The 57,671-nt window shown below is 45.9% G+C and carries 45 protein-coding genes and 1 pseudogene (2 of these 46 only partly in view); 25 read left to right on the top strand and 21 right to left on the bottom strand.

All coding sequences use genetic code 11. The annotated features are described in order from the left end of the window. From dnaK to hrcA, 4 genes are all read right to left on the bottom strand, one after another. Positions 1-1,811, bottom strand: partial view of a molecular chaperone DnaK gene (gene dnaK / locus ICV39_RS04565; protein WP_215390683.1) — the 5' portion only. It extends 127 nt beyond the left edge of the window; 1,811 of the gene's 1,938 nt are visible here — the first part of the coding sequence; its start codon is at positions 1,809-1,811; its stop codon lies beyond the left edge, outside the window. Between the two features lie 195 nt (positions 1,812-2,006). Beyond that, positions 2,007-2,561, bottom strand: coding sequence for a nucleotide exchange factor GrpE (grpE, locus tag ICV39_RS04560; RefSeq protein WP_215390682.1), 555 nt, complete (start codon positions 2,559-2,561; stop codon positions 2,007-2,009). Between the two features lie 66 nt (positions 2,562-2,627). Further along, a complete protein-coding gene (hemH, locus tag ICV39_RS04555; RefSeq protein ID WP_215390681.1) occupies positions 2,628-3,719 on the bottom strand; it encodes a ferrochelatase in 1,092 nt (363 codons plus the stop codon). 52 nt (positions 3,720-3,771) lie between these two features. Next, positions 3,772-4,782: a heat-inducible transcriptional repressor HrcA gene (gene hrcA, locus ICV39_RS04550; protein ID WP_215390680.1), complete on the bottom strand. Its 1,011-nt coding sequence runs from the start codon at positions 4,780-4,782 to the stop codon at positions 3,772-3,774. Positions 4,783-4,819: 37 nt separating this feature from the next. Here hrcA and ICV39_RS04545 point away from each other — a divergent pair, with 37 nt between their 5' ends. Further along, on the top strand, positions 4,820-5,725 hold the full coding sequence (locus ICV39_RS04545) for an NAD kinase (protein ID WP_215390679.1): 906 nt from the start codon (positions 4,820-4,822) through the stop codon (positions 5,723-5,725). A gap of 26 nt (positions 5,726-5,751) precedes the next feature. Further along, positions 5,752-7,422, top strand: coding sequence for a DNA repair protein RecN (gene recN / locus ICV39_RS04540; protein WP_215390678.1), 1,671 nt, complete (start codon positions 5,752-5,754; stop codon positions 7,420-7,422). On the opposite strand, the gene glnE is transcribed toward recN, so the two are convergent. Further along, entirely contained in the window at positions 7,419-10,232 is a 2,814-nt protein-coding gene (gene glnE, locus ICV39_RS04535) for a bifunctional [glutamate--ammonia ligase]-adenylyl-L-tyrosine phosphorylase/[glutamate--ammonia-ligase] adenylyltransferase (protein WP_215390677.1), read from the bottom strand. The two genes, recN and glnE, sit on opposite strands and share 4 nt — an antisense overlap. 78 nt (positions 10,233-10,310) lie before the next feature. Here glnE and ICV39_RS04530 point away from each other — a divergent pair, with 78 nt between their 5' ends. The 4 genes from ICV39_RS04530 to ICV39_RS04515 are packed head-to-tail and all read left to right on the top strand — an operon-like array spanning position 10,311 to position 17,924. After that, the gene (locus tag ICV39_RS04530) at positions 10,311-14,423 is read left to right on the top strand and encodes a YhdP family protein (RefSeq protein ID WP_215390676.1); all 4,113 of its coding nucleotides are present in this window, start codon (positions 10,311-10,313) and stop codon (positions 14,421-14,423) included. A 14-nt stretch (positions 14,424-14,437) separates the two neighbouring features. Then, positions 14,438-15,262 (top strand): carbon-nitrogen hydrolase family protein, encoded by an 825-nt coding sequence (locus ICV39_RS04525; RefSeq protein ID WP_215390675.1) that lies wholly within the window; start codon positions 14,438-14,440, stop codon positions 15,260-15,262. Positions 15,263-15,277: 15 nt separating this feature from the next. Next, positions 15,278-16,768 (top strand): metalloprotease TldD, encoded by a 1,491-nt coding sequence (gene tldD / locus ICV39_RS04520; RefSeq protein WP_251372734.1) that lies wholly within the window; start codon positions 15,278-15,280, stop codon positions 16,766-16,768. A gap of 31 nt (positions 16,769-16,799) precedes the next feature. Beyond that, entirely contained in the window at positions 16,800-17,924 is a 1,125-nt protein-coding gene (locus ICV39_RS04515) for a 3-deoxy-7-phosphoheptulonate synthase (RefSeq protein WP_215390674.1), read from the top strand. A gap of 37 nt (positions 17,925-17,961) precedes the next feature. Here the strand turns inward: ICV39_RS04515 and ICV39_RS04510 are convergent, their stop codons facing one another. Next, positions 17,962-18,531 carry a cob(I)yrinic acid a,c-diamide adenosyltransferase gene (locus ICV39_RS04510; RefSeq protein ID WP_215390673.1) on the bottom strand — a complete coding sequence of 190 codons (570 nt, stop codon included), beginning with the start codon at positions 18,529-18,531 and terminating at the stop codon, positions 17,962-17,964. Between the two features lie 27 nt (positions 18,532-18,558). Here ICV39_RS04510 and ICV39_RS04505 point away from each other — a divergent pair, with 27 nt between their 5' ends. The 5 genes from ICV39_RS04505 to proC are packed head-to-tail and all read left to right on the top strand — an operon-like array spanning position 18,559 to position 24,114. Beyond that, a complete protein-coding gene (locus ICV39_RS04505; protein WP_251372756.1) occupies positions 18,559-20,064 on the top strand; it encodes an FAD-linked oxidase C-terminal domain-containing protein in 1,506 nt (501 codons plus the stop codon). Continuing rightward, a complete protein-coding gene (gene glcE / locus ICV39_RS04500; RefSeq protein WP_215390672.1) occupies positions 20,064-21,215 on the top strand; it encodes a glycolate oxidase subunit GlcE in 1,152 nt (383 codons plus the stop codon). Before ICV39_RS04505 ends, glcE begins: the two co-directional genes overlap by 1 nt. A 33-nt stretch (positions 21,216-21,248) precedes the next feature. Then, positions 21,249-22,526 carry a glycolate oxidase subunit GlcF gene (glcF, locus tag ICV39_RS04495; protein ID WP_215390671.1) on the top strand — a complete coding sequence of 426 codons (1,278 nt, stop codon included), beginning with the start codon at positions 21,249-21,251 and terminating at the stop codon, positions 22,524-22,526. Beyond that, positions 22,523-23,248, top strand: a complete 726-nt coding sequence (locus ICV39_RS04490; protein WP_215390670.1) for a YggS family pyridoxal phosphate-dependent enzyme — start codon at positions 22,523-22,525, stop codon at positions 23,246-23,248. The genes glcF and ICV39_RS04490 overlap by 4 nt, the downstream gene beginning before the upstream one ends. After that, the gene (gene proC, locus ICV39_RS04485) at positions 23,245-24,114 is read left to right on the top strand and encodes a pyrroline-5-carboxylate reductase (protein WP_215390669.1); all 870 of its coding nucleotides are present in this window, start codon (positions 23,245-23,247) and stop codon (positions 24,112-24,114) included. Before ICV39_RS04490 ends, proC begins: the two co-directional genes overlap by 4 nt. Here proC and ubiA read toward each other — a convergent pair. Next, positions 24,111-24,974, bottom strand: coding sequence for a 4-hydroxybenzoate octaprenyltransferase (gene ubiA, locus ICV39_RS04480; RefSeq protein WP_215390668.1), 864 nt, complete (start codon positions 24,972-24,974; stop codon positions 24,111-24,113). The genes proC and ubiA overlap by 4 nt on opposite strands. 8 nt (positions 24,975-24,982) lie before the next feature. Next, positions 24,983-27,052, bottom strand: coding sequence for an ATP-dependent DNA helicase RecG (gene recG / locus ICV39_RS04475; protein ID WP_215390667.1), 2,070 nt, complete (start codon positions 27,050-27,052; stop codon positions 24,983-24,985). Positions 27,053-27,082: 30 nt separating this feature from the next. Between recG and queA the strand changes: the two genes are divergently transcribed. The 5 genes from queA to secF all read left to right on the top strand — a co-directional run bounded on the left by queA (position 27,083) and on the right by secF (position 32,604). Beyond that, entirely contained in the window at positions 27,083-28,129 is a 1,047-nt protein-coding gene (queA, locus tag ICV39_RS04470; protein WP_215390666.1) for a tRNA preQ1(34) S-adenosylmethionine ribosyltransferase-isomerase QueA, read from the top strand. Further along, positions 28,126-29,283: a tRNA guanosine(34) transglycosylase Tgt gene (gene tgt / locus ICV39_RS04465; RefSeq protein WP_215390665.1), complete on the top strand. Its 1,158-nt coding sequence runs from the start codon at positions 28,126-28,128 to the stop codon at positions 29,281-29,283. Before queA ends, tgt begins: the two co-directional genes overlap by 4 nt. A gap of 133 nt (positions 29,284-29,416) precedes the next feature. Next, positions 29,417-29,743: a preprotein translocase subunit YajC gene (gene yajC / locus ICV39_RS04460; protein WP_173956385.1), complete on the top strand. Its 327-nt coding sequence runs from the start codon at positions 29,417-29,419 to the stop codon at positions 29,741-29,743. Between the two features lie 23 nt (positions 29,744-29,766). Then, complete coding sequence (gene secD, locus ICV39_RS04455; RefSeq protein ID WP_215390664.1) at positions 29,767-31,626, top strand: protein translocase subunit SecD; 1,860 nt, start codon at positions 29,767-29,769, stop codon at positions 31,624-31,626. 3 nt (positions 31,627-31,629) lie between these two features. Next, a complete protein-coding gene (secF, locus tag ICV39_RS04450) occupies positions 31,630-32,604 on the top strand; it encodes a protein translocase subunit SecF (protein ID WP_215390663.1) in 975 nt (324 codons plus the stop codon). A gap of 25 nt (positions 32,605-32,629) precedes the next feature. Here secF and ICV39_RS04445 read toward each other — a convergent pair whose 3' ends face one another. Further along, complete coding sequence (locus ICV39_RS04445) at positions 32,630-33,979, bottom strand: 3-deoxy-D-manno-octulosonic acid transferase (RefSeq protein WP_371816565.1); 1,350 nt, start codon at positions 33,977-33,979, stop codon at positions 32,630-32,632. Positions 33,980-33,981: 2 nt separating this feature from the next. After that, on the bottom strand, positions 33,982-35,367 hold the full coding sequence (gene purB / locus ICV39_RS04440; protein ID WP_215390661.1) for an adenylosuccinate lyase: 1,386 nt from the start codon (positions 35,365-35,367) through the stop codon (positions 33,982-33,984). An 89-nt stretch (positions 35,368-35,456) separates the two neighbouring features. Between purB and ICV39_RS04435 the strand changes: the two genes are divergently transcribed. Further along, the gene (locus tag ICV39_RS04435; protein ID WP_215390660.1) at positions 35,457-36,071 is read left to right on the top strand and encodes a glutathione S-transferase C-terminal domain-containing protein; all 615 of its coding nucleotides are present in this window, start codon (positions 35,457-35,459) and stop codon (positions 36,069-36,071) included. Positions 36,072-36,099: 28 nt separating this feature from the next. Here ICV39_RS04435 and mnmA read toward each other — a convergent pair whose 3' ends face one another. After that, positions 36,100-37,212: a tRNA 2-thiouridine(34) synthase MnmA gene (mnmA, locus tag ICV39_RS04430; protein ID WP_215390659.1), complete on the bottom strand. Its 1,113-nt coding sequence runs from the start codon at positions 37,210-37,212 to the stop codon at positions 36,100-36,102. Positions 37,213-37,388: 176 nt separating this feature from the next. Between mnmA and ICV39_RS04425 the strand changes: the two genes are divergently transcribed. The 4 genes and pseudogenes from ICV39_RS04425 (at position 37,389) to ICV39_RS10120 (ending at position 41,390) form a co-directional block, all read left to right on the top strand. Further along, positions 37,389-38,522: a Re/Si-specific NAD(P)(+) transhydrogenase subunit alpha gene (locus ICV39_RS04425; RefSeq protein ID WP_215390658.1), complete on the top strand. Its 1,134-nt coding sequence runs from the start codon at positions 37,389-37,391 to the stop codon at positions 38,520-38,522. A gap of 21 nt (positions 38,523-38,543) precedes the next feature. Further along, on the top strand, positions 38,544-38,894 hold the full coding sequence (locus ICV39_RS04420) for a proton-translocating transhydrogenase family protein (RefSeq protein ID WP_215390657.1): 351 nt from the start codon (positions 38,544-38,546) through the stop codon (positions 38,892-38,894). Between the two features lie 41 nt (positions 38,895-38,935). Next, a complete protein-coding gene (locus tag ICV39_RS04415; protein ID WP_215390656.1) occupies positions 38,936-40,303 on the top strand; it encodes an NAD(P)(+) transhydrogenase (Re/Si-specific) subunit beta in 1,368 nt (455 codons plus the stop codon). A 113-nt stretch (positions 40,304-40,416) separates the two neighbouring features. Then, positions 40,417-41,390, top strand: a pseudogene (locus ICV39_RS10120) (Bug family tripartite tricarboxylate transporter substrate binding protein). Between the two features lie 72 nt (positions 41,391-41,462). Here ICV39_RS10120 and oxlT read toward each other — a convergent pair. The 3 genes from oxlT to ICV39_RS04390 form a co-directional block, all read right to left on the bottom strand. Then, the gene (gene oxlT / locus ICV39_RS04400; RefSeq protein WP_215390654.1) at positions 41,463-42,704 is read right to left on the bottom strand and encodes an oxalate/formate MFS antiporter; all 1,242 of its coding nucleotides are present in this window, start codon (positions 42,702-42,704) and stop codon (positions 41,463-41,465) included. 227 nt (positions 42,705-42,931) lie between these two features. After that, on the bottom strand, positions 42,932-44,584 hold the full coding sequence (gene groL, locus ICV39_RS04395) for a chaperonin GroEL (protein WP_215390653.1): 1,653 nt from the start codon (positions 44,582-44,584) through the stop codon (positions 42,932-42,934). Positions 44,585-44,612: 28 nt separating this feature from the next. Continuing rightward, complete coding sequence (locus ICV39_RS04390) at positions 44,613-44,903, bottom strand: co-chaperone GroES (protein WP_173956397.1); 291 nt, start codon at positions 44,901-44,903, stop codon at positions 44,613-44,615. A gap of 316 nt (positions 44,904-45,219) precedes the next feature. On the opposite strand from ICV39_RS04390, the gene ICV39_RS04385 reads away from it, so the two are divergent. The 4 genes from ICV39_RS04385 to dacB are packed head-to-tail and all read left to right on the top strand — an operon-like array spanning position 45,220 to position 50,715. Then, positions 45,220-46,062, top strand: a complete 843-nt coding sequence (locus tag ICV39_RS04385) for a diguanylate phosphodiesterase (protein WP_215390652.1) — start codon at positions 45,220-45,222, stop codon at positions 46,060-46,062. Next, positions 46,062-46,685: a response regulator transcription factor gene (locus ICV39_RS04380; RefSeq protein WP_215390651.1), complete on the top strand. Its 624-nt coding sequence runs from the start codon at positions 46,062-46,064 to the stop codon at positions 46,683-46,685. Before ICV39_RS04385 ends, ICV39_RS04380 begins: the two co-directional genes overlap by 1 nt. A 7-nt stretch (positions 46,686-46,692) precedes the next feature. Next, on the top strand, positions 46,693-49,113 hold the full coding sequence (locus tag ICV39_RS04375) for an ATP-binding protein (protein ID WP_215390650.1): 2,421 nt from the start codon (positions 46,693-46,695) through the stop codon (positions 49,111-49,113). 60 nt (positions 49,114-49,173) lie between these two features. Further along, a complete protein-coding gene (gene dacB, locus ICV39_RS04370) occupies positions 49,174-50,715 on the top strand; it encodes a D-alanyl-D-alanine carboxypeptidase/D-alanyl-D-alanine-endopeptidase (RefSeq protein ID WP_215390649.1) in 1,542 nt (513 codons plus the stop codon). On the opposite strand, the gene ICV39_RS04365 is transcribed toward dacB, so the two are convergent. The 7 genes from ICV39_RS04365 to ICV39_RS04335 form a co-directional block, all read right to left on the bottom strand. Further along, positions 50,661-51,764 carry an L-threonylcarbamoyladenylate synthase gene (locus ICV39_RS04365; RefSeq protein WP_215390648.1) on the bottom strand — a complete coding sequence of 368 codons (1,104 nt, stop codon included), beginning with the start codon at positions 51,762-51,764 and terminating at the stop codon, positions 50,661-50,663. The genes dacB and ICV39_RS04365 overlap by 55 nt on opposite strands. Before the next feature lie 2 nt (positions 51,765-51,766). Continuing rightward, on the bottom strand, positions 51,767-52,951 hold the full coding sequence (locus tag ICV39_RS04360; RefSeq protein ID WP_215390647.1) for a 5-(carboxyamino)imidazole ribonucleotide synthase: 1,185 nt from the start codon (positions 52,949-52,951) through the stop codon (positions 51,767-51,769). Further along, positions 52,952-53,449 carry a 5-(carboxyamino)imidazole ribonucleotide mutase gene (gene purE / locus ICV39_RS04355; RefSeq protein ID WP_215390646.1) on the bottom strand — a complete coding sequence of 166 codons (498 nt, stop codon included), beginning with the start codon at positions 53,447-53,449 and terminating at the stop codon, positions 52,952-52,954. Between the two features lie 64 nt (positions 53,450-53,513). Then, positions 53,514-54,413, bottom strand: coding sequence for a phosphoribosylaminoimidazolesuccinocarboxamide synthase (locus ICV39_RS04350; protein ID WP_215390645.1), 900 nt, complete (start codon positions 54,411-54,413; stop codon positions 53,514-53,516). Between the two features lie 5 nt (positions 54,414-54,418). Beyond that, entirely contained in the window at positions 54,419-55,483 is a 1,065-nt protein-coding gene (gene fba, locus ICV39_RS04345) for a class II fructose-bisphosphate aldolase (protein ID WP_215316174.1), read from the bottom strand. 58 nt (positions 55,484-55,541) lie between these two features. After that, positions 55,542-56,978, bottom strand: coding sequence for a pyruvate kinase (gene pyk / locus ICV39_RS04340; RefSeq protein ID WP_215390644.1), 1,437 nt, complete (start codon positions 56,976-56,978; stop codon positions 55,542-55,544). Between the two features lie 2 nt (positions 56,979-56,980). Then, positions 56,981-57,671: the 3' portion of a phosphoglycerate kinase gene (locus tag ICV39_RS04335; protein ID WP_215390643.1), read on the bottom strand. 521 nt of this gene lie beyond the right edge of the window; only the last 691 of its 1,212 coding nucleotides appear in the window; its start codon lies beyond the right edge, outside the window — the gene reads right to left on this strand; the stop codon is at positions 56,981-56,983.

Below are 57,671 nucleotides of genomic sequence, written 5' to 3'. Positions count from 1 at the left end.
ATCACCTTCTCACCGAGTTTCTGACTTGCTTTACCCAATGCTTCGGTCTTAGCTTCAATGATCGCTTTATCGCTACCTTTGATAGCTTCATCCAACTCTTTGAGTGCAGCCTCGATCGCTTCCTTCTCAGAAGCTTCTAGGCTAGCGCCATGCTCTTCCAAAGCCTTCTTGGTGGAGTGAGCCAATGCATCCGCTGCATTGCGCGCAGTTACCAACTCGAGCGCCTTCTTATCTTCCGCAGCATTCGCCTCAGCATCCTTGACCATGCGCTGGATTTCTTCTTCAGTCAAGCCAGAGTTTGCCTTGATGGTGATCTTGTTCTCTTTGCCAGTATTTTTGTCTTTTGCAGTGACGTGCAAAATACCGTTGGCATCAATATCAAAAGTCACCTCAATTTGTGGCAAACCACGTGGTGCTGGCGCAATACCTTCGAGGTTAAATTCGCCTAGCAATTTGTTGGCGGAAGCCATCTCACGCTCACCCTGGTAGCACTTAATCGTTACCGCAGGCTGATTGTCTTCAGCGGTTGAATAAACCTGTGAATGCTTAGTAGGAATCGTGGTGTTCTTTGGAATCATCTTGGTCATCACGCCACCAAGAGTCTCGATACCCAATGACAATGGGGTAACGTCCAAGAGCAATACGTCCTTACGATCACCAGACAATACGGAGCCCTGGATCGCAGCACCAACCGCTACCGCCTCATCAGGGTTTACGTCTTTGCGTGGCTCTTTACCAAAGATTTCTTTTACTTTGTCTTGAACCGCAGGCATACGTGTCTGACCACCAACCAAAATCACGTCATCAATATCAGAAACACTAACACCAGCATCCTTAATCGCAGTCAAGCATGGGCCTGCTGTACGCTTAATTAATTCCTCAACCAAAGACTCTAACTTTGCACGAGTCAATTTTAAGTTCAAGTGCTTAGGACCGCTAGCATCAGCTGTCACGTATGGCAAATTGATCTCCGTTTGTTGAGCAGAAGACAATTCGATCTTGGCTTTTTCAGCAGCATCTTTCAAACGCTGCAATGCCAATACGTCTTTGCTCAGATCTACGCCTTGCTCTTTCTTAAACTCAGCAATGATCCAATCAATAATGCGTTGGTCAAAGTCTTCACCGCCTAAGAAAGTGTCGCCGTTTGTGGAGAGAACTTCAAATTGCTTCTCACCATCAACGTTAGCGATTTCAATAATGGATACGTCAAATGTACCGCCACCTAAGTCATAAACAGCGATCTTACGATCAGCCTTGTCTTGTTTGTCCAGACCAAATGCCAATGCGGCCGCGGTAGGCTCATTGATGATGCGCTTTACATCCAAACCAGCAATACGACCAGCATCTTTAGTTGCTTGACGCTGGCTATCATTAAAGTAAGCTGGAACTGTAATCACAGCTTCAGTCACTTCTTCACCAAGGTAATCTTCAGCAGTCTTTTTCATCTTGCGCAAGATTTCAGCGGACACTTGTTGTGGCGCCATTTTCTTGTCGCGTGCTTCAACCCAAGCATCACCATTGTCAGCTTGAACAATTGAGTAAGGCATCAAGCTGATATCTTTCTGCACTTCAGGATCGGTAAACTTGCGACCCATCAAACGCTTTACTGCGTAGATAGTGTTTTTAGGGTTAGTAACTGACTGACGTTTTGCTGGGGCGCCAACCAATACTTCGCCATCCTCAACGTACGCGATGATGGATGGTGTAGTGCGAGCACCTTCTGCGTTCTCTACAACCTTCGGTGCATTGTTTTCAACGACTGAAACACATGAGTTAGTGGTTCCTAAGTCGATTCCGATAATCTTTCCCATAATGGCTCCAAAAATAAATTGTTTTGTTGTACTTCTAGGTTATTTAAGTTTCAGTGGCAACTGACTGAATGACTGTGAATTGCCGCGAATATTCCAATACCCCATAGATGGGGTCGATTCATCCAAATTCAAGGGCTGAAATAGCAAAAAAGGCAGAAATCTGCCTTTTTTATGTAATTTTTAAGGTTTTTTTCCTTATTTTGGGGCGCTTACCGTCACTAATGCTGGTCTCAAGACCCGGTCGGCCACGGTATAGCCCCGCTGCAATACAGAAACCACGGTATTGGGCTCCTGCTCTGATGGAACTGAAGCGATTGCCTGATGATGATGAGGATCGAACTTATCTCCTACTGCAGGGTTAATTTCAGTCATCTTGCCTTTTTCGAAGGCTGACAGAAGTTGCTTGAGCGTAATCTCCAAACCTTCTTTAAATGCTTTTGCATCAACTGCATCTGTGCTGAGGGCAGCATACAAGCTATCAGTCACCGGAACTAAATGTTCGGCAAAGCTCTCAATAGCGAATTTATGTGCTTTTGCCACATCTTCAACGGCGCGGCGACGAATATTCTCACCTTCAGCCTTGGCACGCAAAAAGTTATCTTGCAAATCCGCAATCTTTTGATTGAGCTCGGCAATTTCTTGCTCTGGCGTTTTAGCTGCGGGCGCATCAGTAGGCGCCGGATTTTCAGTGTTGGGTGGGACTGCAGAATTTTCTTGTTCAGCAAACGAATTTGGATTTTCTTGTGTCATGGACGGAAATTCACTTTTCTATATTGAATGCAATTGCTTTGATATGTGGGGTCAGTTTATTCAATTTCAAGACTGATTCTTGACGAACTCTGCTCGCTCATGACGTTTTGCTAGCTCTTCAGAGGATTCGGAACCCAATGACCATCCTTGTAAATGCGTATACGCAATATCGCTCAAAGCCTCAATCCACTTAGGGTTGCTGTTCAAACAAGGAATATAACGGTAATCTTTACCGCCACGCTCTAAGAACGATTCTCTCGCTTCCATGGCGATTTCTTCTAAAGTCTCTAGGCAGTCAGCCGGGAAGCCTGGGCAAAAAACATCGACACGTTGACAACCTTCTTTTGCTAATTTCTCTAATGTAGGGGCGGTATAAGGCTTTAACCATTCCGCTTTACCAAAGCGTGATTGGAACGTCACAATGTATTGATTCGAATCTAGGCCTAGCGCCTCTCCAAGCAATCGACCCGTCTTAAGACATTCACAATGATAGGGATCACCCTTCATTAAATTGCGTTTTGGCAGTCCATGAAAGGACATCACTAAACGATCGCCCCTTGCAAAATCCGGACGCCCATCTTTATCCCAACTGCTTAATACTTGATCTCGTAAAGCGGCGATATAAGCAGGATTGTCGTGATAATGCTTAACCAAGCGCAGCTCTGGTTGATTGCGCCAGGTGCTGAGTACCCGAAATACCTCATCAAAACTAGATGCAGTCGTGGTGGCAGAGTACTGAGGATATAAAGGCAATAGCAATAAGCGCTCCGTACCTTCTGCCTTCAGATTCTCAAGCACCTCTTGGGTTGATGGCTTGCCATAGCGCATTGCTAAATCCACTAAAACAGTATGGCCTTCATTGGCAAATTTCTCTTGAAGCGCTTTTGCTTGCAAACGGGAGTAATGCATCAATGGGGAGCCCAATTGAGGTAACCATATCGATGCGTATTTCTTTGCAGATGCACTACTGCGGATTGGCAAAATGATGCCATTCAAAATAAACCACCAAATAAAACGTGGAATCTCCACAACACGAGGGTCAGAGAGAAATTCTTTTAAGTAGGCTCTAACTGCCTTTGGCGTTGGAGCAGAAGGTGTTCCTAGATTCAAGAGCAATACTGCTGTCTTACTTGGACGCAAGTGAGGATTTTGATTCAAGATAAATTTCTCTAGTAACTATTTAATATGAACTATTGATGGGTCTCAAAGCTCAAGAGCTTAAAGCGCCTGATAGTAATTTAGATGTGATATCGACAATCGGAATCACCCTGTCATAAGCCATACGCGTGGGGCCTATGACGCCTAAGGTGCCTACGACTTGACCATCAACGCTATATGGAGCACTAATCACTGCCAGATCTTCATAAGGCAACAAGTCACTTTCACCGCCAATAAAAATCTGAATACCGTCAGCATGACTCGATACATCCAACAATTGCATAAGCACTGATTTTTGCTCCAACATATCGAACATCTTGCGCAACTTGTCCAAATTGGAGCTAAGGTCGCCAACATTTAATAGGCGACGCTCTCCAGAGAGCAGCATATCGCCTCGACTCATATCGTAGTCTGCAACCCCGCTTTGCAAAGCGAGTGCCATCAATCCGGAAATATCTGCTCGCAAGCTATCCAAATCAGATCGTAAGTGTTGGCGTACTTGCTCGAAACTCTTTCCGGCAAACTGTGTATTGATGTAATTACTCGCCTCCACTAGTTGACTGGGTGTGTAATCTTGATTGGTTGGCAGAATGCGATTCTGCACATCACCTTCAGGTGTCACCATAATGAGCAAAATTTTGCCTTCACCCAAACGCAAAAACTCGATGTGTTTAAACACTTGGGCTCGCTTTGGGGTCATCACCACCCCAGCAAAATGAGTGAGATTCGATAGTATTTGCGCAGCTGAATTCAATACACGCTGTGGGGAATCCGGTAGAAGACCCTTCTCCACCTCTTTTGCCGCCATCTCTTCCAATGGGCGCACTGTGACCATCGTATCCACAAAAAGCCGATATCCCCTAGGGGTAGGAACTCTACCTGCAGAAGTATGGGGACTAGTCACCAAACCCATATCCTCCAAATCAGCCATAACATTACGAATAGTCGCTGCCGAGAGGTCTAAACCCGAGAATCGGGATAGCGTTCGGGAACCAATAGGCTGACCCTCCTCGATATAGCGCTCGATGAGGGTTTTTAGTAAGGCGCGGGAACGTTCATCCATGGTGGAAGGGATTTTATGCCTATGGTTTAATCATCATATGTTAAGCCCATCCCCAAATTCTTCCAAGAAGGCCTTCAGCCGAGTTGCTCTCGTGGGCAAATTTCAGGCAGACGGTATCGATGAGCACCTGCGGGAATTAGCCAAACTGGTTGGCGGACTGGGCTGTGAGGTCTTTATAGAGGCCTCTACTGCCACCCAATTGAATATAAAAGAGTACCCAATCAAGGCTGCCGAAGATTTTGCGGGGGCCATTGACTTAGTCGTTGTTTTGGGTGGCGATGGCACGATGCTGGGAATTGCGCGCCAAATAGCTGGCAGCCAAGTACCTCTAGTAGGAATTAATATGGGTCGCTTGGGTTACATGACCGACATCCCATTTCAATCGGTTCAAGATACCCTGCCCAAAATTATTGAAGGTGAGTATGAGGCTGACACTCGCACATTACTCGATGCGGTTGTGATTCGCGCCAATAAAGAAATTAATCATGCATTAGCGCTCAATGATGTTGTTGTTAATCGCTCCGGTATTTCCGGCATGGTGGAATTAGCTGTTCATGTTAACGGCTCATTTATGTACAACCAAAGATCCGACGGCCTTATTGTTTCTACGCCAACCGGCTCTACCGCATACGCACTCTCTGCTGGCGGCCCAATATTGCATCCCCATGTTGCGGGTATATTGCTTGCTCCGATTGCGCCACACTCTCTTTCTAACCGCCCAATCGTATTGCCACAAGATAGCGCTACTACCATTGAAGTAATCAATGGGCTTGGCGTGATTGTCAATTTCGACATGCAATCACAAACCAACTTACAAAGTGGTGACAAAGTGGAAGTGCGTCAGTCTAAAAAGACAATCACCTTCTTACACCCTCGCAGTCATAGCGACTACAAAACATTGCGCGAGAAACTTCACTGGAATGAATACCCATCGACTTTTTAATGTCGGGTTTCTTGCTACGCTAATACATGCTTCAAACCATCTCCCTTCGTGACTTTGTCATTGTTGATCAGCTTGAACTCGACTTTGCCAGCGGTTTCACCGTACTAACCGGCGAGACTGGTGCTGGCAAATCTATTTTGCTAGACGCTTTAGGCCTGGTTCTTGGTGAACGAGCGGATAGCAGCCAAATTCGGGAGGGCAGTAATCGCGCAGAAATTTCCGCCACCTTTAGAGTAGAGCCTGAATTAGTTAAATCATTTGGGCAATGGCTCGATGAGCAAGGATTTCCTAGCGAGGATGAAGGTCAAACTCTTTTGCTCAAAAGAACCGTGGAGTCCAATGGTCGTAGCCGCGCCTTTATTAACGGCAGTGTTGCCACACTAACGCAATTACGTGAAGCTGGCGATCAATTGGTTGATATCCATGGACAACACGCACACCAATTACTTCTCAAGAGTGGCGCCCAAAGAGAGTTGCTTGATCGTCATGCTGGTTTATTACCACTTGCTTCTGATGTTGCGCAAGCCTACAAAACACTTAGTGATTCTCGTCGGCGTTTAGCACAAGCTGAGAACGCAGGACAAGATATTGAACGTGAACGTGAAAGACTGGAGTGGCAACTAGAAGAGCTAACCGAACTTTCTCCACAAGAGGGTGAGTGGGCGAACATTCAATCGGAACATGCCAGGTTAGCTAACGGCGCCAAATTAATTGGCGGCTGCCAAGAGGCTATAGAAATCTTGAGTGACGCCGATAACTCACTAGAGTCCTCACTATCCAAAGTGTGCAACAACATCAGCGCTTTAGCTGAACATGATGTTGCATTACAGGATGTCAGTGAATCCCTAGAAAGCGCTCACATTCAACTGGATGAAGCGATTCATGGATTAAATCGATATTTACAAAAAATTGATTTAGATCCTGTCCGACTTGAGCAAGTTGAGGAGCGGATGCAGGCATTACATGGCGCCGCCAAAAAATACCGAGCTGATGTAGATACTTTGCCTCAGCTTCTACTAGAAACAGCAGATCGTCTAGATGCGTTAACAGCTTCGCAAAATATAGAAGCGCTAAGAGAAAAAGTAAAACAAGAAGAATTGGCTTATCTCAAGCTGGCAAAACAACTTTCCGAGAAACGTAAGAAAGCCGCCATCGACCTCGGCAATCAAGTAACACATGCCATGCAGAATTTATCTATGGCAGGTGGACGTCTAGAAATTACCTTAAGCCCTCTTCAGGAGGGTGGCTCACATGGGCTCGAACAAGTCGAATTTTTGGTAGCTGGTCATGCAGGTAGCACCCCTAGATCCTTAGCCAAAGTAGCCTCGGGTGGTGAACTAGCTCGAATCAGCCTTGCGATCAGCGTCATCACCAGCAAAGCCTCATTTACTCCAACCCTCATATTCGATGAGGTTGATGCCGGCATTGGCGGCGCAGTAGCCGAAACCGTTGGCAAACTATTGCATCAGCTGGGTCAATCACATCAAATTTTGTGCGTCACCCACTTACCTCAAGTGGCAGCACAAGGCAATCATCACCTCAAAGTTAGCAAATCTCAGGCTGGAGATAAAACAGTGTCTCAAGTTCAAATTCTTGGAAGATCCGAACGCGTCGAAGAAATTGCCAGAATGCTTGGCGGCGCAACAATTACCGATACAACTCGCCGTCATGCACGCGAGCTACTAGAGCAACATTAAGCAGTCTCTATATTGGAAGAGGTCTTAAAGATTTCTTTCCACAGCAATGTGACGCTGTCGCGTGCAGCAATCAAATCTGGCTCACCACTCAATTGAATACGTGTTTTATCGGCGCCATCTAAACGCAAACGATGCTGTCTTGCCCTTAACAAGCGATACGCATCGCCAACTGCTTTAGCAATATTTGCCTTGATCAACCCCACCTCAGCAGCAATTCGCAATAAAGCAATATTACCCAAATTACCAATCAACTGTGGGTATTGATGTGAATATGCAAGCACTAAAAACTGCACGATAAATTCAATATCAACCATGCCGCCCGCGTCATGCTTCAAATCAAAATTGGACGTTGGATTGGGGTGCCCCTCATGAACCTTTCGCCTCATATCGACGATTTCATGGCGAAGATGATCAACGTTACGCTCTTGACTCAAAACTTCACTACGAACAACGTCAAACTCGCTACCTACCGAGGCATTGCCCGCGGCAAAACGGGCGCGTGTGAGAGCTTGGTGCTCCCATACCCACGCTGCGTTATCGCCTTCACGCATTTGATACTTTTTAAAGGCATCTACATTTGTCACCAAAAAGCCTGCAGAACCATTTGGACGCAGACGGGTGTCGATTTCGAACAAGCTACCTGTAGAAGTGAATGCGGTTAACCAATTAATCATACGCTTGGCGAGCAAGGCATATATTTCTTGTGCGTCATAATCATTTTCTGCCGCTTGATACAAAAAGACCAAATCTAGATCCGAGGCGTACCCAAGTTCTTTACCGCCTAATTTTCCATAAGCAATGATTGCGAATGTTGGAGCCGCTTTTTCTGCTAAGCCAAACTTTTTAGCGACGATTGCCCAAACACGCTCAAAGGTAGTCTGTAGTATTAAATCAGCAAGCGCTGATAAATGATCACTCACCTTTTCTACCGAAAGAGCACGATCAACACCAATACCCAAATCCGCTAAAAGCGTAATAAACGTTTCGGTGTGATGAGTGACACGCAAAATGTCCATTGCCTGCTCTGATCCATCGCCCTCCGCCATCACATCATCTAGGCGCATATCGAGGTTCGCCTTAACCTCCCGCCAATAATCTTCAGGATGTTCGATCAACACCCTTTCCATATGGGAGTCAATCAGATAATCGAGCAAATGTGGATGAGAAATGAGGTATTGCGCACCCCACTGGGAGGATTGCAGCAAAGCCAAAACATTCGATAGCGCACCTGGGTATTCGGCCAATATTGATAAATAAGCACTTCTTCGAGCAATCGCTTCAAGCAAATCAAAGAAGCGTGACAAAGTCCGATCAGCCTCTTCAGAATTGCCTCCTTGGCTGGCGAGCATATTGGCGGCATTGCGCACCAAATTATCAAAAATCAAACGGCTTTTCTCAGGCAGCTGCTTTGCTTTAGTGCTTGCGATCCAAGCATGCCAACGAGCCAGTGATTTCGGAAATACCTGAGCATCCGGTAGCCAGCTCTCTTCTAGAGGCGCTAAGTCGAGTCGCGTCTCACCATCCAATAAAAATGCTTTTTCAAATAAGCGAGCCACATTGTTCTGGTGTTTTTGCAATTCCCCTAGAAAGCTGGCCTCATCTTTAAAGCTCATTGAGTGGGCCAAGCGAGCCCGGATATCCCCTTCATCTGGCAAGTAATGCGTTTGCTGATCATCCCAAACCTGAATGCGATGTTCTAAGCGCCTTAAAAATACATAAGCACTCTCAAGTTGCAATACATCCTCTGCTGGCAAGATGCCCCGTTGGCGAATTAAATCTAAAACCTGCAGGGTTGGACGTACTCTGAACCGCGGATCTGTTCCACCCCGCATTAATTGAAACATCTGCGCCAAGAATTCAATTTCACGAATTCCGCCACGACCTAACTTAATATCATGCGATCGCCCCTGATGTCCTGTTGAGCGCTTCTCTGCCTCTCGCTGAATTTGCGCATGCAAATCCCGAATCGACGCAATTACTCCGTAATCCAAATGCCTGCGATACACAAATGGACGAATTAATTGTTCAAGACTTTTTTCGCAATGGGCATAATTTTTGCTGCCGGGTAACGGCGCTATCAATCTTCCTTTTATCCAGGCGTAACGTTCCCATTCCCTACCCTGAACCAATAAATACTCTTCCAGCATATCAAGGCCACAAACTAGCGGCCCAGAATCACCATTGGGCCGGAGGCGCATATCCACCCTAAATACAAAACCATTTGCATCATGCTCAGATAAGAGCTTGATCAAACGTTTTCCCATGCGAGTGAACCACTCATGATTTGAGAGACTCTTAGGGCCATCCCGCGTCTCGCCTTCATGCTCATACAAAAATATCAAGTCGATATCGGATGAAAGATTTAACTCGAGACCTCCTAGCTTCCCCATGCCTACAACCATCATCGGCATTTCAGAGTTGGTAGAGTCGCTCCAAGGCACCCCAAAGCGAGCCCGCAAATCCTGACGAATAGATGTCAATGCGTAATTAACCGTCAGCTCAGCAAAATGACTCAGGCTATGAGTTACTTCTTTTAGATCGGCCAATCCATTGAGATCGCGAAAAGCGAGCCACAGCATTAATTGCTGGCGTGCCAAACGCAAGTCCGCCATAAATTGCGCCTCGTCTTGCTCGACTCCGAGACCATCAACTTTGCATGACTCTAAAAGACCCTGGATTCCCTCTAAAGTGATTTCCCGAGGCCCCATCGACTGCAGCCAGCCCCGCCATTCAGGCTTGGCACTTAGCCAGCGGCGGGCGTAATTTGAGTGTTGCTCTAAAAACGCAATTTGTTTTGCAAAAGCATCCATTCCATCATCTTAATCCTGACTAGCGAGAGCGCCACAGAAGCTTGGCGATGAAGCAAAGGCTGACGGATAATAGAGCCCATGCCGCAAAACTTTTTCCCACCCCGCTTAAAGGACCTATTAGAAAAAGGTCTTCAGAATTTGGGCAAGAATTGGCATAAACGCGCCTTGATTTTGGCCGCATCTCTGCTGGCGCTATTTGTACTCGGTCATCTAACAGTCAGATTCCTGGTTTGGCCACAAATTGAAAAGTCTAAGTCTTCAGTTGAAAAACTGATTGGCGCTAGAGTTGGGGTTAATGTATCCATCGACGATCTGCGCGTTTCATGGACGGGAATCAGACCCGTTTTTGAAATTGATGGTCTTCGTTTTACAGTTCCCGAACAAACAAAACCTTCTCTCTCCGTCGAAAAGATTTATGGGCAGTTGAGCTGGAAATCGTTTTACCACTTATTGCCCTATTTCCATGAAATTCATTTTGAAGGCGCTGAAATTTACTCCCAAAGAAATGCCAAGGGCGTCATCACGATTGCTGGCATTCCGATAGATAGCAGTCCAAACGACTACACAGCCCAGAACTGGTTATTCTCACAAGATCTAATTGAGGCAAAACAAGTCAAACTGAATTGGGACGATAAGCTCAATCAAAAAACATCAAGACTCGTTGAGGTTCAAGAACTTTCTTTGGCAAATGGTATCCGTCAACACGCTGGCTCCATCATCGCTACAACCCCGTGGAATCAGGGACCTGCGGAAGTCAAAGTGAATTTTGTACACCATCTAGGTGGAGAAAAGGGCAATTGGCACGACTGGATCGGAAATGTTTCCTGGAGTTTCAACAATCTCGATCTCAAAAAAATCGCTGAAGAATTCCAGCTTAATTTAAGCGCTCTAGAGGGCATATTAAGTTCAAAAGGAAGTTTGAAGATTGATAACGCACACCCAGATGGCGGCGAGTTCTTCGTTGCTGTTGACAATTTAGTGGTGCAATCTTCAAAAAGTGAGGATGCTATCGCGCTAGGCCGATTAGAAGCAAACCTTGCCCAGGAAACTACCGATGGCTTAATTGCGATCACCACCAAAACATTTGCTTGGCGCGAAATGGGCAGCTCAAAATCTGCCCCACTAGAAAATCTCAGCCCCATGACATTCCGCTGGAGACCACCTGGCGCTGACGGTGAAATCAAGGAATTTGGTTTTTCATCCCCTAAGATATCCGTCGAAGATGCCGCCTTGTTTGCGCTTAACCTACCACTTTCCAAAAAAGTACATCAGTGGATCAAAACCTCGCAAGCTGAGGGTGATCTTGAAGACGTTGATATTCAATGGGCGGAAAGTAAGTCGCCCCTGTCAGCCCTAAATATTCCAGGTGGCTGGTTTAAATCGAACAAACTAGACTTCAATATCAGCGCAAAACTGATCAATCTCAGTTTTGTAGGCATCAATAAATCAATACCTTCAGTATCAAATCTGTCTGGCTTCATTACCAGCAACCAAAAAGAGGGTAGCTTCTCTGTCGACTCTCGAAATCTTGGTTTGGAAGTGAATGACTTATTAAATGATCCCAAAATTGAACTGGACCGCGCCATTGGTCAAATTTCCTGGTCAAAGCAAAGAGGCAATTGGGTCATTAGCACTAAAAAGCTTGCACTAAGCAATCCAGAAATTAGCACCAACCTCAGCATTGACTACAAGATTGGCAACGGCAAAGAACCAGACTACATGATCTTGGATATGAGCTTTGATCAAGCCAATATCAAAACAGCGTATCGCTATCTACCTGTGGGCATGGGGAAAGATGTGAGAACCTATCTCAGCAAAGCTTTTGATGGCGGCCTCATTCGAAAAGGGCAATTACATATTAAAGGCGATCCTAATCAAGCACCATTCTCTGACAAACAGCTGGGTGAGCTGACTTTGAATCTTCCAATCACTGGCGCCTCCTTTAGCCCAGTGCCATTACTGCCAAGCAATCAAGGAACATGGTCAACATTCACAGGCGTTAATGGCAGCATCACAATGAACAATGCCTTCTTCGCCGTTGATATTACAAAAGCAAACTATAAACAAGTTGGCTTAGATACTTTCCATGCTGAGATTCCGAACGTCAGCGCAAACCAATTAACGCTAACCGTTAATGGAAATGTAAACGGGGATGCACCGCAACTGCTTGAATACTTTTACCAATCTCCTGCAGGCAAAAAACAAAGCGGTCTTGAACAAAACTTGCGCGTCACTGGGCCCGTCAATGCAAACATTGGTTTAAAAGTACCGCTATCAGGCTCTGCTGACACCAGTCTGGACCTGAAATTAAATCTGCCCGGCAATCGCGCCCAGTGGGCAGACATCCCCCCGTTTGAGAACCTAAAAGGCGGCATACGAATTACCGAAGCCCATCCAGAATTTGAGCATGTCACAGCAAGCTTTTTAGGGGGAGCCATCAATATCTCCAGCACAGAAGAAAGCAAAGATAAGCAACATTTCAAAATTACTGGTGATGTTCAATCTAAATTTATTCAAGACTATTTTGCAAACTCCTCCTCATCAGAAACAAAAGCATTTCTGAACAGCATGAGTGGGTCCATTAAATATGATGGGATCATTGGCTTTAATAAAACAGGCAGCGACTCGAACTTGCAATTTGATCTTCGCAACTGGTCAATGAATGCGCCTGCGCCCATGAAGAAAGCAAGCGGCTCAGCAATGTCAGGTCAGGTCAACATCAAAACTTTGAACGACGTCAATAATTCAAATCGCATCAGCTGGTCCGGGAAGATTGGAGATCTTTATAACCTTGATGGAGCCATTGGCCGAGACTCTCAATTACGTTTTGGATTTGGAATTGGCGCTCCGGTAAATTCTTTACAGCCAGGTTTTCATCTCAATATTGCAAGCAATGAACTGAATCTGGATGAATGGCAGCGATTCTTACAGTCAAATAAAACACATCCCACACAAGAAGGCAAAGCAAGTTCCAGCACCAACGCAATAAATACCCAAATCACAGCGCAAGTGAAGAAACTCATGCTGTTTGATCGCCCTTGGCAAGATGTCAGCTTATCAGCTAGCAATAAAAAGAATCTATGGGACTTGCGCATCAGCTCACCTCAAGTAGCTGGACAGATTCAATATCAAGATGCACAGAAATCAAATACAAATGGCCTCATTAGTGGTCGCTTTACCAAATTAAAAATAGCGGATCTACCTACGCCTGCTGAGGCGACCACAAAACAAGCCTCGGCTCCCAAGAAAACATTAAGGCCTGAATCCATCCCGAGCCTAGACATCGTGATTGAGGATTTTTCCTGGGCTAAAACTCAACTTGGTCAATTAAAAGTCAAATCAACCACCGTAGATAACGTCTTAAAAATTGATTCTATTCAAACGAACAACCCCCAAGGCAACTCCACAATCAGTGGCCAATGGACTGGGGCAACAAAAAACACTCCGGACCATAGCAACCTCAATATAGATATGGCCATTAAAGATGCTGGTCAAATTATTGCCCACTGGACACCCCAAAAGTCAGTTGAAGGCGGGCAAGGAAAAGTTAGTGCTAATGTTCAATGGGACGGCACTCCATTTGATCCTAAATATGAAACGCTAGTAGGCAAAGCTAGCTTAAATCTTGAAAAAGGTCGTCTATTGGAAGTGAACTCGAGTGGGGCTAAATTATTAGACGTGCTCAGTCTACAAAGCCTATTTCGATTTGCGACATTTGACCTCAAAGGCAGCCTTGGTAACATTGTTACTAAAGGCACACCCTTCAACACCATTAGCGGCAACTTTGATATCAATAATGGTATTGCCCAAACTCAACAATTTAATATGAATTTAGACCAAGCAAATATGGTGATGAGTGGTCAAATCAATATTCCAAATCAAACTCAAGATCTTCGCATCACCATCTTCCCGACAATTGATGCGACAGCTGGGTCACTAGCAGCATTTGCGATTAATCCAATTGTTGGATTGGGTGCACTGGTTGGCCAATATCTTCTAACAAGTCAAATTAATCGTGGTCTGCAATCTGATTATTTAATTCAGGGATCATGGGATGATCCGGAAGTGATTCCGCTGGACCAAAAAGGTCAGCCAATTGACTCCAATACTTTAAATACGATTCGAAGTAAAAATTTACTCATCGAACAAAATAAACCCAGCGCAAATGGCGCTCCAAGTCCCACAAAATAAATTTCTCAACCCCAATGAGTGCAACAGCCAAGCTAAATATCGCATCTGTACAGATGGTTTCCACACCTGATCTTGAACAGAATTTAAGCACTGCTACCAGGCTAATAAAAGAAGCTTCTCATGAAGGTGCTCAGCTGGTAGTGTTGCCTGAATATTTCTGCATGATGGGCTTAAAAGATACTGACAAGGTTCGTATTCGCGAACCTATCAATAGCGGCCCTATTCAAGATAAGCTTGCTCGCATTGCTCAAGAGAATCAAATTCATCTTGTTGCCGGCACTATTCCACTAGAAGCTAAGGATTCAAACAAAGTTTTAAATACAACCCTTACTTTTGATCCGAATGGTAAACAAATCAGTCGCTATGACAAGATTCATTTGTTTGGTTTTCAAACCCCAAAAGAGCGTTATCAAGAATCCGAAACAATTGAAGCGGGTAATGCTCCAGGACTCTTAAAAATTCATGTGAATGCTCAAGAATGGACTTTTGGGCTCAGCATTTGCTATGACATCCGCTTTCCAGAACTATATCGAGCTATCGGGACAGTAGATTGCCATATCATTCCTGCCGCATTTACCTACACCACAGGCAAAGCTCACTGGGACATCCTATTAAGAGCCCGAGCAATTGAAAACCAAGCCTATGTCATTGCTTCGGCTCAAGGTGGTATTCACCTCAATCAGCGCAGAACCTGGGGGCATAGCATGTTGATTGATCCGTGGGGCACGGTTTTAGCTGATCTTCCAGAGGGCGAGGGATTTATCACTGGAGTATTAAGCAAAGAAAAACTAAACGAGGTACGCTCTCAGTTACCGGCGCTTGCGCATCGCAAGCTTTAACTGAAAATACAAAACATGAACGCGCCTCAAGCATTATTTCCCGCCAATTGGACCAAAGCCAAAAAACAAGCGGATCTTGTCAAACTCGCAAAATCCATCCTGCTTGAACCAACAGGATTGACTGAACAAGACTTGCATCGCACGTTTGGCAATATGTTTACCCATCGCTTGGATGATGCAGACCTCTATTTTCAACACACACGTAGCGAGAGCTGGAGTCTTGAAGAAGGTATTGTTAAATCAGGCAGCTTCAATATTGATCAAGGCGTTGGAGTTCGATCGATTTATGGCGATAAAACCGCCTTTGCCTATTCCGATGAAATTAATCTAGAGGCACTGAATAAGGCCGCAAAGGCAACACGGGTTATTGGGCCTAGTGGCGGTAAACAAGCTATCGCTAGCAAAGTCTTCAATCCGCTATCCAATAAGTTATATGCCGATTTAAATCCACTGGATTCATTAAAGCCTCAAGAAAAAATTGCATTGTTGGAAAGCATCGAGCGTCGCGCTAAGGCGCGTGATCCACGCATCATTCAAGTAATGGCTAGTCTTGCAGGTGAATTTGATGTGGTGCTCGTAGCCAGAGCTGATGGTCTGCTAGCAGCTGATATTCGTCCACTTGTGCGTGTTTCAGTTCATGTCATTGCCGAACAAAATGGTCGCCGTGAATCTGGATCATCTGGTGGTGGTGCACGTCACGACTATCTTTACTTCGATGCAAATCTCATCAATCGCTATGTTGATGAAGCAGTGGATGGGGCATTAGTTAATCTGGAATCGCGCCCTGCACCTGCTGGACCTATGACGGTTGTAATGGGACCTGGTTGGCCTGGCGTACTACTACATGAAGCCGTTGGACATGGACTTGAGGGTGATTTCAATCGCAAAGGCTCATCTGCTTTTGCAGGACGCATCGGCCAACGAGTGGCAGCCAAAGGTGTGACAGTTGTTGATGATGGCACCTTATCTGGTAGAAGAGGGTCACTCAATATTGATGACGAAGGCACGCCTACACAATGCACCACCTTAATTGAAGATGGCATCTTAAAGGGATATATTCAAGATAGTCTGAATGCACGCCTCATGAACATGCCACTCACCGGCAATGGTCGTCGCGAAAGTTTTGCATCACTTCCAATGCCCCGCATGACAAATACCTATATGCTGGCCGGAAAAGATGATCCCGAAGAAATTGTGGCGAGTATCAAGCGCGGACTATATGCAGTCAATTTTGGCGGGGGCCAGGTCGACATTACTAGTGGCAAATTTGTTTTCTCAGCATCAGAAGCCTACTGGGTAGAGAATGGGAAAATTCAATATCCCGTCAAAGGCGCCACCATCATTGGTAGCGGCCCAGAGTCCTTAAAGCAGGTATCGATGATCGGGAACGACCTCAAACTTGACGGCGGAGTTGGGGTATGCGGCAAGGAGGGGCAAAGCGTTCCCGTTGGGGTTGGACAGCCAACTTTGCGGATTGATAGCCTTACCGTGGGCGGAACTGCCTGATTTTGTTCTAAATACGGCTTAAAATAGTCGTATGAGCCAACAAAATACGAACCCTAGTAATTGGTACTCTGCCGTAGATAAAACGTCAGATACCGACGATCAACGCATTGCCACAATCTCTGTTCTGCCACCGCCAGAGCATTTGATTCGCTTTTTCCCAATTTCGGGAACACCAACAGAAGCGTTAATCAGCAAAACGCGTAAAAAAATTCGTGACATTATTCACGGCAAGGATGATCGCCTGTTAGTGATTATTGGTCCCTGCTCCATCCATGATCCTCGAGCAGCATTGGAATATTGCCACAGCCTTTTAGCGGAACGTACTCGCTTCTCGGGCGAGCTCGAAATTGTGATGCGGGTGTACTTTGAAAAGCCTCGAACTACTGTTGGCTGGAAAGGTTTAATCAACGACCCATATCTTGATGAGTCTTATCGCATCGAAGAAGGCCTACGTCTAGCGCGTCAAGTGCTCATGGAAATTAACCGCGTAGGCATGCCAGCAGGTAGCGAATTCTTAGATGTGATTTCTCCACAGTACATTGCTGATCTCATCTCTTGGGGCGCAATCGGAGCACGCACAACAGAAAGCCAAGTTCATCGCGAACTTGCTTCTGGACTATCTGCACCAATCGGGTTTAAGAATGGCACGGATGGCAATATCAAAATTGCTACCGATGCTATCCAAGCAGCTGGTCGTCCACATCACTTCCTATCAGTTCACAAAAACGGTCAGGTGTCTGTTGTAGAAACCAAGGGCAATAAGGATTGCCACGTAATTTTGCGTGGCGGCAAAGAACCTAACTACGAAGCTAAATTTGTCCAAGCGGCTTGCGCTGAACTCGAGGCTGCCAAGCTTCCAGCTAGCTTGATGGTTGACTTATCTCATGCCAATTCCAGCAAGAAGCATGAACGTCAAATCGTTGTAGCTGATGACATTGCAAAGCAAATTGAATCGGGTTCACATCAGATATTTGGTGTCATGGTTGAGAGCCATCTCAATGATGGGGCGCAAAAGTTCACACCAGGAAAAGATGACCCAAGCAAGCTGGAATATGGCAGAAGTATTACTGATGCTTGCATTAATTGGGATGATTCAGTACAAGTGCTAGAACGACTTGCAGCCGCTGTTAAAAAGCGTAGAGCTAAGAAAAAATGAAAGCTTGAAGTGCTTTTAAAGATGAAAAGAGGCTAATTTATTTAGTCTCTTTTTTTTCGTGCTTCCACAAAACATCGGATCCACCAGCCGCACGATTGAGAACTCGTGCCAAAACAAACAAGAGATCTGACAAGCGATTCACATACTGTCGTGGAGCATCGTACAAAGGCTCTTCCCAGCCTAAACGTACGATTGAGCGCTCTGCTCTTCTGCATACTGTTCTGCAAACATGAGCCTGCGCAGCGGCACGTGTACCGCCAGGTAAAATAAATTCTGTTAGAGGCGGCAATTGCTTGTTGTATTTTTCCAGCCACAGATCTAATTGAGCCACATGGTCTGGATTGAGTAATTTGTAATTCGGAATGCAAAGCTCGCCGCCCAAATCAAACAAATCATGCTGAATCTGCAAAAACAGGGTTTTTAACTCCTCCGCAATACTTGGAGGAATATCTTCGGTCGTCAAAACACCGATTTCGGAGTTGAGCTCGTCAACGTCACCCATCGCGCAGATGCGTAAATGATCCTTTTCAACGCGACTACCATCCCCGAGGCCGGTCATGCCTGCATCACCAGTTCTAGTAGCGATTTTTGATAGTCGATTTCCCATAAGCTTAATTATAGGTAAATGGCTAAAATGAATGTCATGAATATGGTGACCCCGCCCCCCGATTTAGCCGCAATTAGCGCCCTTCAATCTAAGCTGGTTTCCGCTTTGCGCCCTGTTCTTCCAGAACATGCCCTACTTTGGGAGCCCGAGGACACAATTCCCTATGAATGTGATGGTTTAGCTGCCTATCGCCGTATGCCATTAGCGGTTGCCCTTCCCGAAACAGAAGAGCAAGTAGCTCAGATTTTGAAGATCTGCTTTGCCATGGAGATTCCAGTTGTGCCGCGTGGATCTGGCACAGGGCTCTCTGGTGGCGCTATGCCACTCTCCCAAGGCTTAGTTCTATCGCTAGCTAAGCTGAAGAAAATTTTAAGCATTGATCCATTCACTCGCACTGCGGTTGCTCAACCAGGCGTCCGCAATCTTGCTATCTCTGAAGCAGTAAGTCATCATGGTTTGTATTACGCGCCGGATCCTTCATCACAGATTGCCTGCTCCATCGGCGGCAATGTGAATGAAAACTCTGGTGGTGTTCACTGCCTTAAGTATGGTCTCACATTGCATAACGTCTTGCGCGTTCGTGGCGTTCTTATGAATGGCGAGATTGTGGAGTTCGGAAGTCTAGCACCAGATTCTCCAGGTCTTGATTTGCTTGCCATCATGATGGGTAGTGAAGGCATGCTAGCAGTAGTTACTGAAGTAACCGTAAAGCTCGTTGCCAAACCTAAGTTAGCGAGAGTGATCATGGCGAGCTTTGATGACATTGAAAAAGGTGGCAATGCGGTTGCAGCCATCATCGCTGCAGGCATCATTCCTGCAGGCCTAGAGATGATGGATAAAGCTACAACTCGCGCTGTAGAAGAATTTGTACATGCAGGCTATGACTTGGATGCGGAAGCGATTTTGCTGTGCGAGTCCGACGGCACACCCGAAGAAGTCGCCGAAGAAATTGAACGTATGACACAAGTTTTAGAAAAATCTGGTGCAAGCGGAATTCAGATTTCCAAAGATGAAGCTGAGCGCCTCAAGTTTTGGAGTGGTCGTAAAAATGCATTCCCAGCTGCAGGTCGTTTAGCTCCTGATTACTACTGTATGGATGGAACTATTCCCCGTCGTCACATTGCCACTCTACTCAAACGCATTCAGGGCATGGAAACAAAATATGGTCTTGGTTGCTTAAACGTATTTCATGCAGGTGATGGCAATATGCATCCGCTTATTTTGTTTAATGGTGCCGATCAAGATGAATGGCATCGTGCTGAAGAGTTCGGCACAGAAATTCTTGAAGCCTGTGTTGAGCTTGGTGGAACCATCACCGGTGAACATGGTGTTGGAATTGAAAAAATTAATTCTATGTGCGTCCAATTTGGTGAAGGGGAACGTGAATCCTTCTGGGGTGTAAAGGCTGCTTTTGATCCTGAGAAATTACTGAACCCTGATAAAGCCATTCCAACTCTCAACCGCTGCGCTGAGTATGGACGCATGCGCATCAGCAACGGCAAATTGCCTCATCCAGAATTGGAGCGCTTCTAATGACCAACTCCAATGCACATCAGGTAGCGATTGAGGTATTTCGTGAACAGATTCTGAATGCAGCCAAAAGTAAAACACCTCTCTCAATTGAGGGTGGCGGAACAAAATCTTGGTATGGCAATCCAAATCAGTACACAAAATTAAACACGCGTAACTATTCTGGAATTTTGGAATACCAGCCAGAAGAATTAGTGATTACTGCCTGTGCGGGAACCCCATTAAAGGAAATTGAAGCAGCCCTAAAAGAAAAAAACCAAGTGCTTGCTTTTGAACCACCTCATTTTGGGGAGCAGGCAACATTTGGTGGTGCAATCGCCGCAGGACTTGCCGGTCCAGGGCGCATCAGCGTGGGTAATTTTCGTGACTTTGTTTTAGGTGCACGCATTCTCGATGGCAAAGGACAAGATCTATCCTTTGGTGGAAAGGTAATGAAAAACGTTGCAGGCTATGATATTTCTCGACTTCTGCCTGGTTCTATGGGAACGCTGTCTTTGCTACTAGAGGCATCAGTCAAAGTGTTGCCAAAGCCCGCAGCAACTGCAACACTTCGCTGCCGCATTTCTCAAGGAAAAGCGCTTAAAGCACTAAATGAATGGGCAGGCCAACCTTTGCCGCTATCAGCAAGCTGTTGGATAGGAAGCCCTAGCGGTGATGGAGAGCTAACCATTCGCTTAGCTGGTGCAGCGGCGGCAGTTAAGTCGGCCACCCCCCTCATGTGCGCTCAGGTTAATGCGCAAATCGTTTTACCAGATGAAGCCGAAGATTTTTGGATTCAGTTACGCGAACAAAACCTCTCAACTTTCACTAGCCTCGGTGCTGATCAAACCCTATATCGCTTAGCTCTCCCAGCCGCGTGCGGCCCCTTAAACATTCCTGGAGCAGAAAATGATGTTGTTCTGGAATGGCATGGACAACAACGCTGGATCAAAGCCCCTGGCGATCAAGCGACATTCGATGCCATCAAAAAATTAGCGAGTAGTCATGGCGGACATGCAACTCGCTTCAAGCAAGGGGGCAATGTCAATCCTGCATTTGAGCGCTTTACCTTACTGAGCGAACAGGCCCATTCCAAAGCGCTTGAAGCAGTTCAAGCGCGCCTAAGATCTGCATTCGATCCTGCCGGCGTATTCGCGAGTAATCGTCTTCCTTAAGCGCCCCCATAAGCACACCACTTTCGTTTTCATATGCAAACTCAACTAGCCCCCCAATTTGCCAATACACCCGAAGGCATTGAAGCCGCACGTATTCTAGGCAAATGTGTTCATTGCGGTTTTTGTACCGCTACCTGCCCAACTTATCAGTTGCTTGGTGATGAATTAGATGGTCCTCGTGGTCGGATCTACCTAATTAAACAGATTGCGGAAGGACAGGCTCCTACTGAAAAAACTCGATTGCACTTAGACCGTTGCTTAACTTGTCGCAATTGCGAAAGCACTTGTCCAAGCGGAGTTCAATACGGCAATCTAGTAGATATTGGACGCAAGTGGGCTGAAGAAAATACGCCTGCACGCCCAATTAGCGAACGACTTACTCGCTGGGCTCTCAAAGAAGGTCTTACAAAGCCCGCTTTATTTAATTCAGCAATGACTTTGGGTCGCCTGGTTCGACCATTAATGCCAAGCGGCATTAAACGCAAGATTCCACTAGTAAAAAATAAGGCCTTAGATCCGCAGATCAATCCTTACGCCAGACCTAATACACAGCATGCTCGGAAGATGCTCATTCTTGAAGGTTGCGTTCAGCCTGGCATGCTTCCGAATATTAATTCGGCTACCGCAAGAGTATTGGATGCGCTCAAAATCCAACTTGTCAGCGCCCCGAGCGCTACCTGTTGTGGCGCACTTCGCTACCACCTTAATGATCAAGCAGGTGGTCTAGATAACGTCAAACAAAATATTGATGCCTGGTGGCCGGTGGTAGAAAGTGGTGTTGAGGCTATCATCATGACAGCCTCTGGTTGCGGCGTCATGGTGAAAGACTATGGACATTTATTAGCCAATGACCCTGCTTATGCCGCTAAGGCTAAGAAAATTTCGGATCTCACAAAAGATATCTCCGAAGTCATGGCAAGCTTGCAAAATGAACTTATTGCATTAATCGGCGCCGATCAAAAACCGGGAGTGGTGTACCACCCACCTTGCACCTTACAGCATGGCCAACAAATTCGAGGCAAGGTTGAAGGCTTGCTTGGTAGTTTAGGTATTAGCGTTCGCCTTTGCAATGACAGTCATCTTTGCTGTGGCTCTGCCGGCACTTATTCAGTGACCCAACCAGAGCTATCCGAACAATTACGCCAAAATAAATTAAAGAATTTGACGGTTGCCTGCGAAGAGTCCGGTGCAGATGTGATTGTTTCTGGGAATATTGGCTGCATCACCCATCTACAACAAGATGAAAAGCCTGTTTTGCATTGGATCGAGATCGTAGATCAAATCATTAGCCAGCAAGCACGGAGCAAATGAACTCAATTGTTGTCAATCTGATTCAGGTTAAGGAGCGCATTGAGCTAGCGGCCCTATCGGCAAAGCGCGAACCAGAAGAGATTGAGCTTTTGGCAGTCAGCAAGACATTTCCCGCTAGTGCGATTGAGGAAGCGATGCACGCTGGTCAATCGGCTTTCGGTGAAAACTATGTACAAGAGGCCATTGAAAAAATTACTCAGCTTGAAAAGCTACGCCCCTGGTTAGTGTGGCACTTCATCGGCCCACTGCAAAGTAACAAAACCCGTGATGTTGCCGAGCATTTCGACTGGGTTCATAGTGTTGACCGACTGAAGATTGCAGAGCGCCTCTCGAGCCAACGTGGCGAGTTTCCAAGCTTGCCAGAATTACAAGTCTGTATACAGGTCAATGTTAGCGAAGAAGAAAGTAAAAGTGGTGTTTCGCTCTCAGATGCTTTAGAGCTCTGTGATGCTGTGAGCAAACTTCCGAATATCGTTCTGCGAGGTCTAATGGCGATTCCAGAACCAACCTCAGATCCACTAAAGCAGCGCCAAGCGTTTGCGGCAGTACGTGACTGTTTCAAGCAAATTCAATCGAGCCGATTAGTCGATCCAGGCTATCAATTCTTCGATACCCTGTCGATGGGCATGTCGGACGACCTAGAGGCTGCCATTGCAGAAGGAAGTACGATGGTTCGGGTAGGAACTGCGATTTTTGGGAAGCGCGATAAGATTACAAGATGAGTCAACAAAATACCAATCAAAACAACAGCAACGCACACATCACCTTTATTGGTGGTGGAAATATGGGTCGCGCTTTAATTAGCGGCTTATTGGCGAATGGATTTGAACCCAATCAAATTTCTGTAGTGGAAGCAAATGCAACCACTGCTCTGAAACTGTATGAAGATTTTGGAGTTCAAGGCATTGGCGCTCTTGAACAAATAGCCTTCGACTTCACCAAGAACAATGTAGTGGTCATGGCAATCAAACCACAGGACTTTAATGTTGTTGCCAAAGCTCTGGCCTCCAAGCTCAAACATGCTAGCGCGCCAGGCCCATTAATCTTAAGTATCGCTGCCGGCATTCGACTCAAGGATATGAGTCGCTGGCTCGATCACACACGTTGCGTACGAGCGATGCCAAATACGCCTGCCTTGATCGGCAAAGGTATTACTGGGTTATTCGCTGATGCAGCCGTCAATGCATCCGATCGCGCACTCGCGCAAACCATTTGTACCGCAGTAGGTCAAACGGTTTGGCTCTCCGATGAAAAACTGATGGATGCGGTTACTGCAGTCTCTGGTAGTGGTCCTGCTTATGTTTTTGCTTTCTTGGAAGCAATGCAATCTGCTGGCGAAAAATTGGGGTTGGATGCTAAAACTGCTCGTCAGCTGGCCTATGCCACGCTTGAAGGTGCCACTCAACTAGCCCATAACTCTGATGAACATGCCGGCATTTTGCGTGAACGCGTTACCTCTAAAGGCGGTACCACTGCAGCAGCCTTGGATGTCATGAAACAACATGGCTGGCATGAGATCTTAGAGAAAGCAATCGATGCCGCTAGCCAACGCGGTAAAACGATGGGCGATGAGCTAGGGCAACACTAATTGATACTCAATCCAAGCACAATTCCTAAGAATAAAAATCCGCCCAACCAATTGTTATGACGAAATGCGAGGAAACACTCCTCGCGCTTTCGAGTTGAAACCAGCTGCATGTGATAAATGGCGCAAGCCAGAGCCATAAACCAACCCACTAAAAAGTAATTACTCAAATCCGCTAATTGCGCTACCCACAATTGAGTAATGAACAAGATGCCGTAACAAACACCGATTGCAGCAACATCGTGTTTTCCAAAAGTAATCGCTGAAGTGCGCAAGCCTAAACGAAGATCATCCTCTCGATCCACCATGGCATAGGCGGTGTCATAGGCAATCGCCCAGAAAATATTTCCCACAAACAAAACCCATGCTTCTAGAGGAATAAAGTCCAAGATAGCCGCATAAGCCATAGGGATGCCAAATCCAAAAGCAATGCCAAGAATTGCTTGGGGCATTGCAAAAAAGCGTTTCGTAAATGGGTAAATAAAAGCTACTAGCAACGCAAGTACAGATAGTTGCTTAGTAAAGGCATTTAATGGCTGAATTAATAGAAAGGCAATCAAAGCCAAAGCAAGAGCAACAGCTACAGCTTCTTTGCTAGAAATCTTGCCACTAGTTACGGGGCGCTCTTTGGTTCTTTGTACGTGACGATCAAAATCGCGATCAGCAAAATCATTCATAGCGCAGCCCGCACTACGCATCAAAAAAGTACCGACTACAAAAATAAACAGGATGCTCAGGTCAGGTATTCCTGAGCTAGCCAGCCATAGAGCCCATAGAGTTGGCCACAATAGCAAAAGAGTGCCAATCGGCTTATCCAAGCGGATTAGATATGCATAAGCTTTCAGTCGGTCACAAAAAGGCATATCTAGAATTATGCCTTTAGAAATTCTGCGCGAGAACCAAGCCAGCGCTCCAAGTGTCGTTCTACGATATCGCCATGGTCTGCTAGCAAACGCTCTGCTGCTTTTTGCGCTAACTCAATTAACCAAGCATCTCGCTGCAGGTCGACAAAGCGCAACATGGCATCTCCTGATTGTTTAGCCCCCAAGAGCTCTCCGGGGCCGCGCAAAGATAAGTCACGCTCCGCAATCACAAATCCATCGGATGTTTCGCGCAAGGTCTGCAAACGCTCCTTAGCAGCCATTGATAAAGGTTCTGCGTACATCAAAATACATACCGAATCGGCTGACCCACGACCCACGCGACCTCTTAACTGATGAATTTGTGCATAACCAAAACGCTCAGCATGCTCAATCACCATTAATGCCGCATTAGGCACATCAACACCCACTTCGATCACGGTGGTTGCGACTAATAACTGAATTTCATTAGCCTTAAATGCCGCCATCACGGCAGCCTTCTCATCAGCCTTCAGGCGCCCATGAACTAGACCCACTTTAAATTCTGACAAGGCCTTTGTTAGCTCTTCAAAACTCTCAACCGCAGTTTGTAACTGCAGCGCTTCAGACTCCTCAATCAGAGGACATACCCAATAAGCTTGTAAGCCCTTTGAAAGCCAGCTTTGCAAACCATGGACTACCTCTTCCCTTCGGCTTGCTTTAACCACCTTAGTAGCAATTGGCTTGCGCCCTGGTGGTAACTCATCAATTACTGACACATCTAAATCAGCGTAATATGTCATTGCCAATGTTCTAGGAATTGGCGTGGCAGACATCATGAGTTGGTGACAGTAAAATAATTCTGAGCCAACTCTCTGCTGAATCTCTAGGCGTTGACGAACACCAAATCGATGTTGCTCATCAATTACAGCTAAACCCAGTTTGGCAAAGCGCACATTCTCTTGAATCAAGGCGTGAGTACCGACGACAAGCTGCGCAATACCACTCTCAATTAACTCTTGCGCCAATTTCTTTTCTTTAGCTTTTAAGCTTCCCGATAGCCATGCAATTTGGACTCCAAGAGGCTCAAACCATTCCTTCATTTTGAGGTAATGTTGCTCAGCCAATATCTCAGTTGGCGCCATGATTGCTGCCTGATAACCATGATCCATTACCCGCGCAGCCGCTAAAGCTGCAATCACGGTCTTACCGCTTCCTACATCCCCTTGCAGCAATCGGTTCATTGGGTATGAATGCAATAAGTCCTCTCCAATTTCATCCCAAACGCGAGACTGCGCACTAGTTAATTCGAACGGCAAGGCTTTTAACAAGCCCTCTTCAAGGCTGGTTGTTGGCGCTTCATTTATATTGAAGCTGGGCGCATGCCTCTCTCGACGAATCGCATGCGCGCGCTTTAATGAGATCTGTTGCGCTAGCAATTCCTCAAACTGAACACGACGCCATGCAGGATGCGTACGCTCCAACAATGCTTGCGTATCCGCATCTGCTGGTGGTTGATGTAGAAATGTAATGGCAGATTGCAAACTGGGCCAGTCATTGTTTGGCAATAACTGATTAATCAACTTGCCTGGCAAAAACTCTGCCAAACTATCCTTCAAAACTGGATCTCGCAATGCTTGGGTCACAGCCTTGCGAATTGCCGGCTGAGAAACGCCTGCGCTTGCTGGATAGACTGGAGTCAAGCTAGTTGGCAACGGTGCATCAGGCATAACAGCGCGCACCGTCGGATGAACCATTTCTGCACCCTGAAATCCTTCACGCACCTCACCGCGCACCCGAATGTGAGCACCAACAGCCATTTGCTTCTGCTGACTTGGATAGAAATTCAGAAAACGTAAATGCAGGGTTTCTGTTTTATCCTCAATCGTGACAACCATCTGCCTTCTCGGCCTAAACAAAACCTGATTGCGAATCACCACACCCTGAGTCTGAACTGACCCAAATCGCCCCTGAATCAGGGCCTCATCAATCGAAACCAACTCCGTCTCATCCTCATAGCGAGAAGGAAGATGCAAAGCAAGGGCCATTGGGCTATCTAAACCCATTTTTTGGAGTGTGTTTGGCGCTTGCTTGGTAGTCATCGTTAAAATCCAATACCTGATGGTAATGCTATGCAACTCTCCGACTTTAATTACGAACTCCCGCCCGAACTAATCGCTCAGCATCCCTTGGCGAATAGAACCGATAGCCGCCTCCTAGAGCTTAAGCCAAATGGAGATGCGGGTGTTCAATTGCTAGACCGACAGTTTAAGGACATCCTAGACCTTATCAATCCAGGGGACTTGCTAGTCTTTAATGACACCAAAGTCATCCCGGCCAGACTGCATGGCAAAAAGGAGACTGGCGGGAACATTGAACTGCTCATCGAGCGAATTAGTGGTGACCAACAGGCCTGGGTCCAAATCAGAGCATCAAGAGTACCCAAGACTGGTGATATCGTTCGTATTCACAATGCCGCAGGCGAATCCTTCCCAGCAGAAATGATTGGCCATGATGGGCGCTTCTACGAAGTACGCTTCCCAGAAAATATTTTCTCCTTGCTTGAGCGCTTTGGTGAATTACCTTTACCGCCCTACATTGAGCATCAGCCCGATAGCAACGATGCACAACGCTATCAAACCGTTGTCGCCAAAAATCCAGGCGCAGTAGCAGCGCCAACAGCCGGCCTTCATTTTGATGAAGCAATATTGAAACGACTTAGTGACTTAGGCGTTAATCAAGCCACCGTTACTCTGCATGTTGGCGCCGGCACTTTTACACCCGTTCGCGAGGAAGATTTATCGAAACACCAAATGCATTATGAGTGGTTCTCCATCCCAGACGCAACGCTGGAGGCAATTCAGACAACGCACCAAGCAGGAAAGCGGGTCATTGCCGTTGGTACAACCAGCTTGCGCGCCCTAGAGAGCCAGGCTATTAGCCAGAAAAGTAGCGGTGAGACCAATCTTTTCATTACCCCTGGATTTGAATTTAAAACCGTAGATTGTTTGTTAACAAACTTTCATCTGCCAAAATCTACCCTATTAATGTTGGTGAGCGCTTTTGCAGGCATGGATAATATTCGCGCTGCTTACCAGCATGCCATTCATCAAAAATATCGTTTCTTTAGTTATGGAGATGCGATGTTTTTAAGTCGACTCGGAAATTCATCATCATGACCAAACCCGTTCATTTTTCTATTTTGGCAAAAGACTCTGGGAGTCCAGCACGGCTTGGTCAACTTGATCTTCCACATGGCAGTGTGCAAACACCTATCTTTATGCCGGTGGGAACCTACGGCACGGTGAAGGCTATGACGCCGCGCGACCTTAATGAGGCTAAGGCACAAATCATCTTAGGCAACACTTTTCACCTTTGGCTCAGACCAGGCTTAGATGTCATTAAAAAACATGGTGGCCTACATCGTTTTATGGGCTGGGATAAGCCCATTCTCACGGACTCTGGTGGCTTCCAAGTTTTTAGTTTGGGCGCACTGCGAAAAATTTCAGAGGAAGGTGTTACTTTTGCCTCACCCATTAATGGTGACAAACTCTTTATGTCACCTGAAGTTTCAATGGAAATCCAGGCGGTGCTTAATAGCGACATTGCAATGCAATTCGACGAGTGCACTCCTTACGAAACCAAGGGCCAAGCCACTAGTGAAAAGACTGCGCGTGCGTCACTTGAAATGTCTCTTCGCTGGGGTGATCGCTCATTAAAACGCTTTCGTGAACTCAATACTGGCAACGGACTCTTTGGCATTGTCCAGGGAGGCATGTTTGAAAATCTTCGCGAGTTTTCACTTGACGCAGTCAGTCAACAAGGCTTTGATGGAATCGCGATTGGCGGTCTTTCCGTTGGCGAACCAAAGCCAGAGTTTGAGCGCATTCTGAATTTCACCGCACCAAAATTGCCCGAGCACATGCCACACTACCTCATGGGTGTAGGCACCCCTGAAGACCTCATCTTGGGTGTAAGCCTAGGGATCGATATGTTCGACTGCGTCATGCCTACTCGAAATGCACGCAATGGTTGGCTCTTTACTCGCTTTGGTGATTTGAAACTGCGTAATTCTGGCTACAAAGATGATGATCGACCACTGGACCCAACTTGCGCTTGTTACACCTGCCAAAATTTCACCAGGTCTTACCTAAATCACCTCCAAAAAGCCAATGAAATTCTTGGCTCTCAACTAAATACCATCCATAACCTCTCTTACTACTTACAGCTAATGACTGAAGTTAGGGAGGCCTTGAGTAAGGATCGTTTTAGCGCCTATCGCGAGGAATTCCACGCCAATCGCCAGCGGGGCGTAGAACCAGGGCAAGATTAACCCCCTCTAGGGACAATAAACCCCCTTAAATCACCTCCAAAGCCCCATACAGTTTAGAATTGCGGGTTTACGGCTTTCTCTCAAAAGCTTAAAAATGTAGCAGTTTCCAATTAGTCATTAACGGAGGTTTGATATGTGGATTAGTAACGCTTTTGCCCAGGCTCCAGCCGCGGGCGCAGATGCAGGCGGCTTGATGAGCTTCCTACCTTTAATCTTGATGTTCGCAGTTTTGTACTTCATCATGATTCGTCCACAAATGAAACGCCAGAAGGAAACCAAAGCGATGCTCGAAGCACTCGCAGTAGGTGATGAGGTTGTTACTGTTGGCGGCATTATGGGCAAAGTAACGGCATTAAAAGATCAAGTAGTCACTGTTGAAATTTCTGCTGGGACAGAAGTGCAATTACAGAAAGGTGCCATTACCACTGTATTGCCTAAAGGCACATTGAAGTCCGCTTAATTTTTTATTAAAAGTATCTCGACATGAATCGCTATCCTCTCTGGAAATATTTAGTCATTGCCATAGCTTTGCTGATTGGCGGACTGTATTCATTACCCAATTTCTATGGAGAGGCTCCAGCGGTTCAAGTCTCATCTGCTAAACCAACCATTAAAGTGGATTTAGCAACGCAATCTCGTGTTGAGAAAATTCTGGCTGATGCCAGCATTGACAACACTGGCGTATTTTTTGAAGCAGCAGGTAATGTAGGCTCAATCAAAATTCGCTTTAACAATACCGATATTCAGTTACGTGCTCGCGATCTCTTACAGCAAAAACTGAACACAGATCAAAATGATCCTAACTACACCGTAGCCCTTAATCTCCTGTCGAACACGCCAGGCTGGCTCAATGCAATTAATGCCCTACCAATGCCATTAGGCCTAGATTTACGCGGTGGCGTCTACTTCCTCTTGCAGGTAGATATGAAAGGCGCAGTGCAGAAAAAAGTCACTTCATTAGCCACAGATATTCGCAGCCAATTGCGTGATAAAAACATTCGCCATCAAGGTATTGATCGTGGAGTGGATTCCATCACCATTAATTTTGGCAGCATTGATGAAGCGGAAACTGCGCGCTCACTTTTGAATACATCCCAACCTGATCTCACTTGGCTGGTTAAAGCAAATGGCAGCTCATCCAAACTATTGGGAGAGTTCAAGCCAAAGGCATTAAAAGATATTCAGGACAATGCGGTAAAGCAAAACATCATCACCCTGAATAAGCGTGTAAATGAATTGGCAGTCAAAGAACCAGTAATCCAACAACAAGGGGCTGAGCGCATTGTTGTTCAACTTCCAGGCGTGCAAGACACTGCACGCGCAAAGGACATCATTGGTCGTACAGCAACTTTAGAATCTCGTCTTGCAGATCCATTGGTATCGACCATTGGAGTTGGCGAAACGCCACCTCCTGGCATGGATACCTTCCGCTTTGGTGAAAACCGTTTAGGCGTATTTAAAAAATCAGTCATTTTTAGTGGTGATCGCATTACCGATGCCAGCGCTGGCTTTGATCAAAACCAACGACCCGCAGTAAATATCTCCCTAGACGCCGCTGGTGGTCGAGTTATGCAAGAAGTAACTCGCGAAAACATTGGTAAGCCAATGGGCATGATTCTGTTTGAAAAAGGCAAAGGTGAAGTTCTCACGATTGCCACGATTCAAGGTGAATTCGGCTCTAAGTTTCAGATTACTGGTCAACCAACTACTGAGAGCGCTAATGACTTAGCCCTCTTATTGCGCGCTGGATCGCTTGCAGCACCAATGGAAATTATTGAAGAGCGCACAATCGGACCTAGCTTGGGTGCTGAGAATATTGAAAAGGGATTTAAGTCCCTCTTGATTGGTTTCTCTGCAATTGCGATTTTCATGATGGTTTACTACATGCTATTCGGAACTTTCTCCGTAGTGGCTTTGGCAGTCAATCTACTCCTATTGATTTCAGTCTTATCAATGCTGCAAGCTACCCTGACACTACCAGGTATTGCCGCTATGGCTTTAGCGCTTGGTATGGCGATTGACTCTAACGTTTTGATTAATGAGCGTATTCGCGAAGAGCTGCGCAATGGCTCCTCACCTCAAACTGCGATTGCAATTGGTTTCGATAAAGCTTGGGCAACCATCTTGGACTCCAACGTCACTACCTTAATCGCAGGTCTTGCACTATTAGCTTTTGGCTCTGGTCCGATTAAAGGCTTTGCCGTTGTGCACTGTCTCGGTATTTTGACTTCGATGTTCTCTGCAGTCTTCTTCTCACGTGGCCTGGTTAATCTTTGGTACGGCAGACACAAGAAAATTCAGAAACTCGCGATTGGCCAAGTTTGGCGCCCACAGGAGAAATAAGTCATGGAATTTTTTCGCATCAAAAAAGATATTCCATTCATGCGCCATGCATTGGTGCTCAATGCGATTTCTTTAATTACCTTCTTGGCGGCAGTCTTTTTCCTCTGGCATAACGGCTTACATCTTTCGATTGAATTTACTGGTGGTACTGTTATGGAGGTTACCTACCCCCAGACTGCCCCGCTTGATTCCATTCGCACCAAAGTAGAAAAGCTTGGCTACGCAGATACGCAAATTCAGAACTTTGGTAGCTCACGCGATGTAATGATTCGCCTGCCTTTGCAAAAAGATGCTGATGGCAAGCTTATTTCGTCCGCAGATCAAAGCAATGCGGTAATGCAAGCTCTAGATCCCGCAAGCTCAGGCGCTAAGCTACAACGCGTTGAATTCGTCGGCCCACAAGTTGGTCAAGAGTTGGCGATTGATGGCTTAAAAGCTCTGATATTTGTAATCATCGGCATTGTGCTTTATCTCTCTTTTCGGTTTGAGTGGAAATTTGCGCTTGCAGGCATCATTGCGAACTTGCATGACGTTGTGATCATTCTGGGCTTCTTTGCTTTTTTCCACTGGGAGTTCTCACTTTCAGTATTGGCAGCGGTGCTAGCGGTCCTTGGTTACTCTGTAAACGAATCCGTAGTGATCTTTGACCGTATTCGCGAAAACTTCCGCAAGTACCGCAAGATGAATACTCGCGAGATTATTGATAACGCGATTACCAGCACTATTAGCCGCACTGTTATCACTCACGGCAGCACTGAAATGATGGTTTTAGCAATGCTGATCTTTGGTGGCCCAACACTGTTTTATTTTGCCTTGGCACTCACCATTGGTATTTTGTTTGGTATTTACTCTTCTGTTTTCGTTGCGGCAGCATTAGCAATGTGGCTAGGTGTTACTCGCGAAGATTTGGTGAAGGGTGATAAAAAACCCGATGACAATGCCCGTAATGAAGATCCAAACTATGGGGCTCGTGTTTAACCCAAAGGTTAAATAGACAATTTACCTAGCTGGTAATTCGCTGATCAAGGGCAGCTAAGATATTTTTAGTTGCGCCTTGATGTTCAACAGCATAGGCTTTAGCCGCTACTGCCATCTTGGCCAGTTCAGCAGAATGCAAAAGCAGCTCTTTTAACGATTCTGTTAGCGCCACAGTTTGTCCAAGCAGCAATTCGCCGCTAATTCGCTTGGCTGCCCCAATCGCTATTGCATCAAGAGCTGCCTGTTGAAAATTGTAAGTATGCTCACCAAGCAAGACCGGGCAACCTGCAGCACAGGCCTCAATTAAATTCTGACCACCAAAGGGCAATAGGCTGCCCCCCATCACTACAAGATCTGAGGCGCTGTAATACATCGGCATCTCGCCCATGGAGTCGCCCAGAACTACCTCGATTCCAGCAAAATTGCCAGAGACCTCAGTAAGCTCAGAACGAGCTTTAAAGTTCAAACTGGCATTCCGAATATGATTCGCAACTTCTGTAAAACGCTCGGGATGTCTTGGGGCTATACAAAGCAGCGGGGCTTTTTGAAAGGCATAATCTTGCAGCAAATCCTTCCAGGCCTTGAGAATAATTTCCTCTTCGCCATCACGCGTACTGGCAGCGCAAACCATCAAACGCCCACCTGCATGTAAATCTTGCTGCCATTGCTTACCTTGGGCCACTAACCTGGAATCCAAAGGAACATCAAACTTGAGATTGCCAGTAATCCGGACATTTTTCACGCCAAGACTGCGATAACGTTGCGCATCAAATTCTGTTTGCGCCAAAATTCCTGCAAAGGCCTGAAACAACGCTCGTCCAGCATTGCCGAAACGATTAACCCGACGCGCACTTCTTTCAGATAGTCTGGCGTTAATTAAAAATAAAGGTAATCCAATTTCCTTGCAACGGAATACCGCCGTTGGCCAAGCTTCGGTTTCCATGAAGAGGCCGAACTTTGGCTTAAAAGTATTCAAAAAATGTTTGACAGCCCAACACAAGTCGTAGGGCAAATACACCTGACGAATCCGTCCTCTTGTAATGGCATTGGCAAAAAGCTGTTTACCTGTTCTGCGACCATTTAAGGTCATATGGGTGAGTAATATAGACTCGCCACGCGCCAAATAAGCCTCAATCAAAGGCTGGGCAGCACGCGTTTCCCCAACAGATACCGCGTGTATCCAAATGCAGTCTTTTGAAACCGGTTTTTCATATCCAAATCCAAGTCGTTCGGGAATATGGTGCAAATACGCAAAAGAGTATCTGGCACGCCATGCCAAGCGAACGAATGCAAGCGGCAAAAGCAGATGCCACAGCAGTTGATAAACAGCAAACCAGAACCGAGGACGTACTCCGTATTCTGAGCTCGAGTTCACACTCACTTTTTGAGACGTTCGGTCAACTCGACCGCCTTACCTAAATAAGTGGATGGAGTCATTTCTAGCAAGCGCGCTTTAGCATCCTCTGGAATCTTCAAACCACGAACAAAGTTTTGTAAATCCGCTTGGTTGATACCTTTGCCACGAGTGAGCTCTTTCAATTGCTCATAGGGATTTTCGATGCCATAGCGACGCATGACGGTTTGCACTGGCTCAGCCAACACTTCCCAGCACTCATCGAGATCGGCAGCGATAGCAGCATGATTAACCTCTAACTTACCCAAGCCGCGTAAGGCGCTGTCATAAGCCAACACGCTGTGGCCAAAAGCTGGGCCCAAGTTACGCAAAACAGTGGAGTCAGTTAAGTCACGCTGCCAACGGGAGACAGGTAATTTTTCAGCGAGATGGCGTAACAAGGCATTAGCAACGCCTAGATTTCCTTCGGAGTTTTCAAAGTCAATCGGGTTTACTTTATGCGGCATCGTAGATGAACCAATTTCGCCCGCTTTGGTCCGCTGCTTAAAGTAACCAACAGAGATATAGGCCCAGAAATCACGATCCATGTCTAACAAAATCGTGTTCGCTCTAGCGATCGCATCAAACAATTGCGCCATACCATCATGAGGCTCAATTTGAATGGTATACGGATTAAAGGTAAGACCTAAGCGCTTCTCCACTACATTCTTGGAGAAGTTTTCCCAATCAAAATCTGGGTATGCAGATAAGTGGGCGTTGTAGTTACCGACCGCACCATTCATTTTTCCGAGTAATGGCACAGCGGCGATTGATTCAATAGCGCGCTCTAAACGCTTTGCAATGTTCGCAATTTCTTTACCTAGAGTACTAGGTGAGGCAGGTTGGCCATGAGTGCGCGAAAGCAAAGGCACTTTTGCATGCTCCACGGCTAAGTCAGTCAAAACGGAGAGCACTTTGCGAAGCTGTGGCAGCAATACTTCATCACGTGCGCCACGCAACATCAACCCGTGGGAGGTATTGTTAATGTCTTCAGATGTGCAAGCAAAATGAATGAACTCGCTAGCTTTCAATAAGTCAGGTCGATTAGCAACTTTTTCTTTTAAGAAATACTCCACAGCCTTTACGTCATGATTAGTGACTGCTTCAATATCTTTAATACGTTGCGCATCAGCATCAGAAAAGTTCTCCGGCAGTGATAGCAAAAAAGCTTCATCAGCAGCATTGATCTTTGGTACATCAGGCAGGCTGGCAGCGGCCAAAGCAAGCAGCCAATGAATTTCCACAAAAACACGCTGACGCATAAAGGCAGCTTCGGATAACCATGGACGCAATGCGTCTAGTTTTCCGGCATAGCGTCCATCTAGGGGGGAAAGGGCATTTAGGGTTGAAAGCGGCTGACTCACGGGCATTGCCTTTGCTGGGAATATGTCAATAAAACCTAATTTTAATGCGTTCCGCCATCGAGCAATCTAAGGTTGAGATGACTATACTGAGCCCTATGAAACTCATTTACTCCCCTACTAGCCCCTATGTTCGTAAAGTCAGGATCGTATTCCTGGAGAAAAAGGTCGATATTGACCTTGAAACTAACAGCGTTTGGGCCGCAGACACCAATATCACCACCTACAACCCTTTGGGTAAGGTTCCATGCCTTGTTTTAGATGACGGGGAAGCCATCCAGGATTCTCGGGTAATTGCCGAGTATGCAGATGCTTTGAGCCCTGTGAGCAAACTGATTCCAACTGATCATCGTGAGCGCGCTACCGTTAAGACTTGGGAAGCATTAGCCGATGGCTTGGTGGATGCCAGCATTTTGGCCCGCCTTGAAAAAACCTGGCGCCCAGCAAATGAGCAAAGCCAAGCTTGGATTGATCGTCAAATTGGAAAAGTACATGCAGCACTTCGTCAAATGTCAGAACAACTTGGTGAAAATGCTTGGTGCTTTGGAAATCAAATCACACTAGCCGATATTGCGGTGGGTTGCGCCCTTGGTTACTTAGCGTTTCGCTTTCCAGAAATTCAATGGCAAAGCCAGTACCCAAACTTAGATCGCTTGTATCAAAAATTATTACAGCGTCCTTCATTTAAAGAAACTGAACCACCAACAAGTTAATTTTGGAATGTTGAGAATATTGTTTGGTTTAGGCGGAAATAATTCCGCCACCCAAACAAATATCGCCGTCATACAAAACAGCTGATTGCCCTGGAGTTACTGCCCATTGAGGCTCAGGAAAATCTAAACTGAAGTCTTCTGATGAATTGCCTGCATTCAGCACACAAGCAGAATCAGCCTGTCGATATCGCGTTTTAGCCGAGTAGGAACCAGGCGCGGGTGCAGCTCCAGAAATCCAACTAGCGTCCATCGCCTCAAGCCGCTTGGCCAATAGCCATGGGTGTTCGTGGCCCTGCACCACATACAAAGTGTTGTTTGCCACATCCTTGCGGGCAACGTACCACGCATCACCATTGCCATCCTGGCTGCCACCCAAGCCGATTCCCTTGCGTTGCCCCAAAGTGAAAAATGCTAGGCCCATATGCTCACCAACAACTTTCCCTTCAGGAGTTTTGATTGGTCCAGGTATACGCGGCAAATAGCGATTGAGAAATTCTCTGAAGGGTCTCTCACCGATAAAGCAAATGCCAGTGGAATCTTTTTTCTTGGCATTATGCAAGCCAATTTTTTCTGCAATCGTTCGTACTTCTGTTTTAGGAATCTCACCTAAAGGAAATAAAACATTTGCCAATTGCTGTTGTGTCAAACGGTGTAAAAAATAACTTTGATCTTTAGTGGCATCTAAAGCCTTCAATAACTGAACTTTGCCACCTTCATGTCGCACCCTAGCGTAGTGGCCAGTAGCAATAGCATCGGCACCCAGACTCATTGCATGATCCAAAAATGCCTTGAACTTAATTTCGGCATTGCACAAAACATCTGGATTGGGGGTGCGTCCAGCGGCATATTCACGTAAAAAATCGGCAAATACTCGCTCACGATATTCGGCAGCAAAATTGACTGCCTCAACATCAATTCCGATCAAATCCGCAACCGAGACGACGTCTAGCCAATCCTGGCGGGCGGAGCAATATTCATCGCTATCGTCATCCTCCCAATTTTTCATGAAAAGGCCTACAACTTCATAACCCTGCTCTTTGAGCATCCAGGCAGCAACTGACGAATCCACCCCTCCAGACATGCCAATAACGACTTTCTTGGGGTTTGTAGGCGGGATTGCTGAGGAATTGAGCTGGATCATCAAAAAATGCGAGAATTCAATATAAGCTGACAGGCCATATTGTAGAAGTCTTAGCCTACATTGACAGAAATTTAGGCAAAAGGGCTGTAGGTGCTTGTAGGGGTAAGTTGATGGGTAATTTTTGACCCATTTAACTAAAATAGATTTTTTAAAAATTTCGCTTTTGGAGACATGCCATGCGCATAGGAGTGCCGCTGGAAACTAGAGCTGGGGAAACGCGAGTTGCCGCTACACCAGAAACCGTTAAAAAACTCATTGGCCAAGGACATACCGTTGTCATCCAAAAGGATGCCGGCGTTCAAGCCAGCCAGCCAGATTCCGCCTATGAAGCTGTTGGCGCATCTATTGGATCTGCAGCAGATGCCTTTGGTGCTGAGATTGTTCTTAAGGTACGCGCTCCCGAATCTGCGGAACTCAAACAGATTAAAGCTGGCAGCGTACTCATTGGTATGCTCGATCCATTTGATAGTGACAATATTGCCGCGATGGCCGCGCAAGGAATTACTAGCTTCTCATTAGAAGCCGCGCCACGTACTACACGTGCACAAAGCATGGACGTTCTATCTTCCCAAGCAAACATCGCTGGATACAAAGCAGTAATGGTTGCCGCCAACGAATACCAACGCTTTATGCCAATGTTGATGACTGCAGCTGGTACTGTTAAGGCAGCGCGCGTCCTGATTCTTGGTGCTGGTGTTGCAGGCTTGCAAGCGATTGCAACAGCGAAGCGTCTTGGCGCGGTGATTGAAGCATCTGATGTACGTCCTGCTGCCAAAGAGCAAATTGAATCTTTGGGTGCTAAGTTTGTTGATGTGCCTTATGAAACCGATGAAGAACGTGAGATTGCTCAAGGTGTAGGCGGCTATGCCCGCCCAATGCCAGAAGCCTGGATGAAGCGTCAAGCAGCCTTGGTTGCTGAGCGCGCTCAACAAGCAGACATCGTCATCACGACCGCATTAATTCCAGGTCGTAAGCCACCAGTTCTTTTACATAGCGACACTGTTGCCAATATGAAACCTGGTTCTGTAGTGATCGACTTGGCCGCTGGCAAAGGCGATAACGGCTCAGGCAACTGTCCATTAACTCAAGCTGACAAAGTAGTGAACGCTAATGGCGTAAAGATCGTGGGCTATACCAATTTAGCCAGCATGGTAGCTGCGGATGCTTCTGCACTTTATGCACGCAACTTACTCGACTTCATGAAGTTGATTGTCGATAAAGAAGCAAAGTTAGTGATCCCAAGCGATGACGATATCGTGACCGCCTGCTTGATGTGTCGTGATGGTCAAGCCATCCGCAAAAACTCATAATATTCATACGAAGGAAATATCATGGATCTCGCTGCTTTTCAAAGCATCCTCACAGTCCAAAACATCACCGTATTTGTTTTGGCTATTTTTGTGGGCTACCACGTTGTTTGGAACGTTACTCCTGCGCTGCACACTCCATTAATGGCGGTTACCAACGCTATTTCTGGAATCATCATTGTTGGCGCACTCTTGCAAACCGAAGTAATTGGTGGCGATGAAATTACCCTCACCAGCGTTATTGGTGCGATTGCTGTATTTCTAGCGTCAATTAATATTTTTGGTGGCTTCATGGTGACTCGTCGCATGCTTGAAATGTTCAAGAAAAAAGCACCCAAAACAAATGCAGCAAATTCGGCTGATGCAGCTAAATAAATAGAACAAGACCTCGATAGAGAACACAAGAGACCAAAACAATGTCAAACATAACTGCTATTTCTTATCTCATTTCATCGGTGTTGTTCATCCTCGCATTGCGCGGTTTGTCTTCACCAACCACTTCACGCCAAGGCAATACCTTTGGCATGATTGGTATGTTGTTAGCGGTAATTACCACCTTCTTTATTCCTGACTTCAAGCCTGCTGTCTCACTCATTGCTGCGGCTGTTGTGGGTGGCGCCATTATTGGTACCCTTGCGGCAAAACGCGTGCAGATGACGAAGATGCCAGAGCTAGTGGCATTGATGCACTCATTTGTAGGTTTATCAGCAGTATTAATTGCGATCGCTGCAGTATTTAATACCGCGCATGACCATACTGGCGCACAAAAGATTGAGCTATTTATTGGTGCCTTTATTGGAGCGATTACTTTCACCGCTTCCGTCATTGCATTTGGCAAACTCTCAGGAAAAGTAAGTGGTAAACCAGTTAGCTTTACTGGCCAACATTTACTCAATTTGATTCTTGCTATCTCCATGGTTAGCGCTGGTATTGCTTACTACATGGCAGATAGTCATGCGGCTTTTATGGCAATGTGTGCCATTGCCTTGGTACTCGGCATCACCTTGATCATTCCAATTGGTGGTGCAGATATGCCTGTGGTGGTATCCATGCTGAACAGCTATTCTGGTTGGGCAGCCGCTGGTATCGGCTTCACCCTGAATAACCCAGTGCTGATTATTGCTGGCGCATGTGTAGGCTCTTCAGGCGCGATTCTTTCTTACATTATGTGTAAGGCAATGAACCGCTCGATCCTCGCCGTATTGCTTGGCGGCTTTGGTGCCGAAGCAGCGGCTGGCGGTGCTGATGATGGCGGTCCAAAAAATTACAAGACAGGCTCACCTGAAGATGCTGCATTCCTCATGGAAAATGCCGACACTGTGATTATTGTTCCTGGTTATGGTCTCGCTGTTGCTCGTGCTCAGCATGCCTTGAAAGAGTTAACAGAAAAACTGACTCACCATGGTGTAACTGTTAAATATGCGATTCACCCTGTGGCTGGTCGCATGCCTGGTCACATGAACGTGCTATTGGCTGAAGCAGAAGTGCCATACGATCAAGTATTCGAAATGGAAGATATCAACAGTGATTTCGGCCAAGCGGATGTGGTTTTAGTTCTCGGTGCCAACGATGTGGTTAATCCTGCAGCCCGCACCCCAGGCAGCCCAATCTTTGGCATGCCAATTTTGGAAGCATTTAAAGCCAAAACTATCATTGTGAATAAGCGCTCAATGGCAGCAGGTTACGCCGGCCTAGATAATGAACTCTTCTACATGGATAAAACCATGATGGTCTTCGGCGATGCGAAGAAAGTGGTTGAGGATATGGTCAAGGCAGTTGAGTAATAGCCAACCAGCCTTTTATAGAAACCGCCTACGGGCGGTTTTTTATTGCGCTAAGATATGAAAAAACATTCTGTATCAACGGAATGAAAATAAAAAAAACAGATTGAGACAAAATGAAAATAAAGACTTTTATATTGGTAAGTGCCACTTTTATTGAATTGCTTTTTTGCGGAGTAGCAAAGGCACAAGCTAACTACCCTAGCCGGACTATTCAGACCATCATGCCACTCCAAGCAGGCAGCGGTGTTGATATCTTGATGCGTCCAATTGCCCAGAAGATGGGTGAAAGTCTTGGACAAGCCATCACAATTGAAAATATTCCTGGTGGCGCGGGACTTATTGGCACCGCGAAGGTAGCTCAGAGCCCAGCTGATGGTTATGTTTTGGGAGCTTTTAATGACAGCATTCTGACAATGTTGCCTAATCTATATAAAAAATTGACTACGACCCCATTCAAAGCTTCGCACCTATTTCTGAAGTAGCGGCAATTACATTTGTCTTGGTTGCTAACCCTTCATTTCCAGGCAACACTGCGGCAGATCTCGTGCGTATCGCAAAGGAAAAACCGGGCAAGATTGATTACGCCTCTGGTGGCAACGGATCGCCGCAACACATTGGCATGGAGATTTTCCGTCAATACACTGGTGCTCCAATTGTGCACATCCCATATCGCGGAGCAGCAGCGGCAGTAACTGATGTCATGGCTGGCCAAGTGCCCGTAATGATTAGCGCCTTATCCGTAGTGCTGCCACATATTCGCGCAGGCAAACTGAAAGTACTTGGCGTAGCAAGTAAAACTCGATCCCCATTGTTACCAAATGTGCCAACGATTAACGAGAGTATTAAAGGTTATGAGTTCTCAACTTGGGGGGCATTGCTTGCACCAAAGGGAACATCACCAGCCATTATTGAGAAACTCAATGACGCATTGGTAAGTGCCTTGAAAGACCCCAAACTACGTGAACAATTAATTCAGCAAGGCTTTGAATTTGTTCCGCTGGGGCCGGAGCATTTAAAAGAAATGATCTCGCAAGGATTGATAAAGATGAAAAAAGTTATCAAAGATGGTGGGATTCAACCAGATTAAATCTTTTGTAATTTACAAATAAAAAGGCTAGCAAATGCTAGCCTTTTTATTCCAAACTTTTTGCTTGAATAATCAAGCAGCACGTGCCTGCATATATTTGGCACGCATAGGACGTAGTACAAAGAACGCCAGAATTGCCGCGGTTGCATCCAGGGCAATCATGATGGCAAATACTGGGATCCAACTATCTGCTACACCATGAATATAAGCGGCAATTGGGCCGCCAATAATAGAGCCAACACCCTGCGCCATATACAAAAAGCCATAGTTTGTAGTGGCATGCTTTTGTCCGAAGGTATCTGTCAAGGTTGATGGGAACAAGGAGAAGATCTCACCCCAACCAAAGAAAACAATGCCAGACAAGAGCACAAACATAACTGGATCAGAACGAGTCATCACCCATAAAAACATTGCGATGGCTTCAAGACCAAATGCGATCGTCATTGTGTACTCACGACCCAATTTATCAGATACCCAACCAAAAAATGGTCTAGTTAAGCCGTTAGTGACACGGTCAATGGTGAGAGCCAATGGTAGTGCGGCCATACCAAATACGGTCGCAGAAGTAATGCCAAAATCTTTTGCGAACGCACCCATTTGTGAAATCACCATCAGACCTGATGTCGACATCATCGACATCATTAAGAACATGAGCCAGAAAATAGGGGTCTTTAACATTGTTTTAGGAGCTACGCCTGATGTCGCTGCAATTTGGTCTGCGGCTTGAACATGGCTAGCGTGTGGTACACGAATTCCTTGTGCAGCCAGCAATCCCACAACCCCAATCAAATAACCAAAGAAGGTTAGAGTGCCCTGCAAACCTGATTCAGCAAGGCTGGTGGAGATTGGGAATGTAGTTAACAATGCACCGATTCCATAACCAGCTGCAACCATGCCCACAGCAAAGCCACGATTATTCGGGAACCAACGCACCATCAAACCAACTACACCGATGTAGACAATGCCTGTGCCAAGACCGCCTAGTACACCATAAGTAATGTATAGATTAGAAACGGTAGTTAAGTTTGCGGATAGCACCCAACTCAATCCCGTCAATATCGTACCGATAGACAACAACAAACGAGGTCCAAACTTATCTACCAAATACCCCTGGAATGGAGAGAAGAAAGTTTGCAAAACAATCAAGATAGAAAATGTAACTTGAAGCTCAGTGAGCGTTACGCCCAACTGACCCATGATGGGTTTTGTGAATAAAGCCCAGACATACTGTGGACTTGAAATCGACATCATACAAACCACGCCTAAAGCAAGCTGAACCCACTTCGACTTTAAGATGCTTGTGCCTTCGCTCATTGCTTATCTCCTATTTATATAAATCAACTTGTGATTTACTTATTATTAAAAGATCAACCACGGATATTTAAAGCTAAATGATCCACTACGGTGCAACATGCTTCTTTTCGAATCATACGGGTATTTAGTTAGTGCGTAATCAAAAAGAAATAAAAAAAACGCCTGGCGATGAACCAGGCGTCTGTGCTTCTTTACTTCTGCGGATAAGTTGCAGAATGGTAAGGCAATTACATCATGCCGCCCATACCACCCATGCCGCCCATACCACCCATATCAGGCATACCACCGCCAGCAGATTCTTCTTTTGGCGCTTCAGAGATTGCGCAATCGGTTGTCAATAACAAGCCAGCAACAGATGCAGCGTTCACCAATGCAGTTTTTGTAACCTTAGTTGGGTCAATAACACCCTGAGCTACGAGATCACCGTATTCACCAGAAGCTGCGTTATAACCGTTATTGCCTTTGCTCTCTTGCACGGCATTAACAACCACGCCAGCATCTTCACCAGCGTTGCTCACGATAGTACGGAGCGGCTCTTGCATAGCGCGTAATACGATGCTGATACCAGCGTCTTGATCAGCGTTATCGCCTTTCAAGCCCTTGATACCCTGCATTGCACGAATCAATGCGACACCACCGCCAGGAACAATACCTTCTTCCACAGCTGCGCGAGTTGCATGCAATGCATCATCAACACGAGCTTTCTTCTCTTTCATTTCAACTTCAGTAGCAGCACCAACACGAATCACCGCAACACCGCCCGCCAACTTGGCAACACGCTCTTGCAATTTTTCTTTGTCGTAGTCACTGGTAGCCTCTTCAATCTGCACACGAATATTCTTTACGCGTGCTTCGATTGCCTTAGCATCACCAGCGCCATCAATGATGATGGTATTTTCTTTGCCAACTTCGATACGCTTAGCTTGACCTAAGTGCTCAAGAGTAGTTTTCTCGAGTGTGAGGCCGATCTCTTCAGCAATTACAGTACCGCCAGTCAAGATTGCGATGTCTTCGAGCATTGCCTTACGACGATCACCAAAGCCTGGAGCCTTAACAGCACAAGTTTTGATAATGCCGCGGATATTGTTCACAACCAAAGTTGCCAAGGCTTCGCCTTCAACATCTTCAGCAATGATTAGTAATGGACGACCAGACTTGGCAACCTGCTCAAGAACTGGGAGCAAATCACGGATGTTAGCGATCTTCTTATCAAACAAGAGTACGTATGGGTTGTCCAATACAGCAACTTGTTTTTCAGGCTGGTTAATGAAATATGGAGAGAGGTAGCCACGATCAAACTGCATACCTTCTACTACTTCCAATTCATCATCCAAAGACTTACCGTCTTCAACAGTAATCACACCTTCTTTACCAACTTTTTCCATCGCTTCCGCAATGCGCTGACCAATACTGTGATCGCTGTTAGCAGAAATAGAACCTACTTGGGCGATTTCCTTAGTAGTAGTACAAGGCTTGCTGATCTTGGCGAGTTCGCCGATTGCAGCAGTTACTGCCTTATCGATACCGCGCTTGAGGTCCATTGGGTTGTGACCAGACACAACATACTTCATACCTTCCCGAACAATGGATTGCGCCAAAACAGTAGCGGTAGTTGTACCGTCACCAGCGATATCAGCAGTCTTGGAAGCAACTTCCTTAACCATCTGTGCGCCCATGTTTTGCAACTTATCTTTGAGTTCGATTTCTTTTGCTACAGACACACCGTCTTTAGTAACAGTTGGCCCACCAAATGAACGCTCGATAACAACGTTACGACCTTTTGGTCCGAGAGTTGTTTTTACTGCGTTCGCAAGAATATTGACGCCCTCGACCATCTTGGTGCGAGCGTTATCTCCAAATACAACGTCTTTTGCTGCCATGATTAGGTTCCTCTCTTAAATACCGAAATTACTTCTGAACAACAGCCATGATGTCGTCTTCACGCATCACGATGAGTTCTTCGTTGTCGACTTTTACAGTTTGGCCAGCATACTTACCAAACAACACGCGATCACCAACTTTGACGTCTGGTGCATTTAATTTGCCACTGTCATCACGCTTGCCTGGGCCAACCGCTAGTACTTCACCTTGATCAGGCTTTTCTGCAGCCGCATCCGGAATGATGATTCCAGAGGCTGTCTTTGATTCTTGATCTAAACGCTTGATGATTACGCGATCATGTAAAGGACGCAAATTCATCTCTTCTCCTATGTTAGTAAGTGTTAACTAATTAAATAAACTATATAAATCAATGCTTTATAATCTCATTACACGGAATTCAGAGGTAATTTACGTAAAAACTACCTTTTTAGCACTCGCGTGTAGGGAGTGCTGATTATATAGGTCTGCTTCCTAGGATTTCAAGGGCTGATCCCCACAAATTATTTAAGGATTTAGCCTCTATCTATACTTTGAGCAGGGCAGTAGGAAGATTCCTACAGATAAATCAACCCAAAGCCCTTACCGCTCCAATCTGACCTGCCTAGACTGAACAGTCACCGATTGGAGAATGCTGATGAGCCCGAAATCCCGGCTGTACACGCTTGTAAAAGCATGGAAGAACAAACCCTTCCAGGAAGTACGAGACGCCTGTGGCGCACCCTGGCTTGGCCTGAATAGCCAAGCCCTTGAAGAACATCAATCCTGGTCCAAACGACAAGCGATTAGTCATGAACCTATTTTTAATAACAAAGGCACAAAACTGACAGGATCTTTATTCAGAACACTTCTTCAGGCCTCCGACACGCAATTGCTCCGCTTATTCATGGAGGGGCTAGATACGATCTCTTACTGGCATCGTAGCGGTCGTTTCATTCCCGGAATTTTGCCTGTTCCCGCGCATGCAATTGCTTCCAGCGAATATGTTGATGCATTAAGCGACTTAATATTGAATTCTCGTTTGCCAGTTGGATTGGTTGCGCTAGGCATTCAATCACTTCCCGAACCTGATCTTGCTAGCGCATGCACAGAAGGATTGCTACGCATGCGTCGCCTAGGCGTTTTACTTCACCTCATTCACTTCACCGGCAGCCTCGAAGAGCTTCGGTGGGTAGATGAATTCAAGATGGAAGGAATTCATCTCAATATGAATGCCCTTCGTGAGCAAACGCCTTCGCCAGATGTGCTGTCCAGCATTAGACAGGATCCGTATTCACCAACCCAAATTTACGCCAGCAATATGACGCTTGTGAGAGATTTAGAAAATGCGACTGCCTGGCAAATTGATCATTGCTATGGCGGCCTCATGATGCCTCCCATTAGCAGACATCAAATGCTACAGATTAACGATAGTCGAATCGCTAAAGCCATTTTTTCGCTGCACCCTCATCAACACCTAAACCGAAATGGAGACAAGTAATGAGAAAACGCGTGATGTTGGTAGATGACCATCCTGCAATGCTGATGGCTCTAAAAAGTATGTTGCAAGACCAGTTGGTATTTGAAGTTGTCGGGCAATCCCAAAATGGTGAGGAATGTCTTCGATCCATTAAAGAAATTAATCCGGACATGGTGATTTTGGATTTGGATATGCCAAAGACAGATGGCTTTGATGTTATTCGTCGCATTGGTCTAATGTATCCAGATGTACGCATGTTGATTCTGTCGAGCATGGATGAAGCGGTCTATGGCGGGCGCGTTCGATCGCTGGGCGGACATGGCTTCGTTAACAAAACTGCTGGGGCAGATGTGATTCTGGCAGCCTGTGTCGCGATTTCTCAAGGCTACACATTTTTCACATATGGGAAAAATGGAAATAGCTCATTAACGGACAGTGAAAAGTTGGCAATGATCTCAGATCGCGAACTACAAGTTATGAAGTATCTCGGCAAAGGAAATTCTAATCAGCAGATCTCCGATTTATTACATATCAGCAATAAAACCGTAGCCACATATAAAACACGCGTCTTTGACAAACTTGGCATTAATAATATTGCCGATTTAATTCTGTTCTGCAGAATGAATAACATCATCGAAAGCTAAGCACGCTATGCATCGATTCTTTGTTAAAGCAGTTTTCTCTTGCGGACTTCTTTTTAGTGGAGTTACTCACGCCACCTCAATCAGCTCCGCCGAGCAACGTTGGATCGATGCGCACCCTATTGTTCACTTTAGTATTCATGAAAAATATGCTCCCTATCTTATGGAGGGCAAAGAAGCTAGCTCTCACGGTGTCTTTCATAAAATCTTACAAAAACTCAGCGAGTACACCCAACAAGAATTTCGTCCGAAGTGGCGAAAAACAGAGCAAGAGGGCTTAAAACAATTATCTAATGGCGAGGTGGATTTTATAATTGATCCACCCTCCCTTAATGACGAATACCTTCGCTTTGGATCTTTATCGGAAGCGATTTTCTGGGGACAAGATGCTATTGTCACCAAAAGAAATAATGGCGATGGAATCAGCTCACAAGCAAAACTTGGGTATCTTGATCGTGGCTATGAGAACCCTCCCATCATTGCGGACCCACAAACTAGTCCATCAAATAATCCAGAGAAATTATTGTTGAGCTTGTTGGCGAATGATATCGAGGCGCTGGTACTTCCGATCCGCTTAGCTCAACACCTACTCAAAAACCAAACCAACCAAGATCTTCAACTGGATGGAATTTACCAACGAGAGCCATTTGCTTATCGCTGGCTGATTTCTCATGAAGACAAGCCCTTTCATCAACTTTTAGAGCGCTTTCTAAATCACCTTGATCCCATTGAATCTCGGCATCTTTTCGCAGTTGAAACATATCCCAGTGAAAATATTTCTGATCCAGCAAGCGCACTAGGGTGGTTTGCCAGCCTAGTAATCCTCATGATTGGTAGCACTCTGATATGGAGTCTACATAAAAAGAGAGTGTTTCAAGAACAAGCTTTGGCAAGCCTACATACATCGAAAGAAATCGCAGAAAAGGCTAATGCCGCCAAAACTTCATTTTTGGCAACGATGAGCCATGAAATTCGGACGCCGATGAATGCGATCTTGGGTGTTCAAGAATTATTACTCAGTAGCAAGCAATTTCCTGCGCATGAAAAATCATTATTAAAGAGCGCGCATACCTCTGCTGAGTCTTTGCTCGGAATTCTTAACCAGGTTCTCGACCTCTCAAAGATTGAGGCTGGCAAACTCACCTTGAACTTGGAGCCTTGCTGCTTAAATAGCATCATCAACAACCTTGATCATGCCTTTTCAGCAGTTGCTAATAAGCACAATTTAATTCTTCACACCTCCAAAGATCCTAGAATTGCTGAAGTACTCATGATTGACGCCCTTCGTCTTCGTCAGGTCTTGCAAAATCTTCTGAGTAACGCCATTAAATTTACCAACCAAGGTGAAATCTATTTCTCTATTAGCGTACTAGCTGATGATCATGCTGGGCAATTAATCGAGTTCCGCATTATTGATACTGGTATTGGAATGGGCAAAGAAGAAATTGCTTTGGCCCTACAACCCTTTGAACAAATACCCGGCAAAGGTACTGACGAGAGCGGGACTGGCCTGGGCCTCACCATTACCAATCATTTAGTAAGCTCAATGAATAGCCAACTGTATTTTGATAGCGCGCCAGGCTTGGGTAGCAACATTCATTTTTCAATTGCATTCCCACGTACCAGCATTGCAGCCTCACATACTTCATATAAAGAAGCTCCAGCATCAAATGCTAAGAAATTCATCTCAAGAAATCATCCCGATCAACCCCTTAAAGCCTTGGTCGTGGAAGACCACCCTGCCAGCAGGCAGATCATCTCCCTTCAGCTTGAAGCTTTAGGCATTCAAGTATCAGTTTGTGATAACGCGGATATAGCTTTAGAAGAGATTCATCAAAATACTTTTGATTTACTAATTACAGATCAATCCATTCCCGGCATGCAAGGCTCTGAGTTATCTAAACATATTCGAGAGATGGGCTATAGTGATCTAATCATTATTGGCGTCACTGCGGACATCTACGCACTAGATTCTCGCCATCACTTTTTATCAGCTGGGATGAATGCGGTTCTGATTAAACCGCTCAGCCTGTTAGGCCTTGAGAATGAATTAGCACGCTATTTCTCTATTTCAACCATAAGGCCCTCAGACCAAAACAATGAAGAGGGAAGCTTTTCGTTTAATGCATTCGCAAACCTGATAGCCAATGATCCAAAGCAGATATTGGTTATCCTAGATGAAATTAAAAAGGTGCATGATGAAGCACTTTTGAAATTAAGGGATCCGTCTATCAATGAAGACGAACTTGCTAGTCTTATTCATAAGGTAAAGGGCGGAGCCCTTTTACTAGAGGCAAGTCGTTTCGTTGAAAAGTGTGAAGCCCTTGAAAAAGACGGCGATTTTTTGAGGCGACTAAGCACCTTTAAACACCTCTTACTTGAGCAAAATCTGCTTATTCAGCGCTATCAAGAAAATCAAATGCACCCTTAGCCATAGACAAGCAAGCGAGATTGATTTCACTTCTGGCCGTATCGGTTTATCCTATGCTCAATGAAAGCCGCATCTCATTCAATAGCGCAATATCTACTAGCCATCCTATGTTTTGGTGGATGTATTCATGGCTTATCAGTAAAAGCTGAAGATAACCTCGGTAACCCAATTCCTCGCACTATTGTTAACAGCCTAGAGCGTAATCAAATTCCCCTAGACGCAATCAGCATCTCTGTTACAGAAATTGAACTAGGAAAACCTGGAAAACATCAGGGCAAAGCTATTTTGGGTTGGCGCGAATCCGAACCCATGAACCCTGCCTCAACTATGAAGGTGCTAACCACTTTGGCGGGTTTAGATATTCTCGGCCCACAGTATCGTTGGCGTACAAAAATCTTTACTGATGGCGTGATTCGACAAGGCACTTTGCAGGGCAATCTTTATTTACAAGGCAGTGGAGATCCGAAACTAATCCCAGAAGAGTTTGCCAAGCTCATGAAAGATTTACAGGCCCTTGGTATTCAGAAAATTGATGGTAATTTATTTTTTGATCGTGGCGCTTATGCGCCCAGCGTAATGGAGCACAACACGATTGATGGTGAATCCTTGAGGGCCTATAACGTTCCGCCAGATCCATTGCTTTACGCATTTAGAACCCTGTCTTTTCAGCTTGGAAAATCTCGCACGGCTGACTTTATTGACATTAGCTACACACCGACACTATCTCAGTTAAAGATTGTCAATCAAATGCAACTCGTTGATCGATCTTGCGATAACTGGAAAAGCAATCTTCGCTTTAATCTAGACCCAGAAACCGTGGCAAGCACTGATCAATCTATCACCGCCCAATTTTCGGGGTCTTTTCCAAGTACATGCAGAGGCGTCAACTTCAATGTTGTAGCACTAGACGCCAATACCTTCTTGACGCAAGGTTTTGCTGCGGCTTGGGAGCTTGCTGGTGGCACTTGGGTGAAGCCCCCAGTGGGTAAAGATGGTGCCGTTCCTCTGGCAGCCAGACTCTTGTTGCAATTTGAAGGAATTTCTCTTGCTGATGATGTACAGGATATTAATAAATATTCCAACAATGTAATGGCCCGCCAACTTCTACTGACTTTGGCATTAGAAAAAATGGGTAAACCAGCAACCACCACGAATGGCGAGCTCGTTATTCAGAGTTGGCTTAAACAAAATGGTCTTCATTTCAACGGGCTCGTGATCGAGAATGGATCAGGTCTTTCTAGGAATGAAGCAATTTCAAGCGAGCAAATGAATCAGCTCTTATTAAAAGCGCGCAACCTTCCTGTTGGGGAAGTGTTCTACAACAGCCTTCCCATAGCCGGTACTGATGGGACGATGCGCAATCGTTTAATGACTCAACTGCGAAAATTTTTACATCTCAAGAAAAAACCTGAAGTCAGAATGAAGACGGGATCACTTGCAGATGTACGGGCGATCTCGGGGTATGTGGTGAGTAAATCAGGAAGAATGTATGCCGTTAGCTCATTTATCAACCACCCTAACGCTTGGAAAGGGCTAGAGGCCCACGATCAATTGCTATCGTGGCTACTTGAAGATGGCCCAGAACCAAAGCACGCGCGCTGAAGACGATCTCTCACCCCATCCCATTCTTCGCCTGCAGGAGGCTCCGGAAACAATATGAGATCCCAACCTTGCTCATCCAAATCTCTGAGCGAACGATATAGGCGACTTGCAAAAGCAGTGCTGTCACTCGGCACCTCCACCTCTTCAAAATGAGCGGATGGATGCCCGTCATCTCCCAAAGAAGATTCGGAATCCCAAACCGCAACAGCAACCCGAGACTTTGTGTCCGGAAATTCAGTCAGAGCATCGAGGACGCGACCAGGAGCATACAAGCGCAATGGGGTTGTAGGTGCGTAATGGGCTTTTAAACTTCCAGATACTCTTGGTAAAGATTCCGGATGAACATTGACATCTCCCATCTCGCCAGGACCATAAACTTGCACACCTGTTTTGACGAATATTTCATTTGGCGTAATCACGCCTGGGCGTAGAAGAACTGCGCGGTCTCCATTGGAGACATCCACAATCGTCGACTCAATGCCAACTTCGCAATCACCGCCATCAATTACCAGCAACTCCGATTCGTCTTCAAATTCACTACGCACATCTGCTGCACTTGTTGGAGAGACTTTGCCAAAGCGATTAGCTGAAGGCGCTACTACTCCACCTTGAAATTGGCGTAATAGCTCTTGAGCGATTGGATGCGCAGGAGATCGAATGGCGACCGTATCTTGGCCACCAGTAATCTCATTGAGCACATGCTTATCTTTTTTAAAAACCAAAGTTAATGGGCCGGGCCAAAAAGCATTTATTAATTTGAGAGCATCCTCGGAAATATCTCTTGCCCATGGCGCTAAAACTGACACCCAATCAATTTGCCCATGTCCCAATTGCTCCGGAGCGGCGATATGAACTATCAAAGGGTGATTCGATGGTCGACCTTTTGTCGTAAATACTTTTTGAATAGCGCTGGGATTGCTGGCATCAGCGCCCAAGCCGTACACCGTTTCCGTCGGAAAGGCGACCAAGCATCCATTACGCAAGGCCTGAGCAGCTTCATTGATGACTAACGATTGTGGCGATGATTCGCCAGATGTAACCCCAGACATTTCTAGGGTTCTATGCCCAGCTCAGCGGCGACAGCAGCACAATTTTGACGAGCCTCGTTCAGCGCTTCACCTAAACAATTAATGTGGCCCATTTTTCTGCCAATGCGTGGCGCTGACTTTCCATAAAGATGTAATTTGGCATCGGGATGTGCAAGCACCTTATTCCATGCCGGCTCTTTTGCTTGATCTTCATTACCGGTAAACCAAAGATCGCCTAAGAGATTTAACATCGAAACGGGGGCCAACTGACGGGTATCGCCTAAAGGAAGTCGAGCCATTGCTCTAACCTGTTGCTCAAACTGGCTGCTCACACAAGCATCCATGGTGTAGTGCCCTGAATTATGGGGTCTAGGAGCAATTTCATTAGCAACGATATCGCCATTCTTTAAAATAAAGAACTCAACACACAATACGCCAACGTAATCAATCTTCCGTATCAGCGCTTTAGCAGCATCAATAATTTTTTTCTCTTGCGCCGGCTTTAAAGAAGGCGCAGGCACTGTGGAGGTATGCAAAATTCCATCGCGATGCACGTTTTGTGAAACTGGATAAGCAACTACTGAATCGTCATAGCCTCGCGCTACCAATGCCGAAACCTCGAAATCCAATTCCATGCGTTTTTCTAATACACAAGGAACCTTACCCAACTCCGCCCAAGCATCCACTAATTGTTCTGCGGCATGAACAGTAATTTGACCTTTGCCGTCATAACCCATGCGGGCTGTTTTCAGGATTCCAGGAAATAAATCTGCGGGAACATGGGCGATATCAGCATCATGTTCAATGACAAAGTGAGGTGCTGGGCCAATATTGGTTTCAGACTTCCAGGTCGCTAGAAAATTCTTTTCTGCAATGCGATTTTGCGCCAATGAAACGCAACTGCTGCGCGGTGCTACAAACACCCCTAAAGACTCAAGCTCATCAAGTGCTTGGGCAGGAACATTCTCAAATTCAGTGCTCACCGCCGCGCACAAAGCAGCCATCTCTTTTAAAGCAGCAGAGTTTGTGTAGTCGGCTTGAATGAATTTCTCAGCGATTGAACCAGCGGGACTATCAGAGCCTGGATCGAGCACGCAGACTTTATAACCCATGGCTTGAGCGGCTTGCGTAAACATGCGCCCCAATTGACCACCACCTAGTATTCCTAAATATGAACCCGGCAAAATGGGTTCCATACGATTTACCATCTAGTTGTATCCTGGCAAATTCATAGAGCGCGCTGCATCAGATTGTTTTACGCGAAACTCTTCCAAGCGCTTTGCCAAGTCGACATCATGCAAAGCTAAGCCTGCAATCACATGCAAAGCTGCATTTGCAGCTCCAGCCTCGCCAATGGCGAAGGTAGCAACAGGAATTCCTTTGGGCATTTGCACAATTGAATATAAAGAGTCTTCACCGCGCAGATACTTACTAGCAACGGGCACGCCATACACAGGGACAATCGTCTTTGATGCCAACATACCTGGCAAGTGAGCAGCACCGCCAGCACCAGCAATAATGGCTTGCAAACCATTTTTCTGGGCGTTCTCTGCATATTGAAACATATCATCTGGCATGCGATGGGCTGACAACACCTTAGCTTCATGAGTTACACCAAACTGCTCAAGCATTTGAGCGGCATGCTGCATGGTATCCCAATCAGAATTGGACCCCATCACGATTCCGACAACTGGCTTTTTGCTCATTTAGCTCTCCAAATAACTTACATGCTTTTAGGGCCCTTTAAGACCCTCAGGGGCTCTATTATCCCTAAGATCCTTGGGTTAAGCGAGTAAGCGCTTCACGATACTTTTCAGCAGTCTTTTCAATTACATCAGCAGGTAACTGAGGAGCTGGAGCTGTCTTGGGCCACAACTTACCGTTTACTTGGGCAGTTTCTAACCAATCGCGCACGAATTGCTTGTCATAAGAGGGTGGGTTTGAGCCAACATAATAGGTTTCAGCAGGCCAAAAACGAGAAGAGTCTGCAGTCAGAATCTCATCCATTAGCACCAATTGCCCTGCATCATCTAGACCAAATTCAAACTTGGTATCCGCAATGATGATGCCGCGTGTCGCAGCATATTCAGAGGCCTCTTTATACAAACGAATACTGATATCGCGAATTTGGTTTGCCAATTTCTCGCCAATCAACTCAACTACTTTTTCAAATGAAATATTTTCATCATGCTCACCCACGTCCGCTTTTGCAGCGGGAGTAAAGATTGGCTCTGGTAATTTTTGAGCGTTTTCTAAACCAGCAGGCAATGCAATTCCACAGACCTTACCAGTCTCTTTGTAGTCTTTCCAACCGCTACCAGCCAGATATCCACGCACAACCGCCTCAACCAAAATTGGCTTTAAGCGCTTAGCAACTACAGCACGGCCTTTAACCTGATCCACCTCATCAGGAGCAACAACAGTTGCAGGATCGATTCCAGTTAAATGATTGGGAATAACTTTGCCCAACTTATCAAACCAGAAATTGGCCATTTGATTGAGGACAATACCCTTCTCAGGAATAGGCTCACCCATGACCACATCAAATGCGGACAATCGATCGGTAGTGATCATCAATAATTTGTCATCGCCCAGGGCGTATACATCACGCACTTTGCCTTTAGAGAGGAGAGGCAAGGACTTAATGGAAGTAGCGTAAAGAGCTGGCATATCAATTACTTCACGATCTGAGCTAACTTACCGCTCTTATATAGCTCGGCCATTTTTTCCAATGGAATAGGCTTAATCTTAGATGCTTGACCAGCAGAACCAAAAGCCTGAAAGCGAGCGATACAGACTTTCTTGGCAGCCTCACGCGCTGGCTTCAAATAATCGCGTGGATCAAACTTGCTTGGGTTCTCAAACAAGTAGCGACGAATGGCGCCCGTCATTGCTAGACGAATATCGGTATCAATATTGATTTTGCGTACCCCGTTCTTAATGCCCTCTTGAATCTCTTCAACAGGTACACCGTACGTTTCTTTCATATCACCACCAAACTCACGAATCTCCGCGAGCAGCTCTTGAGGAACACTGGAAGAGCCATGCATCACCAAATGCGTATTCGGTATACGAGCATGAATCTCTTTGATGCGGTCAATTGCCAAAATATCGCCAGTAGGTTTTTTAGTAAACTTGTATGCGCCGTGGCTAGTACCAATAGCGATTGCCAAAGCATCACACTGGGTAGCCTTAACAAAGTCAGCAGCTTGCTCGACGTCCGTCAGCAATTGCTCCCGAGTCATCATGCCATCGGCACCATGCCCATCCTCTTTATCACCCTTCATAGTCTCCAGTGAACCCAAAACTCCGAGTTCTGCTTCAACGGTAACGCCAATAGAGTGAGAGAACTTAACAACTTCTTTAGAGACATCAACGTTGTATTCATAGCTGGCCACTGACTTTCCATCAGCCTCTAAAGAGCCATCCATCATCACACTCGTAAAGCCACTCTTAATAGCTGCCATGCAAACTGCTGGGCTTTGACCATGATCTTGATGCATTACCACTGGAATATGTGGGTAGGCTTCAACTGCCGCAGAGATCAAATGACGCAAGAATGCCTCGCCAGCATATTTACGGGCGCCTGCAGATGCCTGCATGATGACTGGAGAATCTGCTTCGTTAGCAGCCTCCATAATCGCAGTCACTTGCTCTAAGTTATTAACGTTAAATGCTGGCAAGCCATAGCCATTTTCAGCGGCATGATCCAAAAGTTGTCGTAAAGATACTAAAGCCATGATGTTCTCTTAATTAGAAATAGATTTAAGGTTGTAATTGAATATTGATGAGGTTGGTTTACTTCACATGAATAATCTTCAGAGTATTAGTACCCCCTGGTTCGCCCATTGGCTCGCCTGAGGTAAGTACTACGGTAGCACCTTGCTTAACAGCGCCCAGACCCTTTAAACACGCCTCAACCTCTTGCAAGGCGGTATCTCTATCCTTGGTGTAATCCAATCCAATTGGAGTGACATTGCGGTAAGTACTCAAAGCGCGTTGTGTTGCAATCTTCGAAGTCAATGCAAAGATTGGCACATGAATATTATGACGACTCATCCAAATTGCAGTTGATCCTGAGTCGGTTAAAGCGGCGATCGCATCAGCATTGAGATGGTGAGCAGTAAACAAAGCGCCCAAGGCAATCGTCTGATCAATACGTGTAAATGTTTGATCCAAGAAGTCTGTCTCCAATTTGACACGATCAGACTTTTCAGCCTCTACACAAATCTCCGCCATCGCCTTAATCGTTTGCACAGGGTACATACCCGCCGCAGATTCCGCCGAGAGCATCACTGCATCAGTGCCATCAAGTACCGCATTGGCCACGTCACTTACCTCAGCGCGAGTTGGTACAGGAGCATTAATCATCGATTCCATCATTTGTGTTGCGGTGATGGTGAACTTATCGGCTTCTCGCGCCCAAGCAATCATGCGCTTTTGTAAAGCAGGTACTGCAGCATTGCCCACTTCAATTGCAAGATCACCACGGGCCACCATAATGCCGTCACTCTCAGCAATAATGCTTTTTAGTGCTTCTGGCGCAATTGCTTCAGCACGCTCTACTTTGGCAATCGTTCTGACTTTGCCAACGCCGTGCTTTTTACTGGCCGCATCAGCAAGCTTACGGGCATAAGCCATGTCGGCACCATCTTTAGGAAAACTGATAGCTAAAAAATCAACGCCCATCGCAATCGCCGCATCTAAATCAGCAATATCTTTTTCAGTCAGCGCAGGTGCAGTCAAACCACCACCCGCACGGTTAATGCCCTTGTTATTGGAAAGCGGCCCACCCTGTTCAACCAGTGTCAATATTTTCCCACCCTGAACACTTTCGACGCGCAATACCACCAAGCCATCGTTTAATAACAACCGATCACCCTGCTTCACATCATTTGGAAGCTCTTTGTAATCCAAACCAACACAATCTTGATTGCCCAGCTCGCAATTCACATCCAAAGTAAATTTATCGCCTTCTTTGAGCAATATTTTGGTGTCGGCAAATTTACCTACGCGAATCTTTGGCCCCTGTAAATCAGCCATGATGCCAACTTCTTTGCCAACTTCAGCAGAAATACTACGCACCAAATCATGACGCGCCTTGTGATCAGCAACAGTGCCATGAGAAAAGTTCATACGCACGACATCGACACCCGCACGAATCATCTCGCGCAAGACTTCCGGTTTTTCAGAAGCCGGTCCTAAAGTCGCAATGATTTTGGTTGCTCTAAGCATATTTAATCTTTCGCTCTCTCAGCTAGCACTGCGAAGGCTGGCAGTGTTTTGCCTTCTAAGAATTCCAAGAACGCACCACCGCCAGTAGAGATGTAATCCACTTGATTTTCAATACCGTATTTGGCGATCGCCGCTAAGGTATCGCCGCCACCAGCAATAGAGAATGCGGGAGAGTGTGCAATTGCAGCCGCCAACATTTTTGTGCCGCCACCAAATTGATCAATCTCAAATACACCAAGTGGCCCATTCCAAACAATGGTTCCCGCATGAGCCAGCATGATAGAGAGTCGTGCGGCGGTCTTGGGTCCGATATCTAAAATCATGTCATCTTCAGCAACTTGATCTGCTGGCACTCGGTTTGCGCGCGCCAGTGGGGACAGTTCGTTTGCGACCACCACATCTTCTGGAATAGGTACATGAGCTCCGCGCTTTTCCATGAGATCCATAATCTCTTTAGCTTCATTCACTAAATCAGGCTCTGCCAATGACTTTCCAATAGGCAAACCTTTAGCCAACATGAATGTATTGGCAATACCACCACCAACAATAAGCTCATCTACTTTTTCAGAGAGGGCCTTCAAGATGGTTAACTTAGAAGACACTTTTGAGCCGGCAACAATTGCCACCAATGGACGCTTAGGGCTTGCGAGTGCACGGCTTAATGCATCTAATTCAGCAGCCATCAGTGGACCA

It is taken from the genome of Polynucleobacter sp. MWH-UH25E (genome assembly GCF_018687095.1).
Lineage (GTDB): Bacteria > Pseudomonadota > Gammaproteobacteria > Burkholderiales > Burkholderiaceae > Polynucleobacter.
Note: the sequence above shows the minus strand (reverse complement) of the source record. Positions and strands in the feature narration are given on the sequence as shown.

Coding starts and splice junctions, on each gene's coding strand:
- ICV39_RS04360 (WP_215390647.1), bottom strand. CDS start 52,951: ATGGTAAATCGTATGGAACCCATTTTGCCGGGTTCATATTTAGGAATA.
- ICV39_RS04525 (WP_215390675.1), top strand. CDS start 14,438: ATGAGTGCAACAGCCAAGCTAAATATCGCATCTGTACAGATGGTTTCC.
- glnE (WP_215390677.1), bottom strand. CDS start 10,232: ATGGATGCTTTTGCAAAACAAATTGCGTTTTTAGAGCAACACTCAAAT.
- queA (WP_215390666.1), top strand. CDS start 27,083: ATGCAACTCTCCGACTTTAATTACGAACTCCCGCCCGAACTAATCGCT.
- ICV39_RS04365 (WP_215390648.1), bottom strand. CDS start 51,764: ATGTCTGGGGTTACATCTGGCGAATCATCGCCACAATCGTTAGTCATC.
- ICV39_RS04425 (WP_215390658.1), top strand. CDS start 37,389: ATGCGCATAGGAGTGCCGCTGGAAACTAGAGCTGGGGAAACGCGAGTT.
- pyk (WP_215390644.1), bottom strand. CDS start 56,978: ATGCTTAGAGCAACCAAAATCATTGCGACTTTAGGACCGGCTTCTGAA.
- recG (WP_215390667.1), bottom strand. CDS start 27,052: ATGACTACCAAGCAAGCGCCAAACACACTCCAAAAAATGGGTTTAGAT.
- ICV39_RS04490 (WP_215390670.1), top strand. CDS start 22,523: ATGAACTCAATTGTTGTCAATCTGATTCAGGTTAAGGAGCGCATTGAG.
- ICV39_RS04510 (WP_215390673.1), bottom strand. CDS start 18,531: ATGGGAAATCGACTATCAAAAATCGCTACTAGAACTGGTGATGCAGGC.
- secF (WP_215390663.1), top strand. CDS start 31,630: ATGGAATTTTTTCGCATCAAAAAAGATATTCCATTCATGCGCCATGCA.
- mnmA (WP_215390659.1), bottom strand. CDS start 37,212: ATGATCCAGCTCAATTCCTCAGCAATCCCGCCTACAAACCCCAAGAAA.
- ICV39_RS04350 (WP_215390645.1), bottom strand. CDS start 54,413: ATGCCAGCTCTTTACGCTACTTCCATTAAGTCCTTGCCTCTCCTCTCT.
- groL (WP_215390653.1), bottom strand. CDS start 44,584: ATGGCAGCAAAAGACGTTGTATTTGGAGATAACGCTCGCACCAAGATG.
- proC (WP_215390669.1), top strand. CDS start 23,245: ATGAGTCAACAAAATACCAATCAAAACAACAGCAACGCACACATCACC.
- purE (WP_215390646.1), bottom strand. CDS start 53,449: ATGAGCAAAAAGCCAGTTGTCGGAATCGTGATGGGGTCCAATTCTGAT.
- ICV39_RS04435 (WP_215390660.1), top strand. CDS start 35,457: ATGAAACTCATTTACTCCCCTACTAGCCCCTATGTTCGTAAAGTCAGG.
- ICV39_RS04545 (WP_215390679.1), top strand. CDS start 4,820: ATGTTAAGCCCATCCCCAAATTCTTCCAAGAAGGCCTTCAGCCGAGTT.
- glcF (WP_215390671.1), top strand. CDS start 21,249: ATGCAAACTCAACTAGCCCCCCAATTTGCCAATACACCCGAAGGCATT.
- dacB (WP_215390649.1), top strand. CDS start 49,174: ATGAAAGCCGCATCTCATTCAATAGCGCAATATCTACTAGCCATCCTA.
- ICV39_RS04530 (WP_215390676.1), top strand. CDS start 10,311: ATGCCGCAAAACTTTTTCCCACCCCGCTTAAAGGACCTATTAGAAAAA.
- tgt (WP_215390665.1), top strand. CDS start 28,126: ATGACCAAACCCGTTCATTTTTCTATTTTGGCAAAAGACTCTGGGAGT.
- ICV39_RS04380 (WP_215390651.1), top strand. CDS start 46,062: ATGAGAAAACGCGTGATGTTGGTAGATGACCATCCTGCAATGCTGATG.
- ICV39_RS04375 (WP_215390650.1), top strand. CDS start 46,693: ATGCATCGATTCTTTGTTAAAGCAGTTTTCTCTTGCGGACTTCTTTTT.
- tldD (WP_251372734.1), top strand. CDS start 15,278: ATGAACGCGCCTCAAGCATTATTTCCCGCCAATTGGACCAAAGCCAAA.
- yajC (WP_173956385.1), top strand. CDS start 29,417: ATGTGGATTAGTAACGCTTTTGCCCAGGCTCCAGCCGCGGGCGCAGAT.
- ICV39_RS04420 (WP_215390657.1), top strand. CDS start 38,544: ATGGATCTCGCTGCTTTTCAAAGCATCCTCACAGTCCAAAACATCACC.
- ubiA (WP_215390668.1), bottom strand. CDS start 24,974: ATGCCTTTTTGTGACCGACTGAAAGCTTATGCATATCTAATCCGCTTG.
- ICV39_RS04515 (WP_215390674.1), top strand. CDS start 16,800: ATGAGCCAACAAAATACGAACCCTAGTAATTGGTACTCTGCCGTAGAT.
- secD (WP_215390664.1), top strand. CDS start 29,767: ATGAATCGCTATCCTCTCTGGAAATATTTAGTCATTGCCATAGCTTTG.
- oxlT (WP_215390654.1), bottom strand. CDS start 42,704: ATGAGCGAAGGCACAAGCATCTTAAAGTCGAAGTGGGTTCAGCTTGCT.
- ICV39_RS04505 (WP_251372756.1), top strand. CDS start 18,559: ATGAATGTCATGAATATGGTGACCCCGCCCCCCGATTTAGCCGCAATT.
- fba (WP_215316174.1), bottom strand. CDS start 55,483: ATGGCTTTAGTATCTTTACGACAACTTTTGGATCATGCCGCTGAAAAT.
- recN (WP_215390678.1), top strand. CDS start 5,752: ATGCTTCAAACCATCTCCCTTCGTGACTTTGTCATTGTTGATCAGCTT.
- hrcA (WP_215390680.1), bottom strand. CDS start 4,782: ATGGATGAACGTTCCCGCGCCTTACTAAAAACCCTCATCGAGCGCTAT.
- ICV39_RS04390 (WP_173956397.1), bottom strand. CDS start 44,903: ATGAATTTGCGTCCTTTACATGATCGCGTAATCATCAAGCGTTTAGAT.
- ICV39_RS04385 (WP_215390652.1), top strand. CDS start 45,220: ATGAGCCCGAAATCCCGGCTGTACACGCTTGTAAAAGCATGGAAGAAC.
- glcE (WP_215390672.1), top strand. CDS start 20,064: ATGACCAACTCCAATGCACATCAGGTAGCGATTGAGGTATTTCGTGAA.
- ICV39_RS04415 (WP_215390656.1), top strand. CDS start 38,936: ATGTCAAACATAACTGCTATTTCTTATCTCATTTCATCGGTGTTGTTC.
- grpE (WP_215390682.1), bottom strand. CDS start 2,561: ATGACACAAGAAAATCCAAATTCGTTTGCTGAACAAGAAAATTCTGCA.
- purB (WP_215390661.1), bottom strand. CDS start 35,367: ATGCCCGTGAGTCAGCCGCTTTCAACCCTAAATGCCCTTTCCCCCCTA.